Here is a 54,303-nt window from a genome sequence, read left to right as displayed (position 1 = left end):
CTCGGCAACCCCCCGAAGTTCGGTTTCGCCGTCGCGGGCATGCTCGCGGCCCGCTACGGGTTCGAGGTCTCCGTCGACTCCGTCTCCCCGTACGGCGGCGTGCGGGCGGTAATCCTTCTGCCGGAGGGCCTTCTGAGCAACGAAATCCCCGTACCGCAGCCCGAGGCCGTCCACGACCGCGCCCACGACCACGACAACGCCGAGCCGGCGCCCCCCAAGCGCCTGGCGCCCGTGAGCGCTCCCGTTCCCATGGCCGCCACCGGCACGACGGCGGGCGGCCTGCCCAAGCGCCGTCGCCAGCGGGTGTCGGTGCTGCCGCAGCCCGCCGCCCCGGCGGCGTCCGAATCCGGCGGCACCCCCGCGCCGGAGCCGGAGCCGGCCAGCGGTACGCGGGCCTCGCGTATCGGTGCGTTCCAGCGCGGAACCCTGTCCGGTCGGGACATGACGAACACGGAAGGACTCCAGGACCAATGAACCCCGATCTGTCGTGGGTGCTGAACGACGTACTCCAGGTGCGCGGCGCCCGGCACGCGATCCTCGTCTCGGCCGACGGTCTGCTGCTGGAGAAGTCCAGCGAGATCGGCCGTGACGACGCGGAGACCAACGCGGCGGCGATGAGTTCGATGCAGTCGCTGTCGCGGGCCGTGGCCCCGTTCGCCGGCGGCGGTGCGAGTCCGTGGCGGCAGACGCTGCTGGAGTACGAGCACGGCTGGATCTTCCTGATCGCCGCGGGCGACGGCGCGTACCTCGCCGCGTCGGCGGCCCCGGACGTGGACATGGAGGCCATGAGTTTCCGTATGCAGCAACAGGTCGGCGCGCTGGGCAAGGCGATGACCACGCCGCCTCGCCAGAACGCCGGTGCCGAGGCATGACGTCGTCCGGCAAGGAGGAACCGGTCTCGAGCGACTTCGTCCGCTCCTACGTCATCACCGGCGGCCGCCAACTCCCGGCCGCGGACAAGCTGTCCCTGCTCACCCTGGTCACCATCGCCCCCGACCGGGAGCTGCCCCTCGGGGCCGGTCCCGAGGTGCGTGCCATCTGGGAGCTGTGCTCCGGGGGTTACCTGTCGGTGGCCGAAGTGGCCGCCCACCTGGAACTCCCGGTGGGCGTCGCGAGGTTGCTGCTGACCGATTTAACCGAGCATGGGCATCTGCTGCGCCGTGAAGCCCCGCCCCCCGCCCAGGCCGTCGACAAGAGAATCCTCGAAGAGGTGTTGCATGGACTCCAAAGGCGCTTTGCCTGACAGCGCGTATGTGTCGGAGGGGGTGACCACCGCCGCGAAGATCCTCGTGGTGGGGCACTTCGCCGTGGGCAAGACGACGTTGATCGGCACACTCTCGGAGATCGCCCCGCTGCGCACCGAGGAGAAGATGACGCAGGCCTCGCTCCACGTGGACGATCTGGCGGGCGCGCCGGACAAGCGGACCACCACGGTCGCGCTGGACTTCGGCCGCCTGACGCTGAGCGAGGAACTGGTCCTCTACCTCTTCGGCACCCCTGGTCAGCAGCGCTTCATGCAGCTGTGGGAGGACATGTCCCGGGGCGCGCTCGGGGCACTGCTGCTGGTCGACCCCGCGCGGCTCGCCGAGTCGTTCCCCGTCATCGACCTCGTCGAGAAGTACGGCCTGGAGTACGCCATCGCCGTCAACAACTTCGACGCCGAGCACCGCTACCAGGAGGACGAGATACGGGAGGCGCTCGACCTCTTCCCGCACACCCCCGTCGTGTACTGCGACGCCCGTGACGAGGCCTCCTCGGCACAGGCGTTGATCTCCCTCGTCCAGCACCTGCTCACCCACGCCGCCTGACCGCCGGACCCTTCGCCGCCCACAAGGGCGGGAAGGCTCCGGCCCCCTCAAGGAACCCCCATGGAATCTCAGCACGCCACCCCCGTCCCCGGCGCCCCTGCCAGATGCCCGATGCACGGCCACGACTTCGCGGCCGACCCCGGGCGGATCTACGACCAGTTGCGCGACTTCGGCCCCGCCGCCCCGGTCGAGCTGTCCCCCGGTGTCGACGCCACCTTGGTGACCGAGCACGACACCGCGCGCCGCGTCCTGCAGAACCCCACGCTCTTCGCCCGTGACTCCCGCCGCTGGGCCGCGCTCAACGAGGGCCGCATCGCGCTGGACAACCCCGTCCTGCCGATGATGGCCTACCGGCCCAACTGCCTGTTCACCGACGGCACGGTGCACCTGCGGCTGCGCAAGGCGGTCACCGAGAGCCTCGACAAGCTCAACGTCAGCCGGCTGGCCCGTGATGTGGAGCAGATAGCCGACTACCTGATCAGCCAGTTCAGCGAGCGCGGCCGCGCCGACCTGCTGAACGACTACGCCAAGCTGCTGCCGCTGCTGCTGTTCAACAAGCTCTTCGGCTGCCCCGCCGACATCGGTGACCGCCTGACCACCTCGATGGCCGCCATCTTCGACGGCGAGGACGCCCTGCGGGCCAACGAGGAGCTCACCGCCTGCCTGATGGAGCTGATCGCCCTCAAGCGGCGCACGGCCGGCGAGGACATCACCTCCTGGCTGATCGCGCACCCCGCGGGCCTCAACGACGAGGAGCTGAAGGACCAGCTCGTCATGCTCATGGGCGCCGGCGTCGAGCCCGAGCGCAACCTCATCGGCAACACCCTGCTCCTGCTGCTGTCCGAGGACTCCTCGGGCCGCCGGTCGGGCATGCTGATCGAGGAGGCCATGGACGACGTGCTGTGGAACAACCCCCCGATCGCCAACTACGCGACGCACTACCCGCTTCAGGACGTGGACCTCGACGGCGTCGAGGTGGCGGCCGGCACCCCGCTGGTCATCAGCTTCGCCGCCGCCAACAGCGACCCGGCGCTCACCGCCGAGCGCGAGACGCTGAGCAAGGGCGCCCACCTCGCCTGGGGTGCCGGGCCGCACGCCTGCCCGGCGAAGTCCCCGGCCCAGCTGATCGCCCTGACGGCGGTGGAGAAGATCCTCAACACCCTCCACGATCTGACGCTCGCCGAGGACCCCGAGAAGCTGCAGTGGCGCCCGGGTCCGTTCCACCGGGCCCTGGTGGCACTGCCGGTGAGCTTCAGCCCCATTCCCGCCACCCGGTTCGCCGAGCCGCTGCCGCAGGCCCAGGAGCCGGCGGCGACCGGTCCGGTGACGGCGGAGGGGGAGCCGTCCTCGCCGGCCCGGCCGCAGGCGAAGAAGGGATTCTGGAGCACCTTCCTGGACCTCTTCCGCGTCTGACGAGCGGCATGTGACAGGAGCAACACCCAAGGACCGCATGACCGCAGGAGGGGGACGGGTAGGTTCCGCCGGTCCGGACGCCCAGCACGAGGAGCTCTGCGTGACCGCAGTCGGTGACATGAGCGGCACAGTCATTGACCGTCGAGCCGTCATATCCGTCCTTCGGCGCCTTCGCACCGCCCAGGGGCAGGCCGATCCCTTCCCCCTCTACGAGGAACTGCGCACCATGGGTGATGTCGTGCCCGCCCCCTGGGGCGGGTACTTCATCACCGGATACGACGCCTGCGACCAGGTCCTGCGCGGCAGGAACTGGATCGTCCCCGACTTCGCCTGGCAGGAGCGGCAGCGCGACACCGAGCGCTGGCACGCCCCGGCCACGCAGGAGATGAGCCGGACGCTGTCCCGGCTGAACGCGCCGGCCCACACCTGCCAGCGCCGCAGCCTCGGGAACCCCTTCGACCGCGCCACCGTCGCCGACATGCGGCCGGAGGTCGAGCGGCACGTCGCCCGGCTTCTCGACTCGCTGGAGGACAGGCTGCTCGCCGACGGCGCCGCCGACTTCGTCGGCACCGTCAGCGAGCAGTTGCCGGTCGTCACCATCGGCCGCTGGCTGGACATCCCGGCCACGGAGTACGCACGCATCCTCGATTTCACGCACCGCCAGGTACACGCGCAGGAACTGCTGCCCACCAAGTCGGAGTTGGCCATATCGGAAGAGGCCACGGCCGATATGCGGGCCTTCTTCACCGAGCTGGTGAACGGCCGGCGCGCACGGCCTGGCAACGATGTCCTGTCCGGCTGGATCCGGCACTGGGACGAGCAGCTGCCCGGCGACCGCGAGGCGGCCGACCGGATGATCTACCAGTTGGTCATGTTCCTCACCATCGCCTCCCTGGAGACCACGGCCACCTTGCTGTCGGTGGCCGTATGGCTGCTGCTCGACGAGCCGGCGCGCTGGCAGTGGCTGCGACGTCACCCCGAGCACGTCGACGACGCCATCGAGGAGGCACTGCGCTACGACCCGCCCATCCACCTCAACAGCCGCGTCGCCGCCGACGACACGGTCCTGGGGGGCGTCCCGATCGCCAAGGACACCATGGTGCACGTGATGTACGGGGCGGCGAACCACGATCCGCGGCGCAACGCCGATCCCCATGTCTACGACATCCTCCGCAAGGGCACGCATCTCACCTTCGGCGGCGGCGCCCACTACTGCCTGGGGGCGGCGCTGGCCCGGCTCGAGGCCCGCACTTTGCTGACCGCATTGCTGAAACGATTCCCCACACTTCGCCTCGCCTCCGCGCCCTCGTACGCGCCCCGCATGGTCTTCCGCCGTGTGACCTCCATGAAAGTGACGGCATGAACGCCCCGCAGTCCCTCCCCTGCACGACCACCCCCACGCTCGGGCCCCTCAGGACCCTCAGGACCGGCCGGCGGGGCCCGGTCCTGGACATCGAGCTGCACGACCCCGACCAGGGCAACGCCGTCACCGAGGCCATGCTGGACGAACTGCTCGCGGTCCTCGGCGCCCCGGAGCCGGGGGTCCGGGTCATCGTGCTGTCCGGCGCCGGGGACGACTTCTGCCTGGGCGGCGACCGCACCGAGTACACCGATTTCCTCGACCACGACCCCACCGGCGGCGGCATCCGCACGTCGGCCACCAAGGGCCGCCTCGTCTGCGAGGCACTGAGCGGCAACTCCGCGGTCACCATCGCCAAGGTCCACGGCAAGGCCATCGGCGCGGGGCTCGGCCTGGCCCTCGCCTGCGACCTGCGCGTGGGCGCCGACACCTGCTCCTTCCGCCTCCCGGAACTCGCCCTCGGCCTCCCCACCGCCTGGGGCGGCCTCCTCCCCCGGCTCCTCAACGAGATCGGCGCCGCGCGCGTGCGCGAGCTCGTCCTCACCGGAAGGTCCTTCGACGCCCAGGAGGCGCTGTCCCTGTCCGTGCTGCAGAAGGTCGTCCCCGAAGCGCAGCTCGACGACGCCATCGCCGCATGGGCGCGGCCCGTCGTGCGCCGCCCGGAGGGCGCTCTGCGGGTGACCAAGACCCTCCTCAACTCCTATACGGCCCCCACCCGTCTCGCCGACACCTCGGCCCTGGACGCGGAGCTCATGGCCGCCGTCCTGGCGGCCACCCACTATGCGCGCAAGGAAGGCACGGTCCACCACATGTGAGCCACCGGGGTCCGCCCCCGCCCGCCCGCGCCCCGCTGGCCCCGCTGCTTGCCGGCGGCACCGCGACGAAAAGCCCCGGCCCTGGCCCCGCCGGGGCTTCGTCTCGCGGTGCCGCCGGCCTTCATGTCGCCGGTCCGTCCGGCCGGTCCGGCTCCCGACGCGCCAGGTGCCCCGGATTGTCCGGAATCCGCCTGTGGTGCACCTATGTCCTGGCATCCTGCTGGACGGCGCAACCCGCGCCGCACGCCGCCGAGTTCCGCCCGTACTGCCCGGAGCCGCCCGGCGGCGGGGCGCCCGCCCCGGCCCCTCCGTCACCTGACACCCACCGATCCCGAAGGACTCGCCCATGCCCGCGGTCACGCCCGAGCCCCACCAGACCACCGCGCTGATCGTCAACCGGCACGGTCAGTACCTGCTCCACCTGCGGGACGCCAACAAGCCGATCAGCGACCCGGGCACCTGGTCACTCCCCGGCGGGGCCAGGGAGGGCGACGAGACGCCGGAGGAGGCGATCGCGCGGGAGCTGATGGAGGAGGCGGGCCTCACGATCGACGGCCTCACCCGTTTAGGCGTCGTCGACCGCCCCGGCCCCGACGGCCGCCCCCGGCCGCACATCCAGATCTTCCTGGGCCGGTGGGACGGCAACCCCTCCCTCATCGAGGTGGGCGAGGGCATCATGTTCGCGTTCTTCGACGTCGCGACGATGGCGCACCTGACGGTGGCGCCCTGGGCGGCCGGTGTGATCGCCCGCCACCAGGCCGCCGTCGGCCCCGTGCCGCCGTCCGGCGGACCGCGGGCAGGACGCGGCGCGCCGAACGTCATCGGCGCCCACCTGTACCTCGAACGCGACGGTGAGGTCCTGCTCGGCCTGCGCCACCCGGACTCGCCCTTCGCACCGCTGCAGCACCACTTCCTTGCCGGGCACTGCGAGCAGGAGTCCGCCGTCGCCTGCCTCGTGCGCGAGGCCCGCGAGGAGGCGGGCCTGGTCATCGACCCGAACGACGTCGAGTTGGTCCACGCCGTCCACATGCTCCACGCACCCGGCACCCGGCCCCGCCTGCAACTGGTCTTCCGCGCCCGGCAGTGGAAGGGCGAGCCGCAACTCCTCGAACCCGACAAGTGCGTCAGCTGGGACTGGTGGCCCGCCGACCGCCTTCCCGACCCCACCGTCCCCTACACCCGCGCCGCCATCGACGGCATCCGGCACGGCCGCCTGTACACGGAAATGGGCTGGGCCTGACCGCCCTCGTGCGGCGCCGCGGATGTGAACCGGCCGGCGACAGAGGAGACCGCTCAGAAGCGCACGTAGACGTTCTTCGGCTGGGTGTACCCCTCCAGCTCCTCGATGCCCTCCTCCCGTCCCACGCCGGAGTTCTTCACGCCGCCGAAGGCGGTGCCGGGGAGATGGCCCGAGCTGGAGTTGACCCACACGTAACCCGCGCGCAGGTCGCGGGCGGCGGACAGGGCGGTGCGGAGGGTGGTGGTCCAGACACCTGCGGTGAGGCCGTAGGGCAGGGCGTTGGCCTCGGCGACGGCCTCCTCGTAGGTGTCGAAGGGGGCCGCGACGAGGACCGGCCCGAAGATCTCGTCCGTGAACAGGGGGCCGCCGGGCCCGGCGGGTGCGGAGAAGAGGGTGGGCCGGACGTAGTACCCCGGACGGTCGGGGAACGTGCCGCCCGCGACGAGGTCGAGGGCGGGGTCGGCGAGGCCGGCCCGGATGTAGGAGGAGACCCTGCTGTAGTGGGCCGACGAGACCAGGGGGCCGACATCGGTGCCGGTCTCGGAGGGGTCGCCGATCCGCAGGTCGTCCATGCGCCGGCCCACCTCCCCGACCACGCGCTCGTACAGCGACTGGTGCACGAGCAGACGGGAGGTGGATCCGCAGCTCTGGCCCTGCCACGTGAAGTTCATCCCGGCCATGACGCCGTCGATCGCGGCGGGCACGTCCGCGTCGCGGAACACGATGACGGGGTTCTTCCCGCCGAGTTCCAGGGTGACCGTCTTGACGGCGGCGCTCGCCGCGCGCGCCTGGACGCGCCGGCCCGTGGCCGACGAGCCCGTGAAGGCGATGCGCGGGACGTCGGGGTGGGTCACGAGCCGTTCGCCGACCACGGAACCGAGGCCCGGCACGATGTTGAGCACCCCCGGCGGCACGATGCGGGCGGCGATCTCACCGAGGCGCAGCGCCGACAGGGACGTCGCCTCGGCGGGCTTCAGGACGACGGCGTTGCCGGCCAGCAGCGGCGCGGCGATACGGGCCGCCGCGAACATCAGCGGGTGGTTCCACGGGATGATCCGCCCGACCACGCCGAAGGGGTCGCGCAGGGTGAAGTCGAGCGCGTCGTGGTCGGCCATGGGAATGGTCTCGCCGCGCAGCTGGAGCGCCAGGCCGGCGAAGTAGCGCAGCTGGGCCACCGCCACGCGGAAGTCGCCCCGCATCACCGCGATCGGGCTGCCGTTGTCGATCGTGTCGATCCAGGCCAGCTCCTCGCCGTGCGCCTCCACGGCTTCGGCCAGCGCGGTCAGCACGGCGGCCCGGTCGCCGATCGAGGTCGCGGCCCAGGACGGCGCCGCGTCGCGGGCGGCGTCGACCGCGGCGTCCACGTCGACGGAGCCCCCGTGGGGCATGCGGGCGGCCACCGTCTCGTCCGCCGGGTTGATCACGTCGACCGTGCCCCCCGAGACCGCGTCGGTCAGTTCCCCGCCTATCAGCATGTGCCAGGGACGATCCACGATCTCGCGCGTGCGGGGCCGCGCGGCGAGAGTGCCCTGCGGATGAGTCAGCCACGAAGTACGCATACATCCCATGTTTGCACCAATAAGGGACATATGTTGCAATACTTAGATTTCGTCTAGGTAAACGCCCGCCCAGTGCGGCTCAGCCGCCGTAGAAGTTCCGCTGCCAGCGGTGACGGCCCAGCACGTCGAGCTGTCCGGGCGCCAAGGCGCGGCCGTCGCTCACGGCGGCGTTCCGCTCGACGTTGCGCACGGAGCGCATGCCGGGGATCACGGTGGAGACCGCCGGGGAGCTCAGGACGAAGCGCAGCGCCGTCTCGGCGAGCTCCTCGCGGCCGATGCCGAGGTCGCCGACGATGGCGTCGACGTGCCGCTCGACCTGGGCGGGGCGGTCGCCGCGGAAGTAGCGGTTGCGGAAGTCGCCCTCCGGGAAGGTGGTCCCGGCGGTGACGCGGCCGGTGAGCCCGCCCTCGTCGAGCGCCACCCGGACGATGACGCCGACGCCGTGCTCCTGGCAGGCCGGGAAGAGGGCGTCCGCGGGAGCCTGGTCGAAGATGTTGTAGATGACCTGCACGGTGTCGACCACGCCGCTGCGCACCAGGGCGAGCGCGTTGCCGGGTTCGTGGTCGTTGACGGAGACGCCGAAGAGGCGGATCTTCCCCTCCTTCTTCAGCTCGGCGATCGTCTCCAGCCAGTCGCCGCGGCCCACCCACTCGTCGCTCCACACGTGGAACTGGAGGACGTCGAAGTGGTCGAGGCCGCTCGCCCGCAGGCTGGTCTCCAGGCTCTCGCGGATGTGCGCGCCCGGGAACGCGTCCGCCGGGTCGACGCCGCCGGGCGCGGGCCACAGGCGGTTCTTCGGAGGGACCTTCGTCGCCACGAGGATGTCGTCGCCCGCCCCGGCCCGGCGGCGGACGAACCGCCCCACGATGCGCTCGCTCTCGCCGTAGCCGCGGGCGGTGTCGATGAAGTTCACCCCGAGGTCGACGGCCCGGTCCAGCGCCCGGACCGACTCGTCCTCGGTCGCGCCCACCCACGCCGACTCCCCGATGCCCCAGGCTCCGTAGCCGATCTCGGACACCCGAAGCCCGCTGCGTCCCAGGTCCCTCGTGCGCACAGTCGTCCTCCCGCGGATGCCGCCGTGGCGGCGCGATCGATCCCCGTCGGCACGACGATAGGCGATCACGCGCGTCCCGTTCGGCGTCCGGGGCGACACGGCACCGCGGACGGCGGAAATGCCGGAACGCCGTCACCGGCTTGATCGTCCTGACAGGATGATCAGGCGGCGACTCCCCGCCAAGTGTCGTGGATGCGACGCGCGTTCATGCTCCCCGGCACCCGGAGAAGCCTCATGCTCGAATCGATCGGCCTGAGCCCCCAGGACGAGGCGGTCTACGAGATCCTGATCCGCCGGACACAGGCCACCGTCACCGATCTCGCCCACGACGGCCACCTCGCCGCCGCCGCGGCCCGGCGCTCGTTGCAGTCCCTCGTGGCGCTCGGACTCGCGATCCGCTCCCCCGGGCGTCCCGTCACCTATGTCGCGGTCTCCCCCGACACCGGACTGGAGGCGGTGCTGCGGGACCGCGAACGCTCGCTGAACGACGTGCGCGCGCAGGTCGCCGGCCTCATGGACCTCTACCGCGCCGCCACCCGCTTCGTGAACCCGGACGACCTCGTGGAGGTCGTCTCCGGCCGCGACGACGTCAACCGCCGCTGGGCGCACATGCAGCAGAGCACCCGCACCCAGGTGCGCGGCTTCGACCGCCCCCCGTACGCCGCGGTCGAGGCGCACACCGAGCCGAACCCGGACGAGCTCGACCTGCTGGACCGCGGGGTGGCCTATCGCGTCATCTACGACAGCAGCGTCCTGGCGCTCCCCGGCTGGCTGGACGACGTCACGCTCGGCATACGCCACGGCGAACAGGCGCGCATAGCCCCCGACCTGCCCATGAAACTGGCCGTATCGGACGACCGGCTGGCCATCATCCCCCTGCTGCGCCCCGGCGACAACGTCGTGACCGCCTGCTACCTCATCCACCCCTCGCCCCTGCTGGACGCCCTGATCGCCCTCTTCGAGGCGGTGTGGGAGCGCAGCGTCCACGTCCGGGCGCACGAGGCGGTCGCGGCGCGGGGCGGCGGTGAGGAGCTGTCGCCGCAGGAGGCACGGCTGCTGACGCTGCTCGCGGCGGGCGCCACGGACAAGGCCGCCGGGCGCGCGATGGGGTGGAGCGAGCGGACCGTGCAGCGGCATGTCACCAAGCTCATGCAGCGCTTCGGCGCGCAGACCCGCTTCCAGATCGCCATGGAGGCCACCCGTCGCGGGTGGATCTGAACTCGCCCTGGGACCCCACCGGTAGACGCCGCCGCGGCCGCCGACGCCATCTGATGTCACGTGCCCCCAGATGGGTGTAGCCTCGGGGACGTCAGGGTGCACAACCGCACAAACCGTATGAATCGCCGCCGGAGAGGGCCCAACCGCCCCGGGGCGGCATCCAAGGCGCGGCGCCCCGCTGCCGCTTCGCGGGTCGCTCGTACGCCGGTCGCGCCGCCGCGGCGCGCCGGACCACCATCGCGCACGCACCCCGGGCCGGTGCCGCGGCACGCATGCGGCCACGGCCACGGGACCAAGCAGGGGGCGGCCCTGCCGGCCGCCGCCGGAGGAAGTGCCCGTCATGACTTCCCTTGCCATGAACGCACATGAGAACCGCCTGTTCATCGGGGGCCGGTGGACCGAACCGTCCGGCCGCCGCACCATCACCGTCACATCGGCCGGCACCGGCGAACTCCTGGGGGCCGTGCCGGAGGCGACGACGGCCGATGTCGACCACGCCGTCCGCGCGGCCCGCACCGCCTTCGACACCCCGGGCGGCTGGCCCTCCTGGGAGCCAGAGCGCCGCGCGGCGGCCATGGTCCGGCTCGCGGATGAGCTCGACGCCCGGAGCGAGGCGACCGCGAGCACCGTCAGCGCGCAGAACGGCATGCCGATCTCCTTCTCCCGCGCGTTCGAGGGCTCCGTCCCGGCCGCCCTCCTGCGGTACTACGCCGCACTGGTCAGCGCGGCGCCCCGTGCGGAGTTCCGGTCCGGCCTGCCCCGGGGCACGACCGAGGTCCGCCGGGAGCCGGTGGGCGTCGTCGCCGCCGTCATGAGCTGGAACTTCCCGCAGACCCTGGCCTTCTTCAAGCTCGCCCCGGCGCTGGCCGCCGGCTGCACGGTGGTCCTCAAGCCGGCCCCGGAGACCGTCCTGGACTCGGTGCTGCTGGCCGAGGCGGTCGCCGCGGCGGGCCTGCCCGCCGGAGTGGTCGGCATCGTTCCCGCCGGGCGTGAGATCGGCGCGTACCTGGTCGCGCACCCGGGCGTCGACAAGGTCGCCTTCACCGGCTCGACCGCGTCGGGACGCCGGGTCGCCGCCGCCTGCGCTGCCCTGCTCCGGCCGGTGACGCTGGAACTCGGGGGCAAGTCCGCGGCCGTCGTCCTGGACGACGCCGACCTCGGGGCGGACGCCGGGGAGCGCTTCACCACCAGCTTCCTCAACAACGGCCAGACCTGCTTCGCGAGCACCAGGATCCTGGCACCCCGCAGCCGTTACGACGAGGTCGTGGCGGTCTACACCGCGATGGCGCGCGACGCGCGGGTGGGCGACGCGCTCGACCCCGCCACCCAGATCGGCCCGCTGGTCAGCTCCCGGCAGCGGGAGCGCGTGGAGGGCTACATCGGCAGGGGCCTGGCCGACGGCGCCCGGCTCACCGCGGGCGGGGGCCGCCCGCCCGGTCTCGACCGCGGCTGGTTCGTCGAACCGACCGTCTTCGCCGACGTCGACAACTCCTCGGTGATCGCGCAGGAGGAGATCTTCGGCCCGGTCCTGACGGTCACCCCCTACGAGGACGAGGACGACGCCGTCCGCCTCGCCAACGACTCCGTGTACGGCCTCGCCGGCAGCGTCTGGACCACCGACCTGGAACGCGGCGCGCGCGTGGCCCGCCGGATCCGCACGGGCACGATCGGCCTCAACGGCTATCTGCCCGACATCACCTCCCCCTACGGCGGCGTGAAGGGCAGCGGCCTCGGCCGGGAACTGGGCCCCGAAGGGCTGGCGGCGTACCAGCAGCTCCAGTCCGTCTACCATCCCTGACCACTCACGCTGACCCGCGGCCGAACCGACGGTAGCGTGACCGGCATGACGACCGGGGGCGGGGCGGCGGACGGGGCGGACTCGGCGGACGGGGAGGCCCTGGCCGGCGGCATGGTCAACGCGGGCGCGGTCTTCCGGCGCGGTGCCCTGGTGGAGCGGCCGGCGCCACGCACCGCGCGGGCCCTCCACGCCCACCTCCTCGCACTCGGGGAACGCGGCTTCGACGCGGCCCCGAGGCCGCTCCGTCTCACCGATGACGGCCGTGAACAGCTGACCTGGATCCCCGGCGACGTCGCCCTGCCGCCGTTCCCGGAGTGGGTGATGGCCGAGACCGCGCTGCGGTCGGTGGGCAGCCTGCTGCGGCGCCTGCACGAGGCGAGCGCGGCCATCGAGGTCGACGGCCGCGCCCCGTGGCCCCGGGAACTGGCCGACCCGGCGGGAGGGACGCTGCTGTGCCACAACGACGTGTGCCTGGAGAACGTCGTCTTCCGCGACGGCCGTGCCGCCGCCCTGATCGACTTCGACCTGGCGGCCCCCGGCCGGCCCGTGTGGGACGTCGCCATGACCGCCCGCTACTGGGTCCCCATGCTCGATCCCGAGTCCGCGGCGGACCTCTACCCCACCGGGCCGGACGCCGCGGCGCGGCTGCGGATCCTCGCCGACGGCTACGGCCTCTCCCCGCGGGAGCGCGCCGAACTGCCCGAGGTCATCGAGCAGGCCACCGCATCCTGCCGGGCGTTCGTCGCCGGCCGCGTGGCCGGCGGCGACCCCGGGTACGGCCGGATCCTGGCCGAGCGCGGCGGCTGGCGGCGCTGGGACCGCGTACAGGCGTGGCTGGTGGCCCACCGCGGGACGTTCACGGCCGCCTTGCTGGACTGACCGGCCCGAAGGCCGCCGGGGACGCGCTATCCCGTCGTGCCGAAGGTGACACGGTAGTAGCAGGCCCCCTTGCAGGACATGGTCGCCGAGTCGTCGAACGCGTAGGAGTAGGCGTAGGGCGCGGCCTTCTTGAAGACCTGGGTGTAGTCGACCGGCCACTTCGAGGGCACGCAGTTGGTGCGGCCCGCCCACGCACCGCGGCAGCAGTACGTGTCGCCGCCGAATGCCGCGCAGGGCGGCTTGCAGCCGATGACCTGGCCGCCGGCCTTGGCCTGCATGCCGCTCGGGCAGACCACGGGGCTCGTGCAAGTGCCCTTGTAGCAGCCGGAGGCGCTGACCGGGTCGCTGCTGGTGGTGTGGGAGATGTTGATGTACATGGGCAGGTTGGACCCGTCGACCATGCTCACGTCGTAGAAGTCCAGACCGGCGTACGCGTCGAAGGTGAACTCACCGAGCGTGGTGGGCGGGTTGGGGCCGTTGCACACGGTGGTGCAGTCACCGGTGCGGCACACGCTCGCGGCGGTCGTCGCGCAGCCCGTGCGGCCCCAGATCCGGCCGCCCCACTTGTTGCCCACGGTCAGCGAGGTGCTCTGCCCGGGGGCGAGCCTGCGGCCGTCGGGGTAGGCCGGGGAGTTGGTGACGACGGCCCAGATCGTCTCCTGCGTCCGGTTGACCACGGTGATCGACCGGCTGCCGGCCGGGGCCGCGGCCTGCGACGTCCGCGTCTTGGGTGTGGCCTTGGCACCGGGGGACGGTCGCTTGCTCCCCTTCGCCGAAGGGCTGGGCGAACCGGAGGGGCGGTGGCCGGCCGAGGGGGATGCCGAGGGCGAGGCGGCCGGAGTCGTCACCGCCGCCGCCACGGAGGGGGCCGGGGCTGCCGCCGCGCCCCGTCCTGCGGCCGGCGTCGCCGGGCCGTCGCCCGTGCCGAACTGCGTGAGGGCCCCGTACACCGCCAGAACCGTCACCGCGACCGCTGCTGCCGCGAACACCGGCCACCGTCCCCGCCGGGACCTCGCGCCGTGCCGACTGCGTCGTGCCATCCTTGTGCCTTCCTCGTTCCCACCTGGTGCCTGCGTACGTATCGGGGACCGCGTCCGGGGGCGCCCGACAACACAAATCCGTACGGCGATCCGGCGGAATTTGTGTTGTCCGGGCCGCGGCCGGCCGTCTCCTTTACGTGCAGGCATCCCCGTCCGCCCCGCGCACGGGGCGGACGGATCAGGGGAGCGAGACCAAGTGCCGCGCCACGGGGCGCCGGTACGAAGGGAAGAGTGGAGCCAGATGCGCAAGACCCACCGGAGCGGACCCGGCGCCGGGGTGGTGGTGGCGGCACGCGCGGGCGACCGGCAGGCGCTGGACCAGCTGGTGGCCGAGTGCCTGCCGCTCGTCTACAACATCGTCGGCCGGGCGCTGAACGGCCACGCCGACGTCGACGACGTCGTACAGGAGACGCTGTTGCGCATGGTGCGGGGGCTGGCGGAGCTGCGGGACCCGGGGGCGTTCCGCTCCTGGCTGGTGGCGATCACGATCCGGCAGGTCCGCGATCACGCGCGGCTGCGCGCGACGGCCCGGGACCGCAGCGCGGACCTGGAGGCCGCCGAGCAGATACCCGACCCCGGCCTCGACTTCGCCGGGCTGACGATCCTGCGGCTGGGCCTGACCGAACAGCGCCGCGAGGTCGCCGAGGCCACCCGGTGGCTCGACGAGGACGACCGGGAACTGCTGTCGCTGTGGTGGCTGGAGGAGAGCGGCGAGCTGGACCGGCCCGAGCTCGCCTCGGCGCTGGGCCTGTCGGACCGGCACGCCGCCGTGCGCGTGCAGCGCATGAAGAAGCAGATGGAGGCGGCCCGCGTGGTGGTGCGGGCCCTGAACGCCACGCCCCGCTGCGCCGGGCTCCAGGCGCCGGCCGACAACTGGGACGGCGCGCCGAGCCCGCTGTGGCGCAAGCGCTTCGCGCGGCACGTACGCGGGTGCCCGGTGTGCGGCGGGATGGAGGAGGGGCTGTACCCGATGGACCGCCTGCTGAGCGGGCTGCCGCTGCTGGCGGTGCCCCCGGCGCTCGACCCGGCCCGGGTGGTCGCGGCCGTGGCGCGCGAGGCGGGGACGGCCGCGGGACCCGGTGGACCGGGGTCCTCCGGCGGTTCGGGGAGCTCAGGCGGTTCCGGGAACTCCGCGGGGCACAGGGCGGCCGGCCGGGCGCGGCATTCGCACCGGGCCGCACGGCCCGGGTCGCGCGTGTTCAGCACGCCGGTCGTCTCGGGGGCCGCGGTCGCGGCCGTGGTCACCGTGGCGCTGCTGGCCGCCGGGCTCACGGCGGGCTCTTCGGACAGCCCCGGGAAAGCCGCGCTGCCCCTCCCGTCCGTCTCCGCCGCCACGCACACCGCCTCGCCGCACCCCTCGGCCCGCTCGACGAGCCCGTCTCCCTCCCCCAGCGCGTCGAAGTCACCGGCGAAGCGGAAGGCCACGCCCAAGCCCACGCACAAGGCACCCGCCGCCCCGCCCGCGGTGAACATCGCCTCGACGTCCAAGAAGGGCGTGGGGGTGTGGACCTTCCCAGGTGTGAGCAAGGCGCTCGCCGCGTCCGGCGCGAGCTGGTACTACACCTGGTCCACGGCCCACTCCGAGGTGACGAGCCCGCCCTCCGCCGGATTCGTCCCGATGATCTGGGGCCGCGACTCCGTCACACCGCAGAACCTCTCCCAGGCGAAGTCCCAGGGCCCCTACCTGCTGGGCTTCAACGAGCCGGACATGGCACAGCAGTCGAACATGACGGTGGAGCAGGCCCTTTCCCTGTGGCCGCAGCTCATGGACGCCGGCAAGGTCCTCGGCAGCCCCGCGGTCGCCTACGGCGGCGACACCCCCGGCGGCTGGCTGGACCGCTTCATGTCGGGGGCGAAGGCGAAGGGTTACCGCGTCGACTTCATCACGCTGCACTGGTACGGCGGCGACTTCCGCACCGCGGAGGCGGTCGGGCAGCTGAAGTCCTATCTGAACGCGGTGTACCAGCGCTACCACAAGCCGATCTGGCTCACCGAGTACGCCCTGATCGACTTCTCCCAGGGCACCCGCTTCCCCTCCGCCGACCAGCAGGCGGCCTTCGTCACGGCCTCCACCAAGGCTCTGGAGGGCCTGCCGTACCTCCAGCGCTACGCGTGGTTCGGGCTCGGGGCCGACGCCTCCGCCCCGAGCAGCGGCCTGTTCACCAACGGCACGACGGCGACGGCCGCGGGCCGGGCTTTCCAGGCGGCACACTCATAATGCCCCGGGCCGTCGGTTGATTCACAGCCGTATTTAATTTCCCGGCCTCTTCCCTCTGTCGTCCCCTCACCAAAGGCCGGGACATGTCGGGAATGCCGATCCGGAATTGCGTGCTTGCGCCGCCGGATCGGCCTCGGATAACTTGTCGACGCATCAACAGGCGGAGACACGGCCGGAGATGACCACTCCGGCCTTCCGGCACGCCGGAAACCTTCGTCGCGCGAAGCCGTCAGTCCTCGGGCAGGGAGTTCTCAAAAAGAACCCTTGCCCCCTTTTATGTCGAGGAGTTCTCGTGCGCAGCCTGAGGTCGGCGAAAAACAATCCCGCTGAAACGGCGTCCCGTACCCGGCGCCCCGGTCGTCTCCGTCTGGGCGCCGTCGCGACCGCGCTGGGCGCGATGGCGGTCCTGGCCTTCCCCACCGAGGCGAACGCCTCCGTTCTGACGCTCCTGCCCCAGAACGCCGACGGCCTGGAGCAGTCCTTCTCTCCGGCCTACGACTACGACAAGGACGGCTGCTACACCACCGCCGCCATCAGCGCCGACGGCACCCTCAACCCCGGCCTGAAGCTGGGCGGGGACGTCAACGGGCACTGCCACGACTACGCCCAGCTGGCCAACGCCAACACGTACTCGCGCGAGAAGTGCAACAACGACTGGTGCGCCGTGGTGTACGCCAGCTACTTCGAGAAGGACCAGGCCACGCTCGGCCCGGCGGCCATCGGCCACACCCACGACTGGGAGCACGTCGTGGTCTGGATCCACAACAACCAGGTCGAGTACGTCTCGGCGTCCCAGCACTCCGGCTACCAGATCGCCGCACGCTCCGCGATCCGCTTCGACGGCACCCACCCCAAGATCGTGTACCACAAGGACGGTGCCTCGACCCACTGCTTCCGCTTCGCCAACACCAACGACGAGCCCCCGGAGAACGCCACCGGCGGCTGGTTCTACCCCCGTCTCGTCGGCTGGGCGGGCTACCCGGCGGGCTTCCGCGACAAGCTCATGAACGCGGACTTCGGCTCGGCCACCATCAAGATCAACGACGCCCGCTTCAACTCCACCCTCGCCAACTCCAAGCCCGCCGGCATCCCCTTCGACCCCAACGCCTGATCCCGCCCCCATGGACGGCGCCCCGCCCCGGGGCGCCGTCGTGGGCCGCGGGCCGCCTCATTCACAGACGCGCTTGGGGCCCGTCGCGCCCGGCCGTGCCCGGAACCGCACCTCGTGCCCCGCAGCGTCGGTGAACACCGCCTCGGCCGGCGAGAGCAGGGTCATCGTGCCGCGCTGCGTGGGGTTGTCCCAGCCCGCGGGCGGGTTGTCGGAGCCGTCCGAGAGGGGGTGGACCGCCTCGAACCACGTCGAGCCGATGCGGATGTCGTCGATGCCGCAATGGGTGTAGAGCTCGTACGGCATGGCCCGCGGCGTGGCTCGGCCGGTCACCGTGACCGCCGGTTCCGGGGCGGCGGTACGGCGCGGCTGTTCCTCGTCGCCGGTGCAGCCGGTGAGTACCGCGGCGGAGAGTGCTGTCATAAGGGCGAGATACGCGATTCCGGGTCTCATGGCCGTTGGACGCCGCGGTCCTGATCCCGGTTCCGGCGACGGGCCCGGCGCGGTCAGGTGCCGGCCGGCGCCGGCTCCTGCGGGAGCAGGACGACGCGGCCGTTCGCCGTGCCCGCCGCCTGGCGGCGCCACGCGTCGGGAAGGGCGTCGAGCGGGACACGTTCGTGGGCGACGGAAAGCCCGCCCTCGGCGGAGCGGCGGGCGATCTCGGCCAGGGAGGCGGCCCGACGAGCCGGGGAGAGCTCGTTGTTGGTGTAGCCCAGGACGCGCAGGGAGCGGCTGCGCAGCGTGCCGGAGTCGAGCGGGCAGGTCTCGGCGGCGGAGCTGCCGAGGTTGACCAGGCGTCCGCCGGTGCGGAGGGTACGGGCGGCCGCCGCGGCCGGGGGGCCGTAGAGCGGGTCGATGACCAGGTCCACGGGTCCGTCCGCCGCGGCGGCGATGCGGGCGGCCAGTTCGCCCACGTCATCGGTGTCGAGAGGGACGACGGCGTCGGCGCCCGCGGCGTGGGCGCGCCGCCGTGCGGCCTCGGAGCGGGCGGCGGCCACGACGCGCCGGGCGCCGGCGACGCGGGCCAGTTGCACCGCGGCCTGCCCGACCGTGCCCCCCGCGCCGAGGACGACCACCTGCTCCCCCGCCACCAGTTCGCCGCGCCACGTCAGCGCCATGTGCGCGGCGACCGCGGACAGGCCCAGGGCGGCGACCGCCACGGGGTCGGCGCCGGGCGGCAGTTCGACCAGCGCCTCCTCGGGCACGGCCACAAGCTGGGCCATGCTGCCGTCGCCGGGCGCCATGCCCGCCGCCGTCGGGAACCAGACCGTGCGGCCTTGGTACAGGCCGACGCCCTGGACGCCGGGCACGTACGGGGTGCGCGGCCGGCCGAAGTACGAGGTGCCGCTCGCGCACAGCAGGTCAAGCGGCGTCAGGGGCGCGGCGTGCACCTCGACCAGGACCTCGCCCTGCCCCGGCAGGGGCGGCTCCCGGTCGGCCACACGGGGTGGCCGGCCGGGCTCGGCGATCTCCGTCGCCCGCATCGTCACGTGGTGATGTCGGGGTAGGGCAGCGACATGTGCGACAGCCGGCGGGCGTACTCCTTCTGGAACTCCAGCGGCCCGTGGTCGCGTTCGAACAGCCCGATGAAGAGCGTGATCGTGAGGAAGGGGTGGGCCCCCAGCTCGAACAGCTTCGGGTAGTCGTGGGTGGACAGGGCCTCGCGCTCGGTGTCGTCGAAGCTCAGCCATGTCGAGGCCTCGCCGTGCAGGCAGTTGAGGATGCGGTTGGCGTACTCGTCCTCCCACATCCGCACGGTGGCCGCCGGCTCCTCGCGGTAGCGCTCCAGGAGCTCGGGGTCGCGGTCGACGGTGTACAGGAACTTGTTCAGCAGGTACTTGCTCACGAGCGGCCTCCGCGCGGGTACCAGGTGAAGTAGGCCTCCATGGTGTGGAACAGGTCGAACGTGTCGGTGTAGTCGGCCTTCCGGCCCTCACCTGCGACGCCCATCATCAGCATGAAGTCCATGAAGCCGTGGGTGGCGTTCCCCGGCAGGTGCAGGCTGTCGAGGGTGACCTCGGCGAGGCAGCCCTCGATGTCCCCGGACGCGATCCACTCCACGGCCCTGCGGTCGAACTCCGGGTCGGGGCCGTGCGGCCCGAACTGGCGGGGGCCGCCGAGCTCCAGCGAGAGGTGGCCGGTGCCGATGACCGCGACGCGCTGGTCGGCCGGCCAGGACTCGATGAGTTCGCGTATCGCCCGTCCGAGCTGTACGAAGCGCTTGGGCTGCGGCAGCGGCGGGGCGAAGATGTTGGTGTAGATCGGCACGATCGGCAGGTCGTTCTCCGGCCGCAGCGTGATGATCGGGCACGTGATGGAGTGGTCGATGCGCATCTCGTTGGAGAAGGCGAGGTCGAAACCGAGGTCGAGGCCGCCGCGCAGCACGTGCGAGGAGAGGTCCTCGTGGCCCGTCAGCAGCATCCGGGGCAGGCCGAACTCGCGTTCCTCGTTGTAGAAGTTGGCGTCGTAGAAGGGCGCCTTGCCCACGAGGAACTGCGGCATGTTGTCCAGCCACAGCTGGTGGAAGTGGTCGGAGCCGACCATGACCAGCACGTCGGGCCGCGCGGCGGTCAGTGTCGCGCGGAACGCCTCCACCTTGCGCACCCATTCGTCCGCGAAGGGGGGCCGGTCCTCTCCGGTGGCGTTGCTCGCCCGGTAGTAGAACGGGTGGTGGGTGGACGCGATGACCGCGACCAGCTCAGCCATGCGGACCTCCGTTGGTCTCGTCGGCGGGTGCGTAGGGGTCGGGATCCACGGACCGGTTGTTCAGGTCCACGGACAGGAAGATCTCGTTGGCGACGGGGTGGCGCAGCTCCTCGGCGAGCTGCCCGATGAGTCCCGCGGTTCGGGCCAGCAGGGCGAATCCGCGCAGCAGTTGCAGCGGCAGGCCGAGGTCGGCGAGCGCGGCACCGCACACCCCTGCCCCGTTGAGCGGCAGCGTCCTGCGCAGCACCTCGGGGTGGACCCGGCCGATGGCGGCGAACAGCGACAGGTGGGGGCCGATCAGCCCTTCCTCCTCGGCGATGCGGAAGAGCCGGGGGGTGCGGGGGTCGCCGTTCTTGTGCACGTGGTGGCCGAGGCCGGGGATGAAGCGGCCCTCGGCGCGCCGGGCCCGGACGGTGGTGAGCGCCAGCGCGTCCCAGCCGGCGTCGTCGGTGGGCGGTGGGCCGTCCAAGGTGTCCAGGACGTCGTGCAGGAAGCGGCCGCAGTCCTCGGTGACGCCGAGGAAGCGGGAGCCGCCGCCGAGCAGTCCGGCGGCGAGCGCGCCCTGCACCGAGTCCGGGGCCGACAGGTAGGTGAGCCGGGTGACGATCGCGGTGGGGGTGAAGCCGTGGTCGGCCAGGGCGGCGAGCACGGCCTCGAAGACCCGGGTCTCCCCCGCCGTGGGCCGGCGCTGGGTGGCCAGCCAGAAGGCGAGTTCGCCGAAGCCGACCGTGCCCATCACGTCCTTCGCCAGGTCGTGGCCGAGGAGGGTGATGGACTCCGTCGAGGAGGCACCGAGGGCGGTGGGGTAGCTCGGCCGGCCGGCCCGCTCCGGCTGCCCGGCGGGCCCGGTCACCGCTCCTCCCCGACGCCGGCGGAGTCCGCGGGGCCGCTCAGCCAGGCACGCAACTCGGCGCCGTGCTCGTCCAGTTCGGGTGGCGGTAGCCGGTAGCCGGCCGGGGTCTGCGAGAAGCGGATCGGGTGCCGGGTGGTGGGCACCGCACGGTCGCCCTCGCCGACCTCGACGACCGGGTCCAGCCCGAAGCGCTCGGCCATGGCGAACCCGCCGTCGATGGTGTTGATCGGCCCGCTGGGGATACCGGCCTCGACCAGCAGCTCGAACCACTCGACGGCGCCGCGCTTGGCAAGCTGCTCGACCAGCAGAGGGCGCAGTTCCTCGCGCCGCCGCGTGCGGTCGGCGTTGCGGGCGAAGCGCGGGTCGTCGGCGGTCTCGGGGATGCCGAGGACCTCGCACAGCTTGCGGAACTGGCCGTCGTTGGCGGCGGCCACGATGAGGTCGTTGTCGGCGGTGGGCAGCGGCTCGTACGGGAACACACTGGGGTGGGCGTTGCCCATCCGGTAGGGGACCACGCCTCCGGCGGCGTAGGCGGAGCTGTGGTTGACCAGCCCGGTGAGCGCCGAGGACAGCAGGTTGACCTCCACGTGCTGGCCGTCCCCGGTGGCATCGCGGTGGCGCAGCGCCGCGAGGATGCCGATGACCGCGTGGTTGCCGGCCATGACGTCGAACACGGAGATACCGGCGCGGTAGGGCGGCCCCGCGGGGTCGCCGGTCAGGCTCATCAGGCCGGAGATCGCCTGGACCATCAGGTCGTAGCCCGGCACGTTCCGTCCGGGGCCGGTGCCGAAGCCGCTGATGGAGGCGTAGACGACGCCGGGGTTGGCGGCGGACACCGAACCGAAGTCCAGGCCGAACCGCTCCAGGCCGCCGGGCCGGAAGTTCTCGATCAGCACATCCGCGCGGCGGGCCAGTTCCCGGGCGGCCGCGGCGTCGTCCTCGTCCCGCAGATCCAGGGCGATGGAGCGCTTGCCGCGGTTGACGCCCAGGTAGTACGTGGAGACGTCGCCCCGCACCGGGGGCATCCACGACCGCGTGTCGTCGCCCTGGGGGCTCTCCACCTTGACGACGTCGGCGCCCATGTCCGCCAGCAGCATGGAGGCGTAGGGCCCGGCCAGGATCCGGGAGAAGTCGGCGACCAGTACACCGGACAGGGGCCCTGCCTGCGGCGACGGCTCAGGTGGCAGGTGGGTGTTCGGCATTCGGGCACGCCTCCATGTCCGCTGAACGGACGAGTGTCCGCAAAGGCGATTCTGGCACGTCAGCCGCCGACGTCAAGACCGTCCGGCCCCCGAATCCCGCGGCATGCCGCCCGGCGCCCTCTCATCCGCGCGGCTGCGCGGCGTGCGTCACGTGCGGCACGGTCTCCAGGCGGGCGAAATCGGCGCTGATCTCCCCCGCGGCCTGGAGCAGCAGCGGGAGATGGTGGTCGAGCAGGTGCTCCACGGATGTCTCGGCGGCGTGGGTGTTGACGTTCAGGGCGGCGACGACCCGGCCGGTCCCGTCGCGCAGCGGCACCGCCACCGACCGGATGCCGCGGGCCAGTTGCTCGTCGGTCAGCGCCCAGCCGCGGGCCCGCACCTGGCGCAGTTCCGCGTCGCGCTCCTCGGGAGCGGGCCGCCAGCGCGGCTCCAGCCCGGACCGGCTCGGCTCGGCGAGCACGGCGCCCGCCTCCTCGGGCGCCAGCGCCGCCAGCAGCACCTTGCCCAGCGAGGTCTGCAGGGCGGGGAAGCGCGTACCGATCTGCACGGCCAGCGTCACGATCTTCGGCACGGCGACCCGGGCCACGTAGACGATGTCCGGGCCGTCCAACTGCGCGATGGAGCAGGACTCCCCGGTGCGCCCGGACAACTCCTCCATGTGCGGGCGGGCCACGTCCCACAGGCCCATCGACCGTACGTAGGCCACACCCAGTTCGAGCACCCGGGGCGTGAGGACGAAGCCGCCCCCGCCGGACGCGGCGCGCACATAGCCGAGTTCCTGGAGGGTGAGCAGGATGCGCCTGGCCGTCGGCCGCGCCAGGCCCGTCGCCGCGGCCACCTCGCTCAGCGACATCGCCGGCCGGTGCGGCGCGAAGGCCGTGATCACCTCAAGGCCGCGCGCGAGCGCCTCGATGAAGTCGGGTCCGGTGCCCTCGCGTGGCATGTCGCCTCCAGCTGACGTACGGGGTCGGTGCTCGGTCGATGTGAGCGGTCGATGTGAGCGGCCCAGCCTATCGTCCGGCAGGCGGACGCGGGTTCGGCTCCGCTTCCACGCGGGCGGCGGGCCGGAATCCCGCTGTTCTGCCAGCTCAGACCCGCACCCTGCCCCGGTCGGCACGCCGGCCGTCGCGCGGATCCGCTCGCCCGCCCACCGGTCTCCACGACGGATCCGCCAGACGGACACAGCGCGCAGGGGTGCCGCGGAACAGGTGCCGACAGATTCCTTGACACCGCCGACACACGAGCTCACAGTGACAGAAATTCCAAGTGACCGCTTGACGGACGAAAGTCCGTTGATCGGCGCGGACGGCTGCCTGCCATGCCGCACTCGATGGCGAGGAGTGGAGTTCGACGATGAACGAGCAAGCGGAGTTCCTGCCCGGACGGCCCGTCCTGCTGCGCGGCGGCACGGTCCTGCCGATGGACGACCGGCGGCAGGTGCTCCACGACACCGACGTCCTGGTCCTCCGCGACCGGATCGCCGCGGTGGGGCCGGACCTTCCCGCCCCCGACGGCGCCGTCGTCGTCGACGCCACCGGCGGCATCGTCATGCCCGGCATGATCGACACCCACCGCCACATGTGGCAGACCGCCATGCGCGGTTACGGTGCCGACTGGACGCTGACCCAGTACTTCGTCTGGTACTACCTGGAGTCCGGCCGGCTGTTCCGGCCCGAGGACATCCACGCGGGCAACCTGCTGGCCGCCCTCGAAGCCCTCGACGCCGGCGTCACCACCGTCGTGGACTGGTCGCACGGCCTGCAGACCGTCGACCACGCCGACGCCGCGGTGGACGCACTGCGGTCCGTGCCGGGCCGCTTCGTGCTCGCCTACGGCAACATCCAGCAGCCCCCGGCGGAGTGGACCGCCGCACCGGAGTTCCGCGACTTCGTGAACCGCCGGATCACCGGGGACGACATGCTCGGCTTCCAGATCGCCTTCGACGTGACCGGCGACCCGGCCTTCCCGGAGAAGCCCGCCTTCGAGGCCGCCCGGGAGCTCGGTGTGCCGGTCACCACGCACGCCGGCGTGTGGGGTGCCACCGGCGACGACGGCATCCGTCTGATGCACGAGCACGGCTTCATGACCGACCGCACGGTCTACGTCCACGCCGCCTCGCTGTCCGCGGACTCGTACCACCGCATCGCCGCCACCGGCGGCTCGATATCCGTCTCAACCGAGAGCGAGCAGAGCGCCGGCCAGGGCTACCCTCCCACCTGGGCCATCCGCTCCCACGGCATCCCGGTCTCGCTGTCCATGGACACCAGCGTGTGGTGGAGCGGCGACCTCTTCTCCGCGATGCGCACGACCCTCGGCGCCGACCGCGCCCGTGAGCACCACGAGGCCCACGCCAAGGGCGAGACCGTGACGCACGTCAGCCTGCGCGCCGACCAGGTCGTGGACTGGGCCACCCGCGGCGGCGCCCGCACCCTCGGCCGCGACCACGAGCTCGGCAGCATCGAGACCGGCAAGAAGGCCGACCTCGTCCTGATCAAGAACGAGCACTCCCCCGTGTCGTTCCCGCTGCTCAACCCCTACGGCCACGTGGCCTTCCAGGCCCAGCGCGGCGACGTGCACACCGTCCTGGTCGACGGGCGGATCGTCAAGCACGACCACCGCCTGGTCGGCGTCGACCTCGCGGCCGCGCGCCGCGAGGCCGAGCGGACGGTGGAGTACCTGCGCTCGCAGCTCGGCGAGGAGGGCTGGGCCAAGGGCATGAACCCCGACGTCCCCGAGACGAAGATCCTCGACAACCCCTACCAGTACACGGACTACCGCAGCAGCTCCACGCACAGCCGCGCCGAGTGACGCCCCGGCCTGACCCGCCTGACCGGGACCGGCCCGACCGGGACCGGCCCGGCGGCCGGGTCAGGCCACGTCGACGGTGGGCGAGTAGATGTCCATCCACAGCGCGAGGTCGAGGACGCGCTCCAGTCCGTGCCGCGCGGCCTGGGTGTGCTGCGGGGCGTCGTCCTTGACCGCGCGTTCCAGCCAGGCCTTGCTGACCAGGTCGAACACCGGGTGGGAGGGCTTGGTGAGCAGGTCCTTGCCGTTCTCCCGCAGCGCCACCGCGTACCGCGGGTCCTGGGTGGAGGGGTAGGGGCTCTTGACCCTGTCGTACACGGACTGCGGCAGCAGGTCCACGGTGGCCTCGCGCAGCAGGCTCTTCTCCCTGCCGTCGAAGGACTTCAGCGCCCAGGGCGTGTTGTACACATACTCCACCAGCCGGTGGTCGCAGAACGGCACCCGGACCTCCAGGCCGACCGCCATGCTGGCCCGGTCCTTGCGGTCCAGGAGGATGCGCACGAAGCGGGTGAGGTGGAGATAGCTGATGCCCCGCATGCGGAACTCGAAGTCGCTCTCGCCGTCGAGCCGTTGCACCCCGGTCATCGCCTCGCGGTAGCCGTCGTGGACATAGCCCTCCAGGTCCAGGGCCTTGGCCAGGGGCTCGGTCAGGACGTTGCCGTCGTCCCCGAACTGCTGGGCGAAGTGCACCAGCCAGGGGAAGGTGTCGGCCTTGCGGGCCTCCTCGTCGAAGAACTGCTGGTAACCGCCGAACACCTCGTCCGCGGACTCACCGGACAGGGCGACGGTCGAGTGCTGCCGAATGGCCTTGAACAGCAGGTAGAGGGAGCTGTCCATGTCGCCGAGCCCGGCGGGGATGTCCCGGGCCCGGATGACCCGGGCGCGCACCTCCGGGTCGGCGAGCTGATCGGAGTCGAGCACGATGTCCTGGTGCTCCGTTCCGGCCAGGGCGGCGACGTCGTGGACGAACGGTGTGTCGGGAGTGGCGCGCAGCGCGTCCGGGACGAAGTGCTCGGTCTGGCCGACGAAGTCGACCGCGAAGCTGCGCACGGTCTCGCCCACGGTGGCCAGTTGGCGCGCGGCCAGCGCGGTCATCGCCGAGGAGTCCAGGCCGCCGGAGAGCAGGGTGCAGCGCGGTACGTCGGCGACGAGCTGGCGGCGGACGATGTCGTCGAGCAGCTCGCGCACGCGGGCGATCGACGTCTCCTTGTCGTCGGTGTGCCGCCTGGTCCGCAGCGACCAGTACACATGGGTGCGCAGCCCGCCCCGGTCGACGGTCACCACGGTGCCGGGTTCGACCTCTCGCATGCCGTCCCACACGGCGTGGCCGGGTGTCTTGATGAACGCGAACAGCTCGCGCAGACCGTCGAGGGTGACATGGCGCGCGGCGAGCGGGTTGGCGAGGATCGCCTTGGGCTCGGAGCCGAAGAGCACCCCGTCGTCGGTCGGGTAGTAGTAGAAGGGCTTGATGCCCATGCGGTCGCGGATCATGACCAGCTTCTGGTCGCGGCTGTCCCAGATGGCGAAGGCGTACATGCCGTTCAGCCGTTCGGCGATGCCCTCGCCCCACTCCAGGTAGCCGTGGAGCACCACTTCGGTGTCCGAGGTGGTGGTGAAGCGGTGGCCGCGTGCGGCGAGTTCCTTGCGCAGCTCGGTGAAGTTGTACGCCTCTCCGGAGTACACCATGACCGCCGTTCCGCCATCGGGGTCCTCCGCCGCCATCGGCTGCCGGCCGCCGGGAAGGTCGATGATGGCGAGCCGCCGGTGTCCGAGCGCGGCCGGTCCCTGCACCCAGGTGCCGCGGGCGTCCGGCCCGCGACAGGCCATGGTCTCGGTCATCGCGTCCACTGTGGCCTGCTCGTTCCGCAGGTCCCGCTCGAACGAGACCCATCCCGCGATTCCGCACATGCGTCTGCCTCCGGCTCTGCTGTGCCGTGCCTTTGCCTGCCGTCGCGCCGCGGCCCGGTGTCCCGCCTGGCGACACCGCGCCGGGAGCACCATCACTGGGAGTGATGTGTATTAAGCACCTATATGCCCGAGTTTCCGCCGCGGCGGCCCATTCGTCAAACGCCCCGGGGGGGCCTTCAGGCGCGCGAGTGCAGGGCGATGGTCCAGGTGTGGACGGTGTACGGGGTGGGATGACCTGGGCGGGGCTCGGCGATGACCGCGGTGATCCGGTCGCCGTCGCGGCTCAGGGACGCTATGAGGCCCGAGACGCGCTCGGGGGCGACGGGCAGCAGCTCGGCGAGGACGGTGCCGGCCAGCCCGCGGTCGACCGCGCGCAGCACCCCGGCGTCGAGGACCACGATGGTGCCGTCCTCCAGGACCACCGGACGCGAGGTCTGCGGGTCGGTGAGTCGCGGGCCGCGTTCGATGACGCCGCCGGGCCGCAGCCGGACCACCCGGCTGCCGGTGGGGTGGGTGCGGTCGGCCTCGACGACACGCACGCCGGAGCCGACCACGTAGTGGCCGTAGCTGCGCCATGAGTCGACGGTGTCGCCGTCCCGGTCGTGCTCCCAGGTGTCGAAGAAGTCGTAGCCCTCCAGGCCGAGCAGGAAGCGGCCGCCGCGGAGGGCCGCACCGCGTGCCCCGCGCAGTTCGGCGATCTGTGTGCCGTCCGCCAGATCGAGCAACAGGGCCGGGCCGAGGAAGCCCCAGGGCGTGTACTCGGCGGAGTCCGTGGTGACCAGGACCCGGTCGCCGGAGATGTGGGCGGCGTTGGGCCGGCCGGCGCAGCGGTGGGTCCAGCGGGTGCGACCCGAGGCGTCGACGCGGCTGATCTCCCCCGTCGTGCCGTGGATGCGCAGGTCGTCCCGCCACGCCAGCGGCTGCCCGTCAGGACGGGGCTCGTACGGCGGGCGGCCGCCCGTACGTTGATGGTCCACCACGGTGACGCGCCACGGGGCGGAGGCCGCCCCCTCGGCACGGCCGCTCTCCTCGGGTCTCGGCATGGCCGCGATGTTAACTGCCGCGCGGACGAGAGCGATACGAGCCGCTGTCACGCATGGGGGCCCGCGGAGCCACGGCCGCCGGTCAGCCGCGCGCGGAGACCAGCGCCCAGACGGATTTCCCCGCTTCGTCGGGCGGCGTCCAGCCCCAGGAGTCGCTGAGCGAGTCGATGATGTGGAGCCCCCGTCCCGACTCGGCGAGCCAGTCGGGCTCCCTCAGCACGGGGATTCCGGTGCCGGGATCGGCGACCGTGCACAGCACGGATGTGTCGCGCCGCAGCAGTCCCAGCCACAGCGGCCGGTCGGAGAGCGCGCAGGTCGCGTCCTCCAGGCCGTAGCGCACGGCGTTGGTCAGCATCTCCGAGACGACTATCGACGCGTTGTCGACGACCGTCAGCATGCCCCAGTCGCTCAGGGTGCACCGGGTGAACTGCCGTGCCGCCCCCGCGGCATGGAGATCCCCGCTCAGCCCGCAGGCGGCGAAACGCGTCCCGGGGCCCTCGGGCAGGTCGAAGTCGAGAGGCGTCGCCGGGTGAGTCGTCATCGAGTACTCCGCGGAGCGTCGAGGGGGGCGCGGTGTCTACGCACTCCACTATCCCGGTCGGATCCCTACCGGTGCAAGCACATCTGCAATTACAGTCGTAAGTGCAACTGTAAGTACGTCTGCACGTGCAGATGCACGTGCAGAACGCCAAGGAGGCGTATCCATGCGGGAGTTCGAAAACGGCGTCCCGGCCACCGACATCGACGGCGCGGTCTGGCGGAAGAGCCGCCGCAGCAACCCCAGCGGCAACTGCGTGGAGCTCGCCGCGCTGCCGGGCGGCGGCTTCGCGATGCGCAACTCCCGCCACCCCGGGGGACCGGCCCTCATCTACACCCGCGCGGAGATCGAGGCCTTCCTCGGCGGCGTCAAGGACGGCGACTTCGACGACATGGCCGGCTGACGGCCCCTCAAAGCGTCGATGACCTGCCCTCCGTCCCTTCGACGCGCGGCCCCGCGGGCGCGCCGTCCGCTAACGCGTGCGGCGCGCCCGGGGATTTGGCTGTATTCGCACGCCCATTGGTGGGAGACTGGTTGTCTGCCCAGTCACTCACGGGAGTCGGCATGACCGCGACGCGGCCGAGCAACGAACCGTCGATAAAGCAGTACCTGGAGCACCCGCGAGGCGGCCCCACGGTTCTGCGCATCGTGCTGGGCACCCAGTTGCGGAGGCTGCGGGAGGCGTCCCACATCTCCCGCGAGGACGCCGGCGAGGCGATCCGCGGCTCCCACGCCAAGATCAGCCGGCTGGAGCTGGGCCGCGTCGGATACAAGGAGCGCGACGTCGCCGACCTGCTCACCCTGTACGGGGTGACCGACGAGACCGAGCGCGCAGACTTCCTGAACCTCGCGCGGCAGGCCAGCACACCCGGCTGGTGGCACCGCTACGGCGACGTCCTGCCCGGCTGGTTCGAGACGCTGGTCGGCCTGGAAGAGGCCGCCTCCATCATCCGTACCTACGAGGTGCAGTTCATCCCCGGCCTGCTGCAGACCGAGGACTACGCCCGCTCCGTGATCCGCCTCGGGCACCCGCGGGCGTCCGGCGTCGAGGTCGAGCGCCGGGTCGCGCTGCGCATGGCACGCCAGCGGTTGCTGACCGCGCCGGGAGCGCCGCGGCTGTGGGCGGTCGTGGACGAGGCGGCCCTGCGGCGGACGCTGGGCGGCCGGGAGGCGATGCGCGGTCAGCTGGAACGTCTCATCGAGGTGGCCGCGCTGCCGAACGTGACGCTGCAGATCGCGCCCTTCAGCGTCGGCGGCCTCGCCACGGCGGGCGGACCGGTCACGATCCTGCGCTTCCTGGAGCCCGACCTGCCGGACATCGTCTACCTGGAGCAGCTGACCAGCTCGCTGTACCTGGACAAGCAGGAAGACGTCGACAACTACCTGGCCGTCATGGACCGCCTCAGCGCCGAGGCCGAGCCGCCGGCGCGGACGCCCGCCATCCTGAGCGACATCGTGAAGCAGCTGCTCTAGCCGCGGACTTCACCGTCGGCCTCCCGCCGGTCCCGGGGCGGCAAGCCTCCGGGATCCGACAGTGCCGGCACGGTCGGCCCGACGATCCGTCAGGCCTTGCGGCCGACGCCGCCGAACTCGATCCATTCCTGGGTGGCCTGACGAGGCGCCAGGTCGGTGTCGGGGCGCCAAGTGGAGACCTCCACCAGACCGGGCTCCAGGATCTGCAGTCCGTCGAGGAAGTCCGCCACATCGTGCTCCTGGCGCACCCGGCCCCAGTTGCCCTGGGTGCTGGCGTCCATGAACTCGGTGACGAAGTCGCGCACCGACTTGTCCTCGCTGACCAGCTGGCAGACGACGAGGAAGCTGCCGGGCGCCAGACGATCCGCGACCCGCCGTACCAGACCCGCCGGGTCGTCCTCGTCGGTGATGCAGTGCATGACGGAGACGAACAGGGCCGCGACCGGCTCGCTGAAGTCGATCAGCCGCTCGACCTCCGGGTGCCCGAAGATGCCCTCGGTGTCGCGGAAGTCGGCCTGGATGACCGCCGTGTTCTCGTTCTCCTCCAGCAGCGCGCGGCCGTGCGCGAGCACGATCGGGTCGTTGTCGACGTAGACCACACGCGAGGCGGGGTCGATGCGCTGCGCGACCTGGTGCACGTTGTCCTGCGTCGGCAGGCCGGAGCCGTGGTCGAGGAACTGCCGGATGCCGTACTCCTGGGCCAGCACGCCCACGACGCGCTGCAGGAACCGCCGGTTGTTCACGGCGAGTTCCTTCGTGCTGGGCACGACCTTGAGCAGTTCCTCGGAAGCCTCGCGGTCGACCGCGTAGTTGTCCTTGCCGCCGAGCAGGAAGTCGTACATCCGCGCGACGCTGGGCGTCGCGGTGTCGATCGCGGTCGGCAGTGGCTCACGTTCCTGGCTCATCGGCCCCTCACAGTCTTCCCCACGCCCCGAACGCAGAGGTTGATCGCGGATCTCCATTCTATGGGCAAGCCCCGGCGCCGATCTGTGGTTTTCCCGCTACGGATCAGGAATTGCTCATGAGGGAAAGGCCTCTGAGTCACTTTCAGCCAGTGCGCCGAGCGACATACCTCGCTTCTCGGCAGGGGTGCGGACCACGGCCCGCGCCATGGAGCACGACAGCGCCCGTCATGCGGGCAGCGCCGGTGGCCGCCGTACTTCGTGCGGCCTATCGTCTCTCTCATGGAACTTGATGCGCTGGACCGTGCCCTGATCCGGGAGCTGCAGCACGACGCCCGGCAGACCAACAGGGACCTGGCCGCCAAGACGGGGGTGTCCCCGTCGACCTCGCTGGAGCGGGTGCGGTCGCTGCGGGAGCGCGGCGTCATCACCGGCTACCACGCGGCTCTCGATCTCCAGGCCGTGGGGCGCCCGGTCCAGGCCCTCATCGCCGTGCGCATCCGGCCGCCGGCCCGGCCGGTCATCGAGGGGTTCCGCGAGTGGGCGGCACGGCTGCCGGAGACCATCGGCCTTTTCGTCACCTCGGGGGCGCACGACTTCCTGATCCACATCGCGGTCCCCGACGTCAACGGCGTGTACGCCTTCGTCATCGACCGGCTCACCGAACGCCGCGAGGTCGCGGACGTGCAGACCACGATGGCGTACGAGCACGTGCGGTCCAGCTCCATCGAACCGGCGGCCCCGGAGCGGCGCCGGACCCGCTGAGGCGGCCGGGCCGGCCCGGAGGAGGCCGCCGTACGGATGGGCACCGCGCGGGCGGAATGCCGCACGAACGGTGGCCGACGGGCGCGACGTACGGGAGCGGCCGAAGGATATTCGGCGAGAGCACCACGCGGCCACATGCCTGCCTAGCATCTGCCTGGTCCACCGAGCAGAAGAGGCAGGAGAGCAGCTCATGACCGCCGGAAACACCACACCCCACGCCGGAGCCGTCGGCTTCTCGCCGGAGGAGATCGACCCGACCGCGCCGACCCGCGCGGCGCGGCTGAAATGGGTCGTCGTCGTCGACAGCGGCCTGCCGCCGGGACGCGCCGTCAACGCCGCCGTCTGCGCGGGAGCGGCCACCGCCGTCGCCGTGACCGGACTGCTCGGGGAGGACGCCGCCGACGCCGAAGGCGGCACCCACCCGGGGCTGCCGTGGGCCGGCTGCACGGTCCTGGCCGCCGACGCCGCCACCCTCCGCGCGATCCGTGCCAAAGCGCACGCCTCCGCGGGCACCTTCGTCGCCGACATGCCCGAGGCGGCCCAGCACACCCGCGTCTACGCGGACTATCTGGCCGCCCTGGGCAAGACCGCGGCCGAGGACGTCGGTTACCACGCGGTGAGCATCGTCGGGCCGCGCAACCGCGTCGACAGGATCGTCGGCAGGCTGCCGCTGATGTCGTGATCGCCCACGCCACTCCACGCCACGCCGACGGGCCGCAGAAACCCGGTGGAACGGAGCCGTCCGCGCCGCCTATGGTCGGCGCATGAGCACCCGCGTCTTCCGCATCACCGTCCGTGGCGTCTTCGACGGACTCGGCCCCGAGCAGCGCGCCGAACTCCTGGCCCACGCCGGGGAGCACGACGTGCTGCACGCGGCCTTCACCCCCGAGGGCCACCTCACGTACGACATCGCCGCCCGCCCCGCGTTCACCTTCCGCTTCCAGGACTCCGGCGAGGCCGAGGAGGACATCCTGGAGGCCACCGAGCGCGCCGAGGAGGCGGCCCGGGCGTGGCTGGCCGGACGCGGCTACGGCTTCAAGAACCTCCGCGCCCAGGCCGAGGACCTCTCCCAGGCGCCCCTCGGCAAGCGGCAGCGCCGCGCGGCGGCCACACAGAAGCCCGCCTGACGGCTCGGCCCGGCTACGCCTCGCGCGGCGGGACGTAGAAGGCGGTCGTCGCCGCGACCACGGCGGCGACGACGTGCTGGGGCGCGCCCGAGGCGGCGTAGGCCTCGCCCCACGCCTCGCTGCTGCGAATCGTGCAGGCACGTACCTCGTCGGACTCCGCGAACTCGACCGCCTGCTCCGGGCTGATGAAGCCGCCGGCCAGGTAGCGGCCGAAACCGAGGAGCGCGAGGTCCCAGCCGACACCGACGGCGCCGGGACCGAACTGGTCCCACATGCCGGGCGGGACGACCGCGGCGTGCTCGAGTTCGAGGACGGTCCGCTCGTCCTGCTCGGTGAGCCGCACCACCACCTCGCTGAAGCCCGGCGCCTCGCCCATCTCCCAGCTGACGCGGAGCACTTGCGGGGGCTCGCACTGCAGGATCTCCCCGCCCGCGTTGCCCTGCAGCTGGTAGCGGCCGCCGAGGCGCAAGTCACCGGTGACCGGGAGGAACCAGCGCTGGATGCGCTCTGCGGTGGTGCAGGCGTCCCAGACGTCCGCGATGTCCGCGTCGTAGGTGCGGCGGAGCAGGACCGTGCGTGCCTCCTCACCGGAGACGTCCCGGGAACCGACCTGCCTGTGGACGCGGTTGATCTGGTCGACGATGTCGCTCATGGTGACTCTTCCTCATCCTTTCCCGAACGGGGCGCGTGCCCCGTCCCCGGCCCTGGTCCCTGCTGTTGTTCCCCGGCGATCCGCCGCTCCCGGCGTCCGCGCGCCAGTTCCGTGCCGAGCGCGTCCAGCCGCTGCTCCCAGAAGCCGCGGAAACGCTCCAGCCAGGCGTCGACCTCGCGCAACGGGGCCGCTTCCACGGCGTAGAGCCGCCGGGTCCCCTCCGCCCGCACGACGGCGAAGCCGTGCTCCCGCAGCACCCGCAGATGCTGGGAGACCGCGGGCTGCGAGATCCCGAACTCCTCCCGGATCGCGTCGCTGATGGCACCGGAGGGCTGCTCACCGGCGGCGAGCAGCTCCAGTATCCGGCGGCGCACCGGATCCCCGAGGACGTCGAATGCGTGCACGCGGAGCACTATGCCAGGACTCACTTATATTAGCAATCACTTATAGATCGCCCACGGGGAGGAACCCGGGGAACGCCGGCGGCCCGGGGCGGTCCACCGCCCCGGGCCGTCCCGGTCCGCACCTCCCCCGCCTCACGGGGCCGCGGGATCGCAGAGGCCGTCGTCGTCGAGCGTGCCGTAATTGTGCTGCGGCAGCACGTCCGCGTCGTAGTCGGCCTTGACCCAGGTGCCGAGCACCATCTCGGCGGTGATGCCCGGACCGAAGCCGGCCAGCAGACCGCGGTGGCCGTCGAGGGCCGTCCCCTCCTCGAACATCCGGGCCAGGGCGTCGAGCACGACGCAACTGGCGATGTTGCCGTACTCGGTGAGCGTGGCACGGCTGAAGCGGAACGCCTCCGGAGCGACGCCGAGGTAGCGGCTCAGGTCGTCCAGGATGCGCGGGCCGCCCGCGTGGATGATGTAGAAGTCCAGCTCGGACGCGCTCCATTGGTGCTCCGCGGCCACGCGGCGCAGGACGGGCGCCAGCGGCTCCATCGTGCCGGGCACGCGCTTGTCGAGCTGGAAGTGGAACCCGGTCTGGCGCACCGCGTAGGAGATCCAGGCCTCGGTGTTGGGGATGAGGTACGAGGAGTTGTGCTCGAGCCGCATCCCGGTGCCGCCGTTCCCCCGGACCACGGCGGCGGCGACGCCGTCACCGAACAGCCCGTTGGACAGCAGCGTTCCGACGCTGAGGTCGGTCGGCTGGTAGCACAGCGAGCAGAACTCGCAGGCGACGATCAGCGCGTTGGCCTCGGGGTACGCCGTGCAGAAGTCGTGCGCCCGGTTGATGGCCGCGCCGCCCGCCGCGCAACCGAGTTGGGCGATGGGCATCTGCCGTGTGTCGTGCCGGAAGCCCATCGTGTTGATGAGCCATGCCGTCAGCGACGGCATCATGAAGCCCGTGCACGAGACGTAGATGATGAGGTCGATGTCGGCGGCGGTCAACTCCGCCTCGTCCAGCGCCTGCCGCACCACCGCGGGCACGCGCGCCTTGGACTCCTCCTCGTAGATCTCGCTGCGCACATCGAAACCCGGATGTTCCAGCACCTCGTCGATCGGCCGTATCAGGTGCCGCTTCTGTACGCCGGTGTTCTCGATGAGCCGGAGGGTCAGGCCGAGTTGCGGATGGTCTTTGTGCAGCCGTCGTGCCAGCTCGAGCGTTTGTTCGCAGGTGATAACGTTGTCGGGAACCGCGATCACCGGCTTGCACAGAACTGCCATGATTGGCTCCATTCCTGTCCCTCTGCGGGCGATGGTCCACGTGGTGCAACTGCCCCGGTGCATTTCCCCCGGGGCAGACCCGTACCTTTCACGGAATTTCACGGAAAGGCGATAGGCGGTACGGGCGTCCCACTTTCGGCGTCCCAATGAGGCCGGTATTCCACGTGGGCCCAAACGGAGTCGGATGACACATTCGGACCGTTTCCGGTCCGCCCAACAAAAAGTACGGCAGCCGGACCGGGAGCGCATGTCGAAGGTGTGTACGCCCCGCGCCGCATGAACGCCGCACACACGCCGCACGACGGCGCCGGTCCCGCCCGTACGGGGGCAGGACCGGCGCCGCGGGAAACCTGGGGCACTCGGGGCCGTTGGGGCGGTTGGGGCACCCGGGGCGGTGCTACCAGCCCACGTGCAGCGCGACCGGGTAGCGCCAGATCGACGTGGCGCTCCACCGCACCTCCTCGGCCGGCTTGGCCAGCCGCAGCTCCGGGAAGCGGCGCAGCAGCTCGGTGAAGGCGACCTGCAGCTCCATCGTCGCCAGCGGCGCCCCGAGGCAGTGGTGACCGCCCCAGCCGAAGGTCATGTGCGGGGCACCGGTGCGCTCCAGGTCCAGCTCGTCGGGGCGGTCGAACTTCGCGGCGTCGCGATTGGCGGTGAGGTACGAGACGTGCACGATGTCCCCGGCGCGGATCAGGACGCCGCCCAGTTCCACGTCCTCGGTGGCCACGCGCGGGATGCCGACGCCCTTGCGGAACGGGATGTGGCGCAGCATCTCCTCGATGGCCTGCGGGATCTTGTCGGGGTGCGCGCGGAGTGTCGCCAGCTCGCGGGGCCGGGTCAGCAGGGTGTAGGCGATGTTGCCGATCTCGTTCGAGGTCGTGTCCTGGCCGGTGATCAGCAGCACCATGGCCATGACGGTGAGTTCCTTGTCGTTGAGGATCTCGTCGCCGTCGCGGGCCGTCGCCAGCACGCTGATCAGGTCGTCGCCGGGGTGTGCGCGGCGCTGCGCGGTCAGCTCCGCGAAGTACGCGCGCAGATCGGCCTTGGACCGCACGGCGTCGTCACGGTTGTCGGGGCTGAAGTCCATCAGGGTGCGGGCGTGCGCGCGCAGCCGCCACCGGTCGTCCTCGGGGATGTCGAGGACCTCGCAGATCGCGGTGAGCGGCAGCGGTGCGGCCAGGTGCTCCACCAGGTCCGCCGGGGGACCCTCGGCGGCCATCGTGTCGAGGAGCTCGGTCACGACCCGCTCGATGTGCGGACGCATGCGCTCGACCTGGCGCGGGGTGAAGCCCTTGGAGACCAGGGAGCGCAGCCGGCTGCTGTCCGGCGGGTCCATCACGTTGATCGCCTCGTCCTGCACGATCGGCTCCGGGGTCATGCGGGGGAAGTCCCGGCCGACGACGCCCCTGCGGCTGAAGCGCCGGTCGGTCGTCACCGTCCGGACGTCCTCGTAGCGCGTGACCAGCCACGCCTCGCCCTCCCCGTGGGGCAGCTTGATGCGCGAGACCGGTTCGTTCTCCAGCAGGTGCTTCAACTGGGGGTCGAATTCGAGGGCCACGGCGTAGTCGAAGGGGCAGTCGTGCGCGGAGGAACCGGAATCCATGCGATGCTCCAGTGGACCTGGACGTCAGGGAACATCTCACAACAAATCGCCCCCTGAGCCCTCACGGCCACCGCAGCAAGCCCATCCGGGGGATCCGGCCCCGGCCGGCCACGGGACGATGCGGGACTGACGCGAGTCCCGTGCCTCGGGCCCCGCGTCAGGAACGCCGGCGGGGCTTGCCCTGCTTGCCTCCCCGGCCGGTGCCGCCCTTGGCGCCTCCGGAGGCGCCGCGCGGGTTCTTGCCGCCGGCCGCCCGCCCGCCGCCCGCCTTGCCGGCGGCCTTTCCGGCCGCCGGCTTGCGCCGTGCCGCGCCGGCCTCGGAACGCTGGTCCTTCGCCTGGGCGGGCCCGTCCGCGCGACGGCCCCGCGTGCTGTTGACGGTCCGGCCGCGGACGACGCCGATGAAGTCGTCGACCATGTCGGTCGTCGCGTCCTCGGGCCACGACAGCGCGACACGCGACTGTGCGGCGTCGACGAGCGGCCGGAAGGTGAGGTCACGGCGGTGGTGGAGCCGGGCGAGCGACTGCGGGACGACCAGCAGCCCCACGCCCGCCGCCACGAGCTCGATCGCGTCCGCGGTCGTGGCGGGGCGCTCGATCGCCGGGCGGCCGGGGGGCCGCTCCCAGTCGAGGGTGTCGTCGAGCGGGTGGAAGACCACCTCGTCGGCCAGATCGCCGGTGCTCACCTCCTCCACCGCCGCGATGACGTGGTCCTTCGGGACCACGACCACCGTCGTCTCGGTGTAGAGGGGGATCGCGCTGAGGTCCGCGCCGTCCACCGGGAGCCGTACGAAGCCCGCGTCGGCGCCGCGGCCGCGCAGCAGTCCCGTCGCCTCCGCGGCCGGGACCGCGACGAGTTCCAGCGGGATGCCGGGGAAGCGCTCCTGCCAGATCCTCACCCATTTGGCGGGTGTCACGCCCGGTACGTACGCGAGCCTGAACTGGGGGGATTCTTCCGAGCCTGTCACCAGGACAGGCTACCCGGGCCGCGACGGGGGGCGGCCCGTCCACGCGGTCGGGACGGGGCCGCGCGGTCGATATCCTTGACCCATGACGTCGCACCACAACACCCAGACCATGAAGCCCGCCACCGCGGCCAAGAAGCTGGGTGTGTACCTCGAGGCCACTCCCGCCGAGTTCCAGGAGGGCGTCGTCTCGCGCGACGAGCTGAACGCGCTCCAGGCCGACCCGCCGGAGTGGCTGCGGGAGCTGCGGCGCAACGGGCCGCACCCCCGTCCGGTCGTCGCGGCCAAGCTGGGTGTCTCGATCGCGGGCCTGGCCCGCGGCGGCGTCACCGAGCCGCTCACGACCGACCAGATCGACGCGCTGAAGCAGGACGTCCCGGAGTGGCTGGTGAAGGAACGCGCCACGCAGGCCGAGGTCCGCAAGGAAGCGGCGCGCCTCAAGGAGCGGGACGCCGAACGCGCGGAGCAGGGGAACCGGCCGCGCTCCTGACCTAGGCGCCGCTGTTGCCATGATCGACTCGCCGGATCAGCCCGGCGAGACCGAGGGACACGCAGGTGCGCTCGGTGCCCTCGGGCTCCGGGCGCAGGTCCTCGACGACCTTGCGGCGCGGCGGGTCCGCCTCGGCAGCGCGCCGGGGGACCCCTGCGCAGGCCGCGGCTGCGCGGGAGCCGCCTGACGGCACGCTGCCGTTCGGCAATGCTCCCCATTTCCGCGGTTCCCTTTTCCCGTTGCGCTCAGCCCGCTCTTTTGTGCCGTTCCTGACGAGCGGGTGGCCGTCGGTCTCCGGGAACCGGATGCGCGGCGGCGAATTCGGCGAAGGGAACCACGCCGGGGCGGGTGGCGTCTCCGCCCCCTCCCGTGCCTCGAAATCCCCCCGGCGCGGCGGGAGTCGGGCGTCCTGAGACGGCGGAGCGAACCCGGCGCGGACCGCGATATGGTGCGCTGCGGGAGGGGCCTCGGCGTGCGGTGCCGGAACGCCCAAGGGAGGGACGTGCCATGGGCGCACCAGACGCCGCGATCCAGCGGGCCGAGCGAGCGCTCGGCGTCGCCTTCCCCGCGGACTACCGCGGCTTCCTCACCGACCCGGGATCCGTGGCCCGGCACTTCCTCCCCGCCGGCGACTTCCTGACGCTCTGTCCGGTCGGCGACCTCCTCGGGCTCAACGACGCGGCGGGCCCGGTCGGCCGTCTCCCCGGCGCGGTGGTCATCGGCGGTGACGGCAGCCGTGAACTCCTGGTCTACGACTTCCGGCAGCAGCCTCCCCCGCTCCTCCTGGTCGACGCCGCGGCCGCCGCCTGGTCCGAAGGGCTGCGCCAGGCGGCCTCGCTCACGGAGTTCCTGACCCGATTCCCGGAACACGGCTGGCGCTGGCAGTAACCGCCGGCGTCGCTCCCCCGGAGCAGAACGGCTAGGAACTCAGGAGCGTGCCGGCGAGGGTCCGGGCGAGCCAGTCCTCATATTCGTCGACGGTCCACTCGCAGACATCGGTGAGCTGCTCGTACACCTCGATCGACGTGAGCGCGAAGACCTCGTCTGCGGCCCGGTCGGCGTTCAGCCCCGGGCGCAGCGCGCCCGCCTCGGCAAGGTGCTGGGTCAGTTGACGGCTGCCGTTGCGGCGCTGCCGCTCGGTCTCGTCGAGCAGGTCGCCGATACCGGTGCCGCCCGCGGCGGCTGCGGCGCGCAGCACGCGGTGGATCGGTCCGATCCGGCCGAAGATCGTGACGGCCATGGCCGCGTACAGGGCCAACTTCCGGACCGGATCGGGCTCTTCGATGATCGCCAGCACCGGGGGCCGCCCGCCCTGAGGGACTTCCCTGCCGTCGCCGGCCAGCGTGACGTCGTAGACGATCTTCACCAGGCCCGGCTTGCCGCCCGGACACGCGGCGTACAGCGTCTGCACCGCGACACCGGCGGCCGCGGCCACGTCGCCCATCGTGGTGGCCGCGTAGCCCCGCTCGATCATCAACGTCCGCGCGGCCTCGGCGATCCGCAGCCGGGTCGCCTCGGCGTGCTCGCGCCGGAGGTCGCTGACGTAGCGCCGCTTCTGTGTGCCTTCCATCAGGGTTCATCGTCCCATACAATTCGCCAGGCAGGGTTCTAATGAAAATAGAATCATCTAGTAAATTGGGGGACGGGGCGCATGCGTACTGTCGTGCTGGAGATCGTCAGAGCGGGAGCGGCAACGCTCCTCGGCCTCTACGCGGGTGGGGTGTTCTTCACCGTGATCGCGCCGTCCGTCGCGCGGCTCCCCGGCCCCGCGTACGTGCCGTACTGGAAGGCGCTCAACGCCGACTACGGCCGGGCCATGCCGCCGTTCCTCCTCACCTGCCTCGCGCTGCTCATCGCGACGTGCGCACTGTCGTACCGTCAAGGCCCGCTGGTGTTCTGCCTCAGCCTGGCCGCCGCGGTACTCGTGCTCGGCACGATCGTGCTGACCGTGACGCAGATGGAGCCGCTCAACCGGCTTGTGGACGGCTGGAGTTCCGACGCGCCGCCGGCCGACTTCACCGCCGTCCGCGACCGCTGGCTGACCCTGCACACCGTCCGTACCGTTCTCGCGGTACTGGCCTTCGTGAGCCTGCTCATCGCGCAGGGATCCGACCGCGAGGAGCTTCCGCATCCGCGGCCCGCCGCGGTCGGCGGCGCGGCCGTCGCGCCGTAGGGCTCGGCGCCGGATCCGGCGGTGCGCTCCGGCCTGCTGCCCGCGACTGAATTCGGCACGGGAATGGGGAAGGTGCCGGACTCAGCAGAGTCCGGCACCTTCCTGCACACGGTCGCGGTCCGGGATCGTTCAGCCCTCCACCGGATGGCCTTGCATGGCCGTCCGGTGGCTCACCCGCCCCACCGGGATCGAGTCAACCCCCGTTACCGGACACATTTTGACTAGGTCATCGCCGGTACGACCAGGGGCTCACGGGACAGGGCGTCCGGGTGGATGGCTCCGCTCGTCCGGGTGAGCGGCATCCCGCTGCCGCCGTGCCGGCCGCCGACGATCTCGGCCGCTATCGACAGGGCGGTCTCCTGCGGGCTGCGGGCCCCCAGGTCGAGCCCGATCGGGCTGTGCAGCCGGGCCAGTTGCCCTTCGTCCAGGCCCACGGCACGCAACCGTTCCAGACGGTCGTGGTGGGTCCGACGCGATCCCATGGCGCCGACGTACGCGACCGGCAGGCGCAGTGCCTGTTCCAGCAGCGGCACGTCGAACTTCGGGTCGTGGGTCAGGACGCAGACCACCGTCCGTTCGTCGACTCCAGTGCCCGCCAGGTAGCGATGCGGCCAGTCCACGACGACCTCGTCGGCCTTCGGGAAACGGGCCGCGGTGGCGAAGACCGGGCGCGCGTCGCACACCGTGACCCGGTACCCGAGAAACGATCCCATCTCGGCGAGCGCCGCCGCGACGTCGACCGCGCCGAACAGCAGCATGCGGGGTCGGGGCACGCTGCTTTCCACCAGCAGCCTCACCTCGCCTGCCGACGCGGTGGCCGTGAGGGATCCCGTGGTGCCTGCGGTCAACAGATGACGGGCCTGGCGGCCGGCATCCTGATCGAGGGACGCCGAACCGAGACTTCCCAGGTCATCGTGGCCCGGACGCAGGACGAGCGCCCGGCCCCGGTCGGCCGCCGGTCCCTCCACGGGGCGGATCAGCGCCACTGCTTCCCGGCGTGCCGCCGCGGCAAGGAACGCGGCGATCTCCGGGCGTGCGGCGGGGTCGATCCGCTCGACCAGTACCTCGATGCTGCCGCCGCAGGTCAGTGCGACTTCGAAGGTGCTGTCGGAGTAGCCGAACCGCTCGACGACCGGCTCACCGCTGTCGAGTACCTGGGTGCACAGCTCGAAGACGGCACCCTCCACGCACCCGCCCGAGATGCTGCCCAGGGCCGCGCCTTCGGCGTCAACGGCGAGCGCGGCGCCCGGTGTGCGCGGCGCGCTGCCGCCCACCGCGGACACCGTCGCCACCGCGAACGGCCGCCCTTGCCGGCACCAGTGGTGCAGTTCCTCAGCGATGTCCAGCACGGGGCGTCCACCCCCTTCCGCGGGCCGGCGGAGCCGGAGTACGGGCGGTCACTGCTGCGCCCCGCGCAGCTTGTCCGGGGTGATGGGGAGTTCCCGGATGCGTGTGCCGGTGGCGTTGAAGACGGCGTTGGCGATGGCTCCGGCCACGGTGCCGATCGTCGGCTCTCCCGCACCGAGCGCCGGCTCGTCGGGGCGGTCGATGAGGATCACCTCGATCTCCGGGACCTCGTTGAACCGGATGACGTCATAGGCGGCGCCGGGAGTGGTGGACTGCCACGTGAGCGAGGTGATGCGGTCCGCTGTGTAGTGGACCTCCTCCTTCAGCGCCCGGCTGATGCCCTGCACCACGTTGCCCTCGATCTGGTTGCGCAGACCGTCGGGGTTGATGACCAGTCCGCAGTCGTGTGCGACGACGACCCGGTCGACGTGGACCTGCCCGGTGGCCGGGTCCACGTGCACCTCGACGTACGTGGCGACGTAGGCGTTGACCACCTCGTACTGGTGGTACGCCAATCCGGCGCCGGTTCCGTCGCCGCCCTTGGGGCGGTCGTGCCAGGCGGCGTCCCGCACCGCCCGGAGCACCGCGATCGCCCGCTTGTCGCTCAGGGAGTCGAGGCGCAGCTTCAGCGGGTCGTGGCCGCCGGCGTCGGCGAGTTCGTCGAAGAAGGACTCGTTGGCGAAGCTGTTGGAGAAGCCGCCGAGCGAGCGCAGGGCGGTGGTGCGGGGTATCCGGTACGTCAGCGGGGTGCTGGGGGCGGCTGACGTCGGTCCGGTGGTCTCGAAACTCTTGATCAGCCGGGCCTCGACGCGCTGCGGGAAATCGTAGGTCACCGGCGCGTTGCGGCCGGAGGTGTCGACCGACGTGGCGGGCAGCGGGTCGGGCAGCAGCCCGGAGAGCGCGCCGGCCAGCAGCGTGCCGGGGTTGGTGGCGGTGGGGCGGCTGTTCGCGGTGGGCGCGTAGATCAGGTGCGACCAGGCGGTGATGCCCTTCTTGTCCAGGGCGGCGGCCATGTCGTGGGCCTGCGCGCCGCCGTAGGGCTCCCAGCCGTGTTCGTCCTGCCGCGTCCACTGCACGCGCACAGGAGCGCCGACGGCTCGGGAGAGCAGGGCCGCGTCCGCGGCACAGTCGTCGACACCGTCGTGGCCGTAGCAGCCGGAGGACTCCTCGTAGATCACCCGGACCGCGGTGGTGGGCAGGCCGAGCAGCCCTGCGATCGCTCCGCGCAGTGCGGTCACGTTCTGGGTGCCGGACCAGACGGTGGCCCGTATGCCGGTGTCCGCGTCGGGTTCGCTGCGGATGTCGGCGACCGCGGTGGAGGCTCCCATGGTGCCGTGCATCTGGAACGGGGTGAAGTACTGCGCGGTGACGACGGTGGACGCCGCGGCGAGCAGCGGGCCGACGCCGTCGTCCTGCTCGACCACCGTCCGGTAGTGGTTGGCGGGGTCGCGCAACGCCGTGGGCAGGTCGGCCTGCGGGATGAGCGCCGGACCGTCGCTCCAGGTGACGGTGATACCGGTGGCCGGGTTGGCGGCTCGGGCCGCGGCCCACTGCGAGGTGGCGACGACACCGATGAACCGGTCCTGCTGGACGACGTCCACGAACCCCTCGATGGCCCGGGCGCGGTCGAGGTTCCCGATCACGGGGTTGTGCGAGTTGCGCCCCGGGGGACGCACGACCCGCCCGTGCAGCGTTCCGGCCGGAGCGATGTCGTGCAGGAACCGGAAGGTGGCGTCCGCCTTTCCGGGCAGGTCGACGCGCGGCTGGCTGGTGCCGACGACCTGGTAGTCGCGGGAGTCGACCAGGGGTGCGGCCGGGTCGAGAGGCAGGACGGTGCTGCCGTTCCTGATCAGTTCGGCGTAGGTGACGCTGCGGCCCTTGGCCGAGAACACGCCGTGGGAGGCTTCGAGCTTGTGCGGGTCGACCTTGAGTGCGACCACCGCGCGGTTCTTCAGCTCGGCGAACGCGGTTGCGGCTGCCTGCCGCAGCTGCACGCCACCGTTCTGCACGCTCTTGGAACCCGTGGTGCCGCCCTGGCCGACGCTGAGCAGGGTGTCTCCCTGCACATACTTGACGTCGGCGACGCCCAGACGCAGTTCCTCCACGACGATCTGCGTCAGCGAGGTCTGAATGCCCGTGCCGAGTTCGACCTTGCCGCTGTAGACGGTGATGGCCTCCTCGGTCAGGACGAGCCACGACTGGTTCTCCTCACCGTTCGGGTCGTCGACCCGAAGGAGACCGGTCCCGTCGCCCGCGACACCGGCGGTGGTGTCAGCGGCGGTACCGGCGGCGGCGGTGCCCGTGCCCGCCAGGGAGAAACCGACGGCGATGGCGCCCACTCCGAGGAGGAAGCCCCGGCGCGTGGGTGCTGCGGTGGTGCTCATCTGACCATTTCCTTCGCTGCGCTCTGGATGGCATCGACGATGCGCGTGTGGGTGCCGCAACGGCACAGGTAGTTACGCGTGTTGTCCGCGGATGCCCCGGACAGGAAGCTCTTGATCTCGTCCTCGGTCGGCACCGCGCGGTTGCCCGCGGCGATCCGGCCCTCCAGCCAGCCGAGGGAACCCATGATCATGGCGTTCGTGCAGAAGCCGCACTGGGCCGCCTGCAGGGCGACGAACGCGCTCTGCAGCGGATGCGGCTCGTCTCCTTCGGCCAGGCCGTCCAGGGTGCGGATCTCGGACTGGTCGGCCACCGTGTGCATCTGCTGCACACAGGACCTGGAGGGTGCTCCGTTGAGCAGCACCGTACAGGCGCCGCACTGGGCGACACCGCAGCCGAACCGCGGGCCGTGCTGGCCCAGCCGGTCCCTGAGCCAGTACAGCAACTGCTCCGAGTTCTGTGAACTCCCGGTGCCGGTCGACTGATAGTCGGCCTGCACTGTCTCCCCGTTCAACCGAACGGTTCGTGACGCCATAGCACAGCCTTCTTTGCGAGAACGTACTTTGGTTTGAAACAGCGCTGGTAGCGCCATACAGGAGTACGGTTCCGCGTTGGTGAATGTTCAACCACTCGGGCAACTTCCGTTATTTCCCATTCCTCCCGACTGCCGGCTGCCCGCCGCCCAACCGCGTGCCGGGCCGCGGCGGGTGGCGACGCACGCAGCGCGGCCATCCCCTCGGACCGGTCTCGATCCGCGCGACCGTCGCGGTACGGGTGAAACTCCTGGCCGGGGAGCGGCTGCTTCAGGCGCTCGCGGCGATCGCGCCCGCGACGCGGGGGTGGGTGGTGCTCGATCTCTCGCAGGTGATCGGGGTACGGCCATCGGTCCGGCAGCTGCCGGCCGCGGTGCTGGAGAGGATCACGGCGGCCGGACACCAGGTGGGTCTGGTCGGAGACGTGAGCGAGGAGGCGGCGCAGGTCGCGGTGGTGCACGGCACGCGCGACGAGGCGCTGGTCTGCCGCGGTGAAGGCCTGCTGATGAATGCCTGGTGATCAGAACTCGAGCTCGACGTAGTCGATGTCGGTGAACTCGACGTTCAGGCCCTGGGCGCGGCGGCCGCGGTCCTTGAAGTAGATCTCCTGGAGGCCCTCGGCGGCGATGGCGCGGAGTTGCTGCTCGGTGGCGCCGGCGTCCTGGGCGGCGAAGAGGCGGGCGGCGTAGGCGGGTGGGAGGGACTGGGTGATGAGGCGGATGCGGCTGTCGTCGGTGGAGCCGGGGGCGGCGGTGAAGCCGAAGCGGGCGCGGGTCTCGATGACGATGCCGCCGGTGGTCGCGGCGCGCTTCTTCGCGCGGTCGCGGACGCGGGGCTGCCAGCGCTCGCGGACGGCGTTCTCCAGGCGGGCCGCGAGGTCCTTGCGAGGGTGCTTCAACTGGCCGGTGACGTAGCGCTCGACGGTGCGCTGGGAGACGCCGAGGAGGGCGGCCACGGCCCGGGTGCCCTTCTCGTGCTTGACGAGGAAGCGCATGCGGGACTGGGCGGACTTGGGCAGAGGGCGCGTGAAGGTGGCCGCGGTGGCCTTGTCGATGCTGTCGCCGAGGATGCCCATGGACGTGCTCCCTACTCGCCGTCGGCGGCGGCGTCGGTGCCCTTGATGTGGCGGGCGGGATTGTGGCCGTCCTCCAGCAGTTCGGCGGCCCACATCAGCGTCTGGGTGCCCTCGTGCTTGACCATGCCGGGCGAGACCCCGAGGCGGAAGCCGCCGGGCAGGGGCTTGCCCTCGGGGCTGTACGGCAGGAAGTCCAGGGGGCCCGGCCCGTCCGAGAGGTAGACGGCGCAGTCGGAGAGCACCGCGATCGGGTGGAGGCCGACGGCCGCGAGCCTGACCATCTTGCGGTGCATGTTGACGCGGGCGGTGGAGATGACGGCGGCCCGGATGTCCGGGCGCCAGGTGGGGCGTTCGAGGGCGGGCCAGCGTTCGCCGGGCCGGTAGCCCGCGCCCTGGGGGCGTTCGCGGAGCTTGCCGATGCCGCCCTTGACGGTCGCCTTGATCGCCGACAGCAGCGCGACACGCGCCGGGTCGGTCCGCTTGTGGCGTTCCATCGCGGCGAGGAACTCGGCTTCCGGCATGCCGGGGACCACACCCAGTTCGCCCATGGTGGCCAGGTAGGCGTCGCGCAGACGGGTGTACCAGGCGTCCAGGTACGGACCGTGCTCGGGCCGTACGTACGCCTCCAAGGGCGTGACGGAGTGGCCGAGTTCGGCGGCGTAGGCGACGGTCGGCGTGGCGTACCAGGCGGGGCCCTCGGGGCGGCCGCCGTGCGGGGTGAAGGGGCTCGGCAGCCGCGGGTCGAGGTCGATGCCGGACAGGTCGACCAGCCAGCAGCCGGGCAGCGCCTTGTCGAAGGCCGGTGCCTTCACGTGCACGGGCTCACCGAGCCCGACGGCGAGCCGGTTCGCGGCCGCGGCGAAGGCCATGTTGACGTCGACGCCGACGGCGTACGGCTGCGCGCACTCGGTGTCCGTGAGGAGTTCCGGGTCGCGGATCCAGTCGTACGCCTCCTCGTCCAGGACCTGGTCCGGGGTGCGCAGGTGGCCGCGGGGATGGAGCGCGGCGACGACGGGGTGCTCGTCGGGGGCCTCGGGCGGAGCGGGGTCGACCGGGCGGACGAGCGCTCCGGGATTCGGCCCGGACACCCATGCCCCGGTCGCCGGGTCCCTCACCGGCCGGGTCGGCGGGCGCAGGGCGGTCATCAACTCCAGCCCTGACACGGCGGTCGAGCCGCGCGGAGTGAGGACTCGGGACGCGTACGCGGCGAGGGTCGCGGCGAGTTCGGGCGCCGGCAGGTCGGCGGCGCCGCCCCAGGACCGCGCGTCCAGCGCCCCCCACGGCAGGACGGCCAACTGCACGCACTGACGTCGGCCGCCCTCGGCCGGCCGGAACACCCGGGCCCACGGGCCGAAGCCGCGCTGGGTCAGTTGCCATCCGGCACGCGTGATCCGCCGGACGACCTGATGGTCCGCGGGCAGCCGCAGGCCGCGGCGGTCCTCCAACTCCGTCGGCAGGCCGAGCCGTTCGGCCGCCGCCGCGGTCAGCACGACCAGCGGGTCGGCGTCCTTGCCGTTGTGGTGCAGCCGTGCCGCGCCGAGCCCTGCCTCCGTGAGCGTCCATTCCACCAGGGAGGGGACGTCCGTCGCCGGGCACGCCAGCACCAGGCCGCCCGTGCCGTACGCGGACCCGTCGCCGTCCAGCACCACCAGCGGGCCGTTCACGAACCGCGGGTCGGGCGTGTCCTGTTCGGCCTGCCGGCGTCCGGTGTGCGGCGCCCTCGCCGGAGGGGCGGCCACGGGCACCGGTGCGGGGGCCGGGGCAGGCTCCGGCTGGGGCTCCGGCTCCGGCTCCGGCGCGTCCTGCGCGAGTTGGCCGGCGATGCCCTCCAGGAGCTTGGCGTAGGCGGCCCGCGTGGCGCCCTGGGGTTCGCTGCGGCCGGCCTCCCAGCCCGCGACGGTGGTACGGGTGACCTGGAGCGCCTCGGCGATCTCGGCCTGGGTGAGCCCGTACGCGGTGCGCAGCCGGGACCGTTCGGCCGGTTCGGGGAGGTGGGTGCGGCGGGGACCGGACCGCAGCAGGGCGTCCACGGGGTCGGGCGCGGCGGCCATGGGGCGCTGGGGCTCCTTCACTGCCTCAGGCCTCCCCGGGACGGGGGATGCCGCGCGGCGCGGCGTCGAGGAACTCGCGCAGGTGCTGGCCGGTGAGGATGCGCGCGGGGTTGCGTCCCGGGGGCAGCGGCAGCCGGTGGCCGAGGGCCCATTGGAAGCGCCCGGCCGGGGCGAGGTCGAAGACGTAGCGGCCGTCCGCCGCGTCGTCGGACCGGCTCCCCCGGATCTCGAAGGCGCCTACGCAGACCCCTCCGTCGACGAAGGCGAGCAGGAAGTCGCCGTGCGTGGCGACGGTACGCGCCGCGAAGCGCCAGCCGCGCCCCGCGCCCTCCGCCACGGTCCGGCCGTCGCGCAGCGACTGCCGGACGTCGACCGCAAGCATGTGCTCCTCCGACTCCGACCGGTTTTCCCGGGCAACGACGGACTTTATCAGCCGATAAAGTCCGTCGCGATCACGCCCGGCGAAGCGGTCCGGTGTGTCGCGCGGGCGTCGGAAGCTCAGAAGACGATGGTCCAGCCCTCGCGTCCCGCCTGCTCCGCGGTGTAGGAGACGCCGTGCACCTTGCGGCCGTCCTCGTCGAGGAGGGTGATCGCGCCCCCGCGGTTGCCCAGTTGGAACGGCGCGGCGACCGTCACGGCGAGGGCCGCGCCAGCGGGGAGCGGCCCTGCGGGGAGGGCGCAGGCGTTCTTCAGGCGGTCAGCCAGGGTCCAGCCGGTGAGGTCGACCGGGCCGGGCGAGGCGTTGAGAAGCGTGACGGTCTCCGCCTCGGGGGCGGGACCGAGGGGATTGGCGAGCGCGGCCACGATGCGGACGGACTCCTCGCCAGCCCCGGGGCGCGGGCCCGCGTCCTCAAGGGCGTGGCCCGTGATGTCGTCGGTGTGCCACGCCTGGCTCTGGAAGGCGAGGAAGATGCCGACCCAGCGCGGCTCGCCGGGGAAGCGGATCAGGAGGCCGCCGTCCTGCCAGACGCCGTCGTCGCCGCGGAAGCGGCCGCTGTTGCCCTGGTTCATGTGGATGTCGTGCACGCCGTTGCCGGGCAGGAAGCCGAAGACCTTGTCCTTGACGGCCGGTTCGGGGCCCCAGCGCTCGCCGAAGACGTACAGCCGTGCGTCCGGGTCGGCGACGGCGCGCTGCACATAGTGGTCGAGGAGGTCGGCGAGGTCGTTGTCGGGGCCCTCGGCGTCCGCCGGCAGGGTGCGCATCCGCGCGGGGTCGAGGAGATTGCCGCGGATGTAGTCGAGGTTGGGGCCGCCGGGGCCGGCCGGGAGCGTGTTCCAGCCGCCTTCCAGCCCGTCGAGCAAAGCGGTGACGGGATGGCGGAGGTCGTCCTCGACCAGGTACAGCAGCTCGGAAGGCTCTTCCTGGGAACGGACGTTGACGGCCGCGCGGTAGTGGGTGCCGCCCTCGTCGGTCAGGTGGATCTGGTAGTGCGGGGTGTCGGAGGCGCCCTCACGGCGGACGCCGGTCGCGCGGGCGACCAGGACTCCGTACGACTTCAGCGGCATCGGGCTCTGCTCCTTGGCCTGGGGCGGCGACCGCGCGACGCGTGCGCCGGACGGCCCCAGTGTCGCAGCGGGGCAGGGGCGGCCGCGGCGAAACCTCCCGTTCCGCCGGGGAGTTCACCGTACGGACGCGGCCGGGGGGCGCTCGCGCAGCGCGCCGTACCCGAAGAAGTACGCCGGGAGCCGCCGCAGCAACCGCGAGCCGGCGAGCGCGTGGGCCACGTGCAGCGCCAGCGCCGCGCTGCCGAACGGCGCCTCCCCTCGGAGGACGGGGGCGATGACGCGCGCGTGCGCGGCCCGCTGGAGGGCCTGGGTGGCGGCGGTGGTGGGCCGCCTGCGGCGCTGGATGTTGCGCATGTCGCGCAGGCCCACGCTGCCGCGGCGCAGAGGCTCGACGAGGTGCCGGGCGGAGGCCACGGCGTCCTCGACGGCGAGGTTGATGCCGATGCCGAAGACCGGGGACATCGCGTGCGCGGCGTCGCCGATGCACAGCAGGCCGGGCCGGTGCCAGCGGCGCAGCCGCTCCAGGCGTACGTCGAGGAGCTTGACCTCGTCCCAGGACCGCAGGGCGTGCGTGCGGTCCGCGATCCACGGCACGGCGGTGGCGTAGTCGGCGAGGAAGCGGTCGAGGCCGGCGGCGCGGCGCCCGGCGTCGCTGCCCTTGGGAATGAGCGCGGCGCACTGCCAGTAGTCGCCGCGGTCGATCATCACGGTGAGGAAGCGGTCGCCCGTGCCGCCGACCAGTCCGTGCGGGTCGCCCTCCTGCCGCGGCAGCCGGAACCACCAGGCGTCCATGGGGCAGTCGTAGCGGCGCAGGCCCAGTTCCGGCCGGGAGCGGGCCAGTGATCCACGGCCGTCGCAGGCCACGGTGAGGTCCGCGCGCAGTTCGCCGGCGGCTCCGTCGGAGGTGCGGTAGCGCACTCCGGTCACCCGGCCGCGCTCGATGAGGAAGGAGGTCGCCTCGGTGTTCATCCGCACCTGGAAGGACGGCTCGCGCCGGGCCTCGTCCACGAGGAGTCCGAGCAGGTCCCACTGCGGCACCATCGCCACGTAGTTGTACGGGCCGGGCAGCACCCCGAGGTCGACCACCGGGGCCAGCGACCGGTTGTCCCCGACGGGCAGCTGAAGGGTGCGCACCCGGCGCTGCGGCAGAGCCGCGAACCGTTCGGCGAGGCCGAGGTCGTCCAGCAGGGCGAGGGTCGAGGGGTGCACCGTGTCGCCGCGGAAGTCGCGCAGGAAGTCGCCGTGCTTCTCCAGCACGGTGACATCGATCCCGGCACGGGCGAGCAGCAGGGCGAGCACCATGCCCGCGGGGCCGCCGCCCACCACACAGCACGTGGTCCGCTCCATCGCCGCCCCACTCTCCGGCGGTGCACGAAAACCGCCATATCAGTACATAATATCCTTGAAGCATTCACATCTATGCGCGTCGTCCGTGACGTGCCCACCCACGTTCCGGAGGCACGATGAGCCGGCAACCGGTCCTTCTCCCCTACGCCGACCCGGCCTTCGTGGCGGATCCCTTCCCGTTGTACCGGCAGTTGAGCCAGGAGGGCCCCGTGCGGCGGGCCGTCATCGCGGGCGGTGTGGAGGCCTGGCTGGTGACGCGCTTCGAGGACGGGCTCGCGGCCCTCTCCGATCCCCGGCTGAGCAGCGACGTCCGCGACGCGTCGGACCCCCGGCTGATGCGGATGCTGCCCGCCACGGAGCGCGAGTCGATGCTGCGCACCATGCTGCGCTCCGACCCTCCCGACCACACCCGTCTGCGCCGACTGGTCTCCAAGGCCTTCACCGCCCGCCGGATCGCCGAGCTGCGGCCGCGGATCCAGGAGGTCACCGACCGCCTGCTGGACGCGATCCTGCCCGCCGGGCGCGCCGACCTCGTCGCGGACTTCGCGCTCCCGCTCCCCGTCACCGTGATCAGCGAGCTGCTCGGCGTGCCCTCCACCGACCAGGGCGACTTCCAGCGATGGACCGACGAGATGATCCTGCGCGGGGCGGAGCCGCCGGACCCGGTGAAGGTCGACGCGGCCTGGCGGCAGATGCGCGCCTACCTGGTCGGCCTCCTGGACGACAAGCGCGCCCGGCCCGGCGACGACCTGCTCAGCGCGCTCATCACCGCCCGGGACGAGGACAACCGGCTCGACGAGGACGAGCTGATCGCGATGTGCTTCCTGCTGCTGGTGGCCGGCTACATCACCACGGTCAACCTGATCGGCAGCGGCATCGCGGCGCTGCTCGCCCACCCGGAGCAGCTGCGCATGCTGCGGGACGACCCGGAGCTGCTGCCCGGCGCCATCGAGGAGTTCCTGCGCTGGGACGGACCGGTCAGCCCCGGCATCGCGCGCTTCGCGCGGGAGGACATGGAGATCGCGGGCACCGCCGTCCCGCGCGGCGCGACCGTCCTGATCGCCTCCGCCATCGCCGACCGCGACCCGCGGCGCTTCCCCGACCCGGACCGGCTGGACATCACCCGCGGTGACAGCGCCCACCTCGCGTTCGGGCACGGCATCCACTACTGCCTCGGCGCCCCGCTGGCCCGCCTGGAGGGCCAGATCGCGATCGGCACCGCCCTGCGCCGCCTTCCCGGACTGGCCCTCGCCGTGCCGCCGGAGGACGTCCGCTGGCGGCTGGGCGGGCTGCGCGGGCCGTCGTGGCTGCCGGTCACCTTCACGGCGGGTGCGCCCGGCGCCCCGGGCGGGGCGGAAGCCACGGCCGACGTGGCGTCATAGGAGGACCGGGCCCGCCCGGCTGCCCGGGCTGCCCGCCCGATTGCCGGAAGTGGCTCGATAGACGGGGTCGATCGAGCGATAAGAAGCCGCATTTGGACAGGCGGTGGAGCGGGACATCAGCATTTCCGGAGTGACCCCGTCCTCACGGACGAGGAACGGGGCGAATCCGAGGTGTTCCCGTGGTGCTTCCGCACGTCCCTCAGCTGTGCGCTCCCTCCTGCGATACCCGCCCTATGGCGGGGCGCCCTTCCGCGCCCGACCGCGCGTCCGGACGGGAACGCCGTCGTCATGGCCTCTAGCCCGCCCGGGACGGCCGTCACCGGCGACCTGCCGGCCCGCCCGGCGAAGCGGCCTCCGGCCCGGTGGTGGAGGAGCGCGGAGCCGCGCCCGGCCCGGCGCACGGTGGTGTCCGCGGCCGTGACCACGTCGGTGGGGCTGACCGTCCTGGTGGCCGTAGGGGTACTCCTGCATCAGACCGTGCTGGTGCCGCCGCTCGCGGCCACCGCGGCGATCGTCACGGCGACCCCCGCCTCGCCTCTCGCGCAGCCCCGCCATGTCCTCGGCGGCCACATGCTGTCGTGCCTCGTCTGCTTCACGGTGCTCGCCTTCGGCTGGCGCGGCCCCTGGGCAGCGGCCGTGGCCTGCGGCATCGCCTGCGGGCTCGTGCTCGTGCTCAAAGCGGCCCACCCGCCCGCCATGGCGACCGCCGTCATGATCATGCTCACCCATCCACCGGCCCACCGCTTCGTGCCCCTGCTGGCCGCGGGACTGGTCCTGCTGATCGTGGTGCAGACGGTCTCCTCCCGCCTGCAGCGCGAGGTGTACCCGCAGACTTGGTGGTAGGCGCCGCCGGCAGGCGGCGTGCACGACGCCCCGCAGCTCCGGAAGCTCCCGCGCCGCGCCGGTCCGGCCTTCGGGGCGGGACCGCACGTCGGCCAGGAAGGCTACTCCGGAGGGATCAACGTGTAGTCGGGCACGGGCCTCTCACGCTGTGCGGCGTCCCGGCCCCAGATCCTGCCGGTCTCCGGTCTGGGGCAACTTCCGAGGTGAATCCCGTGCAGGCACGCACCGCACCACAGAGCGGCCATGACGCTCCGAGATGACACCTTCGGCTCCACAAAGGCGAGTTCGAGATCGGCTCGTCCACAACGCGGACATGGTTGCGTTGCGAGCGTGGAGCCGTCCTCCCACGCCTCCTCATAGATGTCGAGCCATCGCGAGAAACCCATCGAATCGCCCCTTCGTATCAGGGGCGCAACGGGATGTTGGGGACGTTGTGCACGGCCGCCGAGTTGTACGTCATGCGGTCGTTGTGGGCCTGTTCCCGGTGAGTCTGCTCAATGAGCAGGCCGTCGGTGTTCTCTGTGCGGCGGCCGCCGCGGCGCAGGAGTTTGACGATCAGGTACATCGCGAAGGAAGCGAGCAGGAGCAGGAAAATCGCAAGTTCGACCACAGCGGCTCTCCCCCGGGTTCGACGGCTACATGAGCAGCAGCGTAGCTCCGGCCCGGAGGCTCGTCCCTGCTCTTGAGCACCTCTTGAGCTTGCGGCGACACCGGTTGGCATCAGGCTCGGTGAGCGCCACGCCGCAGGACCCCCACTGCACACGACGAGCGTACGGAGACGATGGACCTGACGGCGGCGCCGGGGGCCGGCGTCCTCGCGGCCGGCGAGCGTTGACCGTGCGCCGGGACCATGGCAGGGGTGACAGGATTCGAACCTGCGGCGCGCGGGTTTGGAGACCGCCGCGGCGGCGTTCGGCATCGGCCGCACCACCGCGTACGACCTCGCCCGCAGAGGTCAGTTCCCGTGCCGGGTGATCCGCGCGGGCCGTCTCTTCCGCGTCAACACCTCCGACAGGGTCAAGGTCCTCGGCATCAGGGCCACCCCCACGAACGCGTCCAAGGATTAGGTCGTGTCTCGTAATTGATCTTGCAGGGGTGATAGTCGTTGAGCTCGTGGTCGACAGCCCGGAAGACTGTCGCCATGAGCTCTCGACGCTTCGTCTTCCTCGACCCTGACGGCATCAGTGCCGGCGACTGGCTGCATGTGGTTGTCGAGGCGAAGACCGGGGTTGTCTATCAGCAGCAGTACGGCGGAACGGCTTGTCGGCAGGGGCAGGTCGAAGGTTTCCTGGTGCCGTTGTTCGGCCCTGATGAGCTGGACGCCTTGCGTCAGCTGTTTGAGAAGGACTTCCGTGGTGCCGGCACCTGGAACTACGCGTGGCCAGATGACGAGCTGGACAAGCTCCGCGAGATCATCGAAGCCATTCGCTACTGGGCATCTGATGGGGCCACAGAGGAG

The 54,303-nt window shown here is 72.0% G+C and carries 57 protein-coding genes (1 of these 57 only partly in view); 27 read left to right on the top strand and 30 right to left on the bottom strand.

Translation table 11 applies throughout. The annotated features are described in order from the left end of the window. The 8 genes from ACFWVC_RS28905 to ACFWVC_RS28870 form a co-directional block, all read left to right on the top strand. On the top strand, window positions 1–474 hold the 3' portion of the coding sequence (locus tag ACFWVC_RS28905; RefSeq protein WP_384293153.1) for an ATP-binding protein. 762 nt of this gene lie to the left of the window's left edge; 474 of the gene's 1,236 nt are visible here — the last part of the coding sequence; its start codon lies off the left edge, out of view; it ends in the stop codon at window positions 472–474. Next, window positions 471–872 carry a roadblock/LC7 domain-containing protein gene (locus ACFWVC_RS28900; protein ID WP_384293148.1) on the top strand — a complete coding sequence of 134 codons (402 nt, stop codon included), beginning with the start codon at window positions 471–473 and terminating at the stop codon, window positions 870–872. The genes ACFWVC_RS28905 and ACFWVC_RS28900 overlap by 4 nt, the downstream gene beginning before the upstream one ends. Next, the gene (locus ACFWVC_RS28895) at window positions 869–1,243 is read left to right on the top strand and encodes a DUF742 domain-containing protein (protein WP_384293143.1); all 375 of its coding nucleotides are present in this window, start codon (window positions 869–871) and stop codon (window positions 1,241–1,243) included. The genes ACFWVC_RS28900 and ACFWVC_RS28895 overlap by 4 nt, the downstream gene beginning before the upstream one ends. Then, on the top strand, window positions 1,218–1,808 hold the full coding sequence (locus tag ACFWVC_RS28890) for an ATP/GTP-binding protein (protein WP_384293137.1): 591 nt from the start codon (window positions 1,218–1,220) through the stop codon (window positions 1,806–1,808). The genes ACFWVC_RS28895 and ACFWVC_RS28890 overlap by 26 nt, the downstream gene beginning before the upstream one ends. Window positions 1,809–1,868: 60 nt before the next feature. Then, a complete protein-coding gene (locus ACFWVC_RS28885) occupies window positions 1,869–3,221 on the top strand; it encodes a cytochrome P450 (RefSeq protein ID WP_384293133.1) in 1,353 nt (450 codons plus the stop codon). Between the two features lie 100 nt (window positions 3,222–3,321). Continuing rightward, complete coding sequence (locus ACFWVC_RS28880; RefSeq protein ID WP_384293129.1) at window positions 3,322–4,584, top strand: cytochrome P450; 1,263 nt, start codon at window positions 3,322–3,324, stop codon at window positions 4,582–4,584. Next, a complete protein-coding gene (locus ACFWVC_RS28875) occupies window positions 4,581–5,396 on the top strand; it encodes an enoyl-CoA hydratase/isomerase family protein (RefSeq protein WP_384293125.1) in 816 nt (271 codons plus the stop codon). The genes ACFWVC_RS28880 and ACFWVC_RS28875 overlap by 4 nt, the downstream gene beginning before the upstream one ends. Window positions 5,397–5,742: 346 nt before the next feature. Beyond that, window positions 5,743–6,636, top strand: coding sequence for an NUDIX domain-containing protein (locus ACFWVC_RS28870; protein ID WP_384293120.1), 894 nt, complete (start codon window positions 5,743–5,745; stop codon window positions 6,634–6,636). A 53-nt stretch (window positions 6,637–6,689) separates the two neighbouring features. On the opposite strand, the gene ACFWVC_RS28865 is transcribed toward ACFWVC_RS28870, so the two are convergent. After that, window positions 6,690–8,195, bottom strand: coding sequence for an aldehyde dehydrogenase family protein (locus ACFWVC_RS28865; RefSeq protein WP_384293114.1), 1,506 nt, complete (start codon window positions 8,193–8,195; stop codon window positions 6,690–6,692). Between the two features lie 79 nt (window positions 8,196–8,274). Next, window positions 8,275–9,249 carry an aldo/keto reductase gene (locus ACFWVC_RS28860; RefSeq protein ID WP_384293109.1) on the bottom strand — a complete coding sequence of 325 codons (975 nt, stop codon included), beginning with the start codon at window positions 9,247–9,249 and terminating at the stop codon, window positions 8,275–8,277. Window positions 9,250–9,483: 234 nt separating this feature from the next. Here ACFWVC_RS28860 and ACFWVC_RS28855 point away from each other — a divergent pair, with 234 nt between their 5' ends. From ACFWVC_RS28855 to ACFWVC_RS28845, 3 genes are all read left to right on the top strand, one after another. Further along, window positions 9,484–10,467: a helix-turn-helix domain-containing protein gene (locus tag ACFWVC_RS28855; RefSeq protein WP_384293104.1), complete on the top strand. Its 984-nt coding sequence runs from the start codon at window positions 9,484–9,486 to the stop codon at window positions 10,465–10,467. Between the two features lie 355 nt (window positions 10,468–10,822). Continuing rightward, a complete protein-coding gene (locus tag ACFWVC_RS28850) occupies window positions 10,823–12,265 on the top strand; it encodes an aldehyde dehydrogenase (RefSeq protein WP_384293208.1) in 1,443 nt (480 codons plus the stop codon). 45 nt (window positions 12,266–12,310) lie between these two features. Then, window positions 12,311–13,144: a phosphotransferase gene (locus tag ACFWVC_RS28845; protein ID WP_384293098.1), complete on the top strand. Its 834-nt coding sequence runs from the start codon at window positions 12,311–12,313 to the stop codon at window positions 13,142–13,144. Between the two features lie 26 nt (window positions 13,145–13,170). On the opposite strand, the gene ACFWVC_RS28840 is transcribed toward ACFWVC_RS28845, so the two are convergent. Beyond that, complete coding sequence (locus ACFWVC_RS28840) at window positions 13,171–14,133, bottom strand: thaumatin family protein (protein ID WP_384293091.1); 963 nt, start codon at window positions 14,131–14,133, stop codon at window positions 13,171–13,173. 292 nt (window positions 14,134–14,425) lie between these two features. Here ACFWVC_RS28840 and ACFWVC_RS28835 point away from each other — a divergent pair, with 292 nt between their 5' ends. Continuing rightward, the gene (locus tag ACFWVC_RS28835) at window positions 14,426–16,402 is read left to right on the top strand and encodes a sigma-70 family RNA polymerase sigma factor (protein ID WP_384293086.1); all 1,977 of its coding nucleotides are present in this window, start codon (window positions 14,426–14,428) and stop codon (window positions 16,400–16,402) included. Window positions 16,403–16,799: 397 nt separating this feature from the next. After that, the gene (locus ACFWVC_RS28830) at window positions 16,800–17,513 is read left to right on the top strand and encodes an NPP1 family protein (protein WP_384293201.1); all 714 of its coding nucleotides are present in this window, start codon (window positions 16,800–16,802) and stop codon (window positions 17,511–17,513) included. A gap of 57 nt (window positions 17,514–17,570) precedes the next feature. Here the strand turns inward: ACFWVC_RS28830 and ACFWVC_RS28825 are convergent, their stop codons facing one another. The 7 genes from ACFWVC_RS28825 to ACFWVC_RS28795 all read right to left on the bottom strand — a co-directional run bounded on the left by ACFWVC_RS28825 (window position 17,571) and on the right by ACFWVC_RS28795 (window position 23,214). After that, window positions 17,571–17,933: a hypothetical protein gene (locus ACFWVC_RS28825; RefSeq protein ID WP_384293083.1), complete on the bottom strand. Its 363-nt coding sequence runs from the start codon at window positions 17,931–17,933 to the stop codon at window positions 17,571–17,573. An 83-nt stretch (window positions 17,934–18,016) separates the two neighbouring features. Next, window positions 18,017–18,994 (bottom strand): zinc-binding alcohol dehydrogenase family protein, encoded by a 978-nt coding sequence (locus ACFWVC_RS28820; protein ID WP_384293196.1) that lies wholly within the window; start codon window positions 18,992–18,994, stop codon window positions 18,017–18,019. Between the two features lie 2 nt (window positions 18,995–18,996). Further along, a complete protein-coding gene (locus ACFWVC_RS28815; RefSeq protein WP_384293078.1) occupies window positions 18,997–19,356 on the bottom strand; it encodes a hypothetical protein in 360 nt (119 codons plus the stop codon). After that, a complete protein-coding gene (locus tag ACFWVC_RS28810; protein ID WP_384293073.1) occupies window positions 19,353–20,216 on the bottom strand; it encodes an extradiol ring-cleavage dioxygenase in 864 nt (287 codons plus the stop codon). Before ACFWVC_RS28810 ends, ACFWVC_RS28815 begins: the two co-directional genes overlap by 4 nt. Next, complete coding sequence (locus tag ACFWVC_RS28805) at window positions 20,209–21,069, bottom strand: citryl-CoA lyase (RefSeq protein WP_384293069.1); 861 nt, start codon at window positions 21,067–21,069, stop codon at window positions 20,209–20,211. The genes ACFWVC_RS28810 and ACFWVC_RS28805 overlap by 8 nt, the downstream gene beginning before the upstream one ends. Next, entirely contained in the window at window positions 21,066–22,271 is a 1,206-nt protein-coding gene (locus ACFWVC_RS28800) for a CaiB/BaiF CoA transferase family protein (protein ID WP_384293064.1), read from the bottom strand. The genes ACFWVC_RS28805 and ACFWVC_RS28800 overlap by 4 nt, the downstream gene beginning before the upstream one ends. Window positions 22,272–22,392: 121 nt before the next feature. Further along, window positions 22,393–23,214 carry an IclR family transcriptional regulator C-terminal domain-containing protein gene (locus ACFWVC_RS28795; RefSeq protein ID WP_384293061.1) on the bottom strand — a complete coding sequence of 274 codons (822 nt, stop codon included), beginning with the start codon at window positions 23,212–23,214 and terminating at the stop codon, window positions 22,393–22,395. 410 nt (window positions 23,215–23,624) lie between these two features. Between ACFWVC_RS28795 and ACFWVC_RS28790 the strand changes: the two genes are divergently transcribed. Then, window positions 23,625–25,079, top strand: coding sequence for an amidohydrolase family protein (locus tag ACFWVC_RS28790; protein WP_384293056.1), 1,455 nt, complete (start codon window positions 23,625–23,627; stop codon window positions 25,077–25,079). A gap of 60 nt (window positions 25,080–25,139) precedes the next feature. Here ACFWVC_RS28790 and asnB read toward each other — a convergent pair whose 3' ends face one another. The 3 genes from asnB to ACFWVC_RS28775 form a co-directional block, all read right to left on the bottom strand. Further along, window positions 25,140–26,984, bottom strand: coding sequence for an asparagine synthase (glutamine-hydrolyzing) (asnB, locus tag ACFWVC_RS28785; RefSeq protein ID WP_384293053.1), 1,845 nt, complete (start codon window positions 26,982–26,984; stop codon window positions 25,140–25,142). Between the two features lie 176 nt (window positions 26,985–27,160). Next, window positions 27,161–28,027, bottom strand: a complete 867-nt coding sequence (locus ACFWVC_RS28780; RefSeq protein WP_384293048.1) for a hypothetical protein — start codon at window positions 28,025–28,027, stop codon at window positions 27,161–27,163. 82 nt (window positions 28,028–28,109) lie between these two features. Then, entirely contained in the window at window positions 28,110–28,568 is a 459-nt protein-coding gene (locus tag ACFWVC_RS28775) for an ATP-binding protein (RefSeq protein ID WP_384293042.1), read from the bottom strand. Window positions 28,569–28,731: 163 nt separating this feature from the next. Between ACFWVC_RS28775 and ACFWVC_RS28770 the strand changes: the two genes are divergently transcribed. Both ACFWVC_RS28770 and ACFWVC_RS28765 read left to right on the top strand, forming a co-directional pair. Further along, window positions 28,732–28,968, top strand: coding sequence for a DUF397 domain-containing protein (locus ACFWVC_RS28770; RefSeq protein ID WP_384293037.1), 237 nt, complete (start codon window positions 28,732–28,734; stop codon window positions 28,966–28,968). A 161-nt stretch (window positions 28,969–29,129) separates the two neighbouring features. Further along, complete coding sequence (locus ACFWVC_RS28765) at window positions 29,130–30,038, top strand: helix-turn-helix domain-containing protein (RefSeq protein ID WP_384293032.1); 909 nt, start codon at window positions 29,130–29,132, stop codon at window positions 30,036–30,038. Window positions 30,039–30,127: 89 nt separating this feature from the next. Here the strand turns inward: ACFWVC_RS28765 and ACFWVC_RS28760 are convergent, their stop codons facing one another. After that, on the bottom strand, window positions 30,128–30,943 hold the full coding sequence (locus ACFWVC_RS28760; RefSeq protein ID WP_384293024.1) for an SAM-dependent methyltransferase: 816 nt from the start codon (window positions 30,941–30,943) through the stop codon (window positions 30,128–30,130). Window positions 30,944–31,222: 279 nt separating this feature from the next. On the opposite strand from ACFWVC_RS28760, the gene ACFWVC_RS28755 reads away from it, so the two are divergent. The 3 genes from ACFWVC_RS28755 to ACFWVC_RS28745 all read left to right on the top strand — a co-directional run bounded on the left by ACFWVC_RS28755 (window position 31,223) and on the right by ACFWVC_RS28745 (window position 32,832). Continuing rightward, window positions 31,223–31,705, top strand: coding sequence for an Lrp/AsnC family transcriptional regulator (locus ACFWVC_RS28755; RefSeq protein WP_384293018.1), 483 nt, complete (start codon window positions 31,223–31,225; stop codon window positions 31,703–31,705). Between the two features lie 190 nt (window positions 31,706–31,895). Further along, window positions 31,896–32,387 carry a DUF2000 domain-containing protein gene (locus ACFWVC_RS28750; RefSeq protein ID WP_384293011.1) on the top strand — a complete coding sequence of 164 codons (492 nt, stop codon included), beginning with the start codon at window positions 31,896–31,898 and terminating at the stop codon, window positions 32,385–32,387. A gap of 82 nt (window positions 32,388–32,469) precedes the next feature. Then, entirely contained in the window at window positions 32,470–32,832 is a 363-nt protein-coding gene (locus tag ACFWVC_RS28745; protein ID WP_384293005.1) for a DUF6204 family protein, read from the top strand. Between the two features lie 13 nt (window positions 32,833–32,845). Here the strand turns inward: ACFWVC_RS28745 and ACFWVC_RS28740 are convergent, their stop codons facing one another. The 5 genes from ACFWVC_RS28740 to ACFWVC_RS28720 all read right to left on the bottom strand — a co-directional run bounded on the left by ACFWVC_RS28740 (window position 32,846) and on the right by ACFWVC_RS28720 (window position 37,718). Then, entirely contained in the window at window positions 32,846–33,484 is a 639-nt protein-coding gene (locus tag ACFWVC_RS28740; protein ID WP_384293000.1) for an SRPBCC family protein, read from the bottom strand. Next, window positions 33,481–33,888 (bottom strand): ArsR/SmtB family transcription factor, encoded by a 408-nt coding sequence (locus tag ACFWVC_RS28735; RefSeq protein ID WP_384292995.1) that lies wholly within the window; start codon window positions 33,886–33,888, stop codon window positions 33,481–33,483. The genes ACFWVC_RS28740 and ACFWVC_RS28735 overlap by 4 nt, the downstream gene beginning before the upstream one ends. A gap of 132 nt (window positions 33,889–34,020) precedes the next feature. Further along, window positions 34,021–35,148, bottom strand: coding sequence for a type III polyketide synthase (locus ACFWVC_RS28730; RefSeq protein ID WP_384292991.1), 1,128 nt, complete (start codon window positions 35,146–35,148; stop codon window positions 34,021–34,023). A 397-nt stretch (window positions 35,149–35,545) separates the two neighbouring features. After that, a complete protein-coding gene (locus tag ACFWVC_RS28725) occupies window positions 35,546–36,751 on the bottom strand; it encodes a cytochrome P450 (RefSeq protein WP_384292988.1) in 1,206 nt (401 codons plus the stop codon). A gap of 157 nt (window positions 36,752–36,908) precedes the next feature. Next, a complete protein-coding gene (locus ACFWVC_RS28720) occupies window positions 36,909–37,718 on the bottom strand; it encodes a LysR family substrate-binding domain-containing protein (protein WP_384292985.1) in 810 nt (269 codons plus the stop codon). Between the two features lie 82 nt (window positions 37,719–37,800). Between ACFWVC_RS28720 and ACFWVC_RS28715 the strand changes: the two genes are divergently transcribed. Beyond that, window positions 37,801–38,205: a DUF5997 family protein gene (locus tag ACFWVC_RS28715; RefSeq protein WP_384292982.1), complete on the top strand. Its 405-nt coding sequence runs from the start codon at window positions 37,801–37,803 to the stop codon at window positions 38,203–38,205. A 1-nt stretch (window position 38,206) separates the two neighbouring features. Here the strand turns inward: ACFWVC_RS28715 and ACFWVC_RS28710 are convergent, their stop codons facing one another. Next, window positions 38,207–38,413 carry a hypothetical protein gene (locus ACFWVC_RS28710; protein WP_384292977.1) on the bottom strand — a complete coding sequence of 69 codons (207 nt, stop codon included), beginning with the start codon at window positions 38,411–38,413 and terminating at the stop codon, window positions 38,207–38,209. A gap of 299 nt (window positions 38,414–38,712) precedes the next feature. Between ACFWVC_RS28710 and ACFWVC_RS28705 the strand changes: the two genes are divergently transcribed. Then, window positions 38,713–39,093, top strand: coding sequence for an SMI1/KNR4 family protein (locus tag ACFWVC_RS28705; protein ID WP_384292973.1), 381 nt, complete (start codon window positions 38,713–38,715; stop codon window positions 39,091–39,093). A 31-nt stretch (window positions 39,094–39,124) separates the two neighbouring features. On the opposite strand, the gene ACFWVC_RS28700 is transcribed toward ACFWVC_RS28705, so the two are convergent. Beyond that, complete coding sequence (locus tag ACFWVC_RS28700; protein ID WP_384292970.1) at window positions 39,125–39,775, bottom strand: TetR/AcrR family transcriptional regulator; 651 nt, start codon at window positions 39,773–39,775, stop codon at window positions 39,125–39,127. An 81-nt stretch (window positions 39,776–39,856) separates the two neighbouring features. On the opposite strand from ACFWVC_RS28700, the gene ACFWVC_RS28695 reads away from it, so the two are divergent. Next, window positions 39,857–40,378 carry an anthrone oxygenase family protein gene (locus ACFWVC_RS28695; RefSeq protein WP_384292966.1) on the top strand — a complete coding sequence of 174 codons (522 nt, stop codon included), beginning with the start codon at window positions 39,857–39,859 and terminating at the stop codon, window positions 40,376–40,378. A gap of 221 nt (window positions 40,379–40,599) precedes the next feature. Here the strand turns inward: ACFWVC_RS28695 and ACFWVC_RS28690 are convergent, their stop codons facing one another. The 3 genes from ACFWVC_RS28690 to ACFWVC_RS28680 are packed head-to-tail and all read right to left on the bottom strand — an operon-like array spanning window position 40,600 to window position 44,621. Further along, a complete protein-coding gene (locus ACFWVC_RS28690) occupies window positions 40,600–41,727 on the bottom strand; it encodes an XdhC family protein (RefSeq protein ID WP_384292961.1) in 1,128 nt (375 codons plus the stop codon). A 48-nt stretch (window positions 41,728–41,775) separates the two neighbouring features. Beyond that, window positions 41,776–44,109 (bottom strand): molybdopterin cofactor-binding domain-containing protein, encoded by a 2,334-nt coding sequence (locus tag ACFWVC_RS28685; protein WP_384292959.1) that lies wholly within the window; start codon window positions 44,107–44,109, stop codon window positions 41,776–41,778. Then, window positions 44,106–44,621 (bottom strand): (2Fe-2S)-binding protein, encoded by a 516-nt coding sequence (locus ACFWVC_RS28680; RefSeq protein ID WP_384292953.1) that lies wholly within the window; start codon window positions 44,619–44,621, stop codon window positions 44,106–44,108. Before ACFWVC_RS28680 ends, ACFWVC_RS28685 begins: the two co-directional genes overlap by 4 nt. A 104-nt stretch (window positions 44,622–44,725) precedes the next feature. Here ACFWVC_RS28680 and ACFWVC_RS28675 point away from each other — a divergent pair, with 104 nt between their 5' ends. Then, complete coding sequence (locus ACFWVC_RS28675; protein WP_384292950.1) at window positions 44,726–45,160, top strand: hypothetical protein; 435 nt, start codon at window positions 44,726–44,728, stop codon at window positions 45,158–45,160. On the opposite strand, the gene tpg is transcribed toward ACFWVC_RS28675, so the two are convergent. The 5 genes from tpg to ACFWVC_RS28650 form a co-directional block, all read right to left on the bottom strand. Further along, the gene (gene tpg, locus ACFWVC_RS28670) at window positions 45,161–45,715 is read right to left on the bottom strand and encodes a telomere-protecting terminal protein Tpg (protein ID WP_384292947.1); all 555 of its coding nucleotides are present in this window, start codon (window positions 45,713–45,715) and stop codon (window positions 45,161–45,163) included. An 11-nt stretch (window positions 45,716–45,726) separates the two neighbouring features. Beyond that, a complete protein-coding gene (gene tap, locus ACFWVC_RS28665; RefSeq protein WP_384292942.1) occupies window positions 45,727–47,766 on the bottom strand; it encodes a telomere-associated protein Tap in 2,040 nt (679 codons plus the stop codon). Between the two features lie 25 nt (window positions 47,767–47,791). Continuing rightward, window positions 47,792–48,148: a hypothetical protein gene (locus ACFWVC_RS28660; RefSeq protein ID WP_384292939.1), complete on the bottom strand. Its 357-nt coding sequence runs from the start codon at window positions 48,146–48,148 to the stop codon at window positions 47,792–47,794. A 116-nt stretch (window positions 48,149–48,264) separates the two neighbouring features. After that, window positions 48,265–49,272 carry a DUF2278 family protein gene (locus ACFWVC_RS28655; RefSeq protein ID WP_384292936.1) on the bottom strand — a complete coding sequence of 336 codons (1,008 nt, stop codon included), beginning with the start codon at window positions 49,270–49,272 and terminating at the stop codon, window positions 48,265–48,267. A gap of 114 nt (window positions 49,273–49,386) precedes the next feature. Further along, entirely contained in the window at window positions 49,387–50,619 is a 1,233-nt protein-coding gene (locus ACFWVC_RS28650) for an FAD-dependent oxidoreductase (protein ID WP_384292933.1), read from the bottom strand. 116 nt (window positions 50,620–50,735) lie between these two features. On the opposite strand from ACFWVC_RS28650, the gene ACFWVC_RS28645 reads away from it, so the two are divergent. Both ACFWVC_RS28645 and ACFWVC_RS28640 read left to right on the top strand, forming a co-directional pair. After that, a complete protein-coding gene (locus ACFWVC_RS28645) occupies window positions 50,736–52,001 on the top strand; it encodes a cytochrome P450 (protein WP_384292930.1) in 1,266 nt (421 codons plus the stop codon). Window positions 52,002–52,418: 417 nt separating this feature from the next. Next, window positions 52,419–52,844 (top strand): HPP family protein, encoded by a 426-nt coding sequence (locus ACFWVC_RS28640; RefSeq protein ID WP_384292925.1) that lies wholly within the window; start codon window positions 52,419–52,421, stop codon window positions 52,842–52,844. A 403-nt stretch (window positions 52,845–53,247) separates the two neighbouring features. Here ACFWVC_RS28640 and ACFWVC_RS28635 read toward each other — a convergent pair whose 3' ends face one another. Next, window positions 53,248–53,454 (bottom strand): hypothetical protein, encoded by a 207-nt coding sequence (locus ACFWVC_RS28635; RefSeq protein WP_384292921.1) that lies wholly within the window; start codon window positions 53,452–53,454, stop codon window positions 53,248–53,250. Between the two features lie 280 nt (window positions 53,455–53,734). On the opposite strand from ACFWVC_RS28635, the gene ACFWVC_RS28630 reads away from it, so the two are divergent. Both ACFWVC_RS28630 and ACFWVC_RS28625 read left to right on the top strand, forming a co-directional pair. Beyond that, window positions 53,735–53,911, top strand: a complete 177-nt coding sequence (locus ACFWVC_RS28630; RefSeq protein WP_384292918.1) for a helix-turn-helix domain-containing protein — start codon at window positions 53,735–53,737, stop codon at window positions 53,909–53,911. Window positions 53,912–53,985: 74 nt separating this feature from the next. Beyond that, the coding region (locus ACFWVC_RS28625; protein WP_384292916.1) for a DUF6210 family protein at window positions 53,986–54,303 on the top strand (318 nt) is incomplete at its 3' end.

The organism is Streptomyces sp. NPDC058691 (genome assembly GCF_042714775.1).
In the GTDB taxonomy this organism is placed as follows: Bacteria; Actinomycetota; Actinomycetes; order Streptomycetales; family Streptomycetaceae; genus Actinacidiphila.
Note: the sequence above shows the minus strand (reverse complement) of the source record. Positions and strands in the feature narration are given on the sequence as shown.

Bases quoted from the DNA above. Each gene is read 5' to 3' on its own strand.
- ACFWVC_RS28900 (WP_384293148.1), top strand. From the start codon at position 471: ATGAACCCCGATCTGTCGTGGGTGCTGAACGACGTACTCCAGGTGCGC.
- ACFWVC_RS28895 (WP_384293143.1), top strand. From the start codon at position 869: ATGACGTCGTCCGGCAAGGAGGAACCGGTCTCGAGCGACTTCGTCCGC.
- ACFWVC_RS28890 (WP_384293137.1), top strand. From the start codon at position 1,218: ATGGACTCCAAAGGCGCTTTGCCTGACAGCGCGTATGTGTCGGAGGGG.
- ACFWVC_RS28885 (WP_384293133.1), top strand. From the start codon at position 1,869: ATGGAATCTCAGCACGCCACCCCCGTCCCCGGCGCCCCTGCCAGATGC.
- ACFWVC_RS28875 (WP_384293125.1), top strand. From the start codon at position 4,581: ATGAACGCCCCGCAGTCCCTCCCCTGCACGACCACCCCCACGCTCGGG.
- ACFWVC_RS28870 (WP_384293120.1), top strand. From the start codon at position 5,743: ATGCCCGCGGTCACGCCCGAGCCCCACCAGACCACCGCGCTGATCGTC.
- ACFWVC_RS28865 (WP_384293114.1), bottom strand. From the start codon at position 8,195: ATGCGTACTTCGTGGCTGACTCATCCGCAGGGCACTCTCGCCGCGCGG.
- ACFWVC_RS28855 (WP_384293104.1), top strand. From the start codon at position 9,484: ATGCTCGAATCGATCGGCCTGAGCCCCCAGGACGAGGCGGTCTACGAG.
- ACFWVC_RS28850 (WP_384293208.1), top strand. From the start codon at position 10,823: ATGAACGCACATGAGAACCGCCTGTTCATCGGGGGCCGGTGGACCGAA.
- ACFWVC_RS28845 (WP_384293098.1), top strand. From the start codon at position 12,311: ATGACGACCGGGGGCGGGGCGGCGGACGGGGCGGACTCGGCGGACGGG.
- ACFWVC_RS28835 (WP_384293086.1), top strand. From the start codon at position 14,426: ATGCGCAAGACCCACCGGAGCGGACCCGGCGCCGGGGTGGTGGTGGCG.
- ACFWVC_RS28830 (WP_384293201.1), top strand. From the start codon at position 16,800: ATGGCGGTCCTGGCCTTCCCCACCGAGGCGAACGCCTCCGTTCTGACG.
- ACFWVC_RS28825 (WP_384293083.1), bottom strand. From the start codon at position 17,933: ATGACAGCACTCTCCGCCGCGGTACTCACCGGCTGCACCGGCGACGAG.
- ACFWVC_RS28820 (WP_384293196.1), bottom strand. From the start codon at position 18,994: ATGCGGGCGACGGAGATCGCCGAGCCCGGCCGGCCACCCCGTGTGGCC.
- ACFWVC_RS28810 (WP_384293073.1), bottom strand. From the start codon at position 20,216: ATGGCTGAGCTGGTCGCGGTCATCGCGTCCACCCACCACCCGTTCTAC.
- ACFWVC_RS28800 (WP_384293064.1), bottom strand. From the start codon at position 22,271: ATGCCGAACACCCACCTGCCACCTGAGCCGTCGCCGCAGGCAGGGCCC.
- ACFWVC_RS28795 (WP_384293061.1), bottom strand. From the start codon at position 23,214: ATGCCACGCGAGGGCACCGGACCCGACTTCATCGAGGCGCTCGCGCGC.
- ACFWVC_RS28790 (WP_384293056.1), top strand. From the start codon at position 23,625: ATGAACGAGCAAGCGGAGTTCCTGCCCGGACGGCCCGTCCTGCTGCGC.
- asnB (WP_384293053.1), bottom strand. From the start codon at position 26,984: ATGTGCGGAATCGCGGGATGGGTCTCGTTCGAGCGGGACCTGCGGAAC.
- ACFWVC_RS28780 (WP_384293048.1), bottom strand. From the start codon at position 28,027: ATGCCGAGACCCGAGGAGAGCGGCCGTGCCGAGGGGGCGGCCTCCGCC.
- ACFWVC_RS28775 (WP_384293042.1), bottom strand. From the start codon at position 28,568: ATGACGACTCACCCGGCGACGCCTCTCGACTTCGACCTGCCCGAGGGC.
- ACFWVC_RS28770 (WP_384293037.1), top strand. From the start codon at position 28,732: ATGCGGGAGTTCGAAAACGGCGTCCCGGCCACCGACATCGACGGCGCG.
- ACFWVC_RS28765 (WP_384293032.1), top strand. From the start codon at position 29,130: ATGACCGCGACGCGGCCGAGCAACGAACCGTCGATAAAGCAGTACCTG.
- ACFWVC_RS28760 (WP_384293024.1), bottom strand. From the start codon at position 30,943: ATGAGCCAGGAACGTGAGCCACTGCCGACCGCGATCGACACCGCGACG.
- ACFWVC_RS28755 (WP_384293018.1), top strand. From the start codon at position 31,223: ATGGAACTTGATGCGCTGGACCGTGCCCTGATCCGGGAGCTGCAGCAC.
- ACFWVC_RS28750 (WP_384293011.1), top strand. From the start codon at position 31,896: ATGACCGCCGGAAACACCACACCCCACGCCGGAGCCGTCGGCTTCTCG.
- ACFWVC_RS28745 (WP_384293005.1), top strand. From the start codon at position 32,470: ATGAGCACCCGCGTCTTCCGCATCACCGTCCGTGGCGTCTTCGACGGA.
- ACFWVC_RS28740 (WP_384293000.1), bottom strand. From the start codon at position 33,484: ATGAGCGACATCGTCGACCAGATCAACCGCGTCCACAGGCAGGTCGGT.
- ACFWVC_RS28730 (WP_384292991.1), bottom strand. From the start codon at position 35,148: ATGGCAGTTCTGTGCAAGCCGGTGATCGCGGTTCCCGACAACGTTATC.
- ACFWVC_RS28725 (WP_384292988.1), bottom strand. From the start codon at position 36,751: ATGGATTCCGGTTCCTCCGCGCACGACTGCCCCTTCGACTACGCCGTG.
- ACFWVC_RS28715 (WP_384292982.1), top strand. From the start codon at position 37,801: ATGACGTCGCACCACAACACCCAGACCATGAAGCCCGCCACCGCGGCC.
- ACFWVC_RS28705 (WP_384292973.1), top strand. From the start codon at position 38,713: ATGGGCGCACCAGACGCCGCGATCCAGCGGGCCGAGCGAGCGCTCGGC.
- ACFWVC_RS28700 (WP_384292970.1), bottom strand. From the start codon at position 39,775: ATGGAAGGCACACAGAAGCGGCGCTACGTCAGCGACCTCCGGCGCGAG.
- ACFWVC_RS28695 (WP_384292966.1), top strand. From the start codon at position 39,857: ATGCGTACTGTCGTGCTGGAGATCGTCAGAGCGGGAGCGGCAACGCTC.
- ACFWVC_RS28685 (WP_384292959.1), bottom strand. From the start codon at position 44,109: ATGAGCACCACCGCAGCACCCACGCGCCGGGGCTTCCTCCTCGGAGTG.
- ACFWVC_RS28675 (WP_384292950.1), top strand. From the start codon at position 44,726: ATGTTCAACCACTCGGGCAACTTCCGTTATTTCCCATTCCTCCCGACT.
- tpg (WP_384292947.1), bottom strand. From the start codon at position 45,715: ATGGGCATCCTCGGCGACAGCATCGACAAGGCCACCGCGGCCACCTTC.
- tap (WP_384292942.1), bottom strand. From the start codon at position 47,766: ATGGCCGCCGCGCCCGACCCCGTGGACGCCCTGCTGCGGTCCGGTCCC.
- ACFWVC_RS28660 (WP_384292939.1), bottom strand. From the start codon at position 48,148: ATGCTTGCGGTCGACGTCCGGCAGTCGCTGCGCGACGGCCGGACCGTG.
- ACFWVC_RS28655 (WP_384292936.1), bottom strand. From the start codon at position 49,272: ATGCCGCTGAAGTCGTACGGAGTCCTGGTCGCCCGCGCGACCGGCGTC.
- ACFWVC_RS28650 (WP_384292933.1), bottom strand. From the start codon at position 50,619: ATGGAGCGGACCACGTGCTGTGTGGTGGGCGGCGGCCCCGCGGGCATG.
- ACFWVC_RS28645 (WP_384292930.1), top strand. From the start codon at position 50,736: ATGAGCCGGCAACCGGTCCTTCTCCCCTACGCCGACCCGGCCTTCGTG.